Below are 57,543 nucleotides of genomic sequence, written 5' to 3'. Positions count from 1 at the left end.
TCGTCCCCACCGGGTCCGCCCCATACGGAGGTTCCATGGCTGAGAACGTCACCTCGCTGTTCCGCAGCACGGCGGCGCACAGCCCGTCGATGGCGGCGCTGACCCGCGAGGGCGGCGACGGAGCCGGTCCGATCGACTTCTGTATCCCGTGCAACCCGTACTTCCCCACGCCCGCGATGTTCGACGACATGGCGGGCCGGTTGCGCGACATCATCACGTACTACCCCAGCAGCGCCGACACCATCACGGCCGAGCTGTGCAACCTCCTCCAACTCCCGCCGCAGGCCGTCGCGATGGGCAACGGCTCGACCGAGCTGATCACCTGGATCGACCACCTGATGGTGCGTGAGTCCCTGGCCATCCCCGTCCCCACCTTCGGCCGCTGGACCGACCAGCCGATGGAGACCGGCAAGCGGGTCGACATGTTCCCGCTCCAGGAGTCCAGCGGCTTCGCCCTCGACCTCGCGCAGTACGCCGAGTTCATCCGGGCCCGCGGCACCCGCGTCGCCGTCATCTGCAACCCGAACAACCCCGACGGCGGCTATCTGCACAAGCACGCGCTGGTGCAGTTCATGGACGCCATGGCCGACCGGGACCTGATCGTCATCGACGAGTCGTTCCTGGAGTTCGCGGACGCCGAGCAGGAGCCCTCGGTCGTCCAGGAGGCGATGCTCCGCCCGAACGTCATCGTCCTGCGCAGCCTCGGCAAGAACTTCGGACTGCACGGCATACGCTTCGGCTATCTGGTCGCCAACCCGGCGCTCGCGGGCCGCGTCCGCTCGATGCTGCCGAAGTGGAACCTCAACGCCTTCGCCGAGCACGTGGTGTTCATGCTGAAGAACCACGGCCAGGAGTACGCCCAGAGCCTGCATCAGGTGCGCCGCGACCGCCTGGACATGGCCAGCCAGCTCTCCGCTCTGCCCGGCCTCACGGTCTACCCCTCCCAGGGCAACTTCCTCTTCGTGCGCCTCCCCGTGGGCGCGGAAGGCACCGTGGTCCGGGACCGACTGCTCACCGAGCACCGGATCCTGGTCCGCGAGTGCGGCAACAAGATCGGTTCGTCCAGCCGCTTCCTGCGGCTCGTGGTGCGCCCTCAGGTCGACGTGCGTCGCCTGGTGTCCGGCCTGGAACAGGTGCTCTACGGGACCAGGAGGGGAGCCGCCGTGCCCGAGCTGGGTACAGGGACCAACTACAGCTCGGGTACGGCGGCGGTGGACCGGCTGATCGGGCAGACCAACGGGGCGGGTGTGCAGGGCCTTGCGTCGCAGGCGATGGCCTCCGGCGGTATGGGGGCTCCGGGGCAGGCGGGGGTGCCTATGCCGACACCGATGCCGACACCGACGCCGATGCCTACGCCGGCGGCTGCTTCGGCGCAGTCCTATCCGCAGCCGGTTGCCGCGCAGGCGTATCCGCAGCCGGTGCCTCCGCAGGCGCCGCCGCCGCAGTCGTTCCCGGCGCCCCAGCCGATCCCTGCGCCCCAGCAGCCTGTCCCCGCGCAGTTCCCGGCGGCTGCGGCGTCTGCGGCGCAGCCGACGGGGCCCACGCCGGTGGGGGTTCCGGCGCGGGGTGGGCTTACCGCCGCGCAGGTGCGGGGCACTAATGGGCTGACCCCGGCGCCGGCCACGGGGTGGCCCAATGCGGGGAGTTGGCCTAGTGCGGCGGGGCAGGCGGGGTAGCGCGGTTTCGCCGTAGGGGTGCGGGACTTGGGCGACTGACGGTTCGTTGTGGCTTGTCGCGCAGTTCCCCGCGCCCCTATCGGCGTCGCAATCAGGCCGGGTTCAGGCGCCACTGTTGGCAGTTGTTGCCCAACCAGCTCCACTGGCGTACGTCCGTGCCGTCCGTCGTGCCGCAGTTCGTCGCGTCGGCCACCTTGCCCGTTGCCTGGTTGACGATCCTGACGTAGCCGCCGTCTGTCGCCTGGAACCTGAACCGCTGGCAGGTGTTGTTCAGCCAGGACCACTGGCGTAGGTCGGCGCCGTCGGCGGAGGAGCAGTTCTCGGTGTCGAGGACCTTGCCGGTGGCGGTGTTCACCAGGCGGTGGGCGTCGTCGGCCAGGTCCTCCAGGCGCCATTTCTGGTTGTTACCGCCGTTGCATGTCCACTGCTGGACGTTGGTGCCGTCGGCCGTCGAACTCCCGGCCACCTCAAGGCACTTACCGCTGTTGCGGTTGGTGAGGGTGTACGTCGTGGAGGCGGAGGCCGGTTCTCCCGACGGGCCGGTCATGCTCGCGCCCAGGCGGGCCGGTGTGCCGAAGTTCGGGGTGCCGTCGGAGTTCCAGGTGAACTTCTGGGCGCGGGTTGTGCGGCCGTTGTCGCAGCCCTCGGAGGCGGCGTCGTTGGCGTGGTAGACGATCCAGTTCTCGGTGCCGTCGGGTGAGGTGAAGAAGCCGTTGTGGCCGGGGCCGTAGACGCCCGCGGAGTCGTTGCGCTGGAAGACGGGCGTGGACTTCTTGGTCCAGGAGGACGCGGAGAGCGGGTTGGAGCCGGTGAGGGTGAGCTGGCCGAGTTTGTAGTCGGGGGTCCAGCAGCCGCTCGCCGAGTAGATGAGGTAGGTCCGGCCGCCCCGTTGCAGGATCTCCGGGCCCTCGTTCACCGAACCACCGGAGGTCTCCCAGGAGTTGGTGGGGGTGGAGATGGTGGAGAAGCCGGTGGCGAGGGTGTAGGGGTTGGACATGCGGGCGGCCACCAGGTTCTGGGTGCCTCCGCTCGCGCTGCCGAACAGGTACAGGCTGCCGTTGATCGTGGCGACCGTCGGGTCCAGCATCCAGGCCGAGTTGAGCTGGTTGCGGTAGGTGTACGGGCCCATGGGGTCGGAGCCGCCGCTCTCCAGGACGTGAGTGCGTTGGGTCGGGTTGTAGTCGGAGACGTTCTGGCCGGCGACGTAGTACAGATACCAGCGGCCGTTGATGAAGTGGATCTCCGGCGCCCAGATGTTGCAGCAGCGGTTCGCCGCGTCGCCCTTCCACACCTCCACGCTGGGCGCGGTGGCGAGCCCGGCGAGGGTGGTGGACTTGCGCATGGTGATGACGTCGGTCCAACTCGTCGTCACCATGTAGTAGTTGCCGTTGTGGTACGAGATCCAGGGATCGGCGCCCTTCTGCGCCTTGACCGGGTTGGTGAACGAGGCCGCGCTCGCGGAGGACTGTCCCAGCCCCAGCAGGAAGACCAGCGCGGCCAGCAGGGTCAGTAGGCGACGGGCCATCCGCTGCTCCAGTTCAGTAGGTTGATGCCGAGTTTGGGTGTGCCGTTGTCCTGGCCGTCGTAGTAGTGGTAGACGATCAGGTCCCCGTCGGCGTCGTTCATGATCGACTGCCCGCCGGGGCCGATGTAGCGGCCGTGGGACTCGAGAACGGGCGTCCCGCCGTTGTTCATCATCGCCACGCCGTTCTTGTCGTGGTACGGCCCAGTGACGCTGGTGGCACGGCCGACCTTGACCTTGTACGTCGAACTGGTGCCGGCGCAGCAGGTGTCGTACGAGGCGAAGAGGTAGTAGTAGCTGCCGCGCTTGACGATGTAGGGCGCCTCGACGGCCTTGGTCCCGGTCGGGCGGGAGGCGAGCGAGTACCGGGTGGTGTTGCCGGCGAGCTGCTTGCCGGTGGACGGGTTGATCTGGATCATCTTGATGCCGGTCCACCAACTGCCGAAGGACAGCCACCACTTGCCGTCGCTGTCGACGAAGAGGTTCGGGTCGATGGCGTTGTAGTCGCTGGACGAGCCGGAGGTGTAGACGGTCCCCTGGTCGGTCCAGCTGCCGGGCCGGCCGGTGCTGGAGGTGGCGAGTCCGATGGCCGAGGTGTTGGAGCCGAACTTCGAGACGGAGTAGTACAGCAGGTACTTGCCGCCGTGGTACGAGATGTCCGGCGCCCAGGCCTCCGGCACGGAGGAGTACGACGACCACCAACCCGGGCGGGAGGAGAAGGCGTCGGCGCCCCCGTTGAAGGCGATGCGGTTGCCGGACGTCTTGCTGGCGATGCCTCCGCCGGTGGCGTACAGCAGGTACTGGCCGGACGAGGTGCGGATCATCGTCGGGTCGTGGGTGACGATGGAGCCGGTGACGGTACCGGGGTTGGGGTAGGCCGACGCGCTGGACGGGATGAGGGCCAGCAGGGCGGCGGCGGGGAGGGCGAGAAGAGCGGTTCTGGTGCGGCTCACGTGAACGCTCCTGTTCTGTATCTCGAACAACGATCGTCACTTCGGACGGAACGTAGAATCGAATCACTTGCGCGTCAATGACCCGCGCACGTCACGGCAGTCGGCAACCCGCGGCCACCGGAACGGGCCGGTCACCGTGGGCGCACTCGGGGTGTGCTGATCCTGTAACGCGCCTCAAGTCACCCTCGCGCACTCGGCGTCGCGGCTGGCAAGGTGAACGTGTATGCCGCACCGGGGTGGGGGAGGTACGGGAGCATGACGGCGATGATCTCCGTGAAGGTCGAGGGACCGGTCGGGCTGGACGAGCCCGAGGAGCTCCTTGCGGAACTGGGGCGGGAGACCGGTCTGGCCTGGCGGCTGGAGACGGCCGGGCAGCGGGGCACCCTCGACGGTGGGCTCGCTGTCACGACGCTGGAGGCGTTGGTCGGTGGCGTTGCCGGGGCCGTGGTGCAGGCGGCCGCCCAACGGGCGATCGACGTCTGGCGGGGTCGGCGGCTCGATCCGCCGACCGTCACCATCATCTTCCAGCCTCCACAGGACCCGGAGCCGCCGAGCCCCGACGACCCCGAGGGGAGCTGACCGGCATGGCATCCCGGGCGTTGGTGATCGGGGTCGGAACGTATGACGACGACTCCGGCATCCATGGGTATCCGACGATCGAAGCAAGCGCCCGCGCGTACGGGTCCGCGCTGGCCCGGGACCCCCGCTGGGGCGCCACGGCCGGATCCTCGGTGCTGGAGCCGCATCGGACGCGGACCGCGGACGGCGTGATGCGCGCCCTGCACGAGGCGTCCGCGGCCGGTGAGGGGCCGCAGGACGCCCTGCTCGTGGTGTACGTCGGGCATGGCGCGTACTGGCAGGACGTGCCGGGCGGTCAAGTCCACTTCGCGGTCGGCTCCTCCCGCATCAACGAACCCTGGACCTGGCTGTCCGCCTGGTACGTCTACCGGGCCATCAGGAAGAGCAAGGCCGGCCTCAAAGTGCTGATCGCCGACTGCTGTTACTCCAACATGCTGCCCCACCTCGGCCCCGAATCCGCACTGCCGGGTGCCCTCGGTACCCGCTACCAGGGCACGTGTGTGCTCACCGCGGTCGGCGGCAACGTCCACAACGCGTGGGCCGACGCCTGCGCGAACCTGCCCGACCCCCTCGACACCTGTACGCCGTTCAGCGGCCATCTGCTGAACGTGCTCGGGGAGGGCATGCCCGACCACCCCGACGACCTCACACTCGGTGCCCTCCGCGCCGGTATCGACGAGGGCATGCAGGAGTGCGGCGTCCACCACGCGCCCCGGATGCTGCTCAACGACGCCTCGGAGGCCGCCATGCTGTTCACCAACCACGCGAAGGGCCGGCGGTCCCGGGCGCGCATGCCGGACTCGGTGGACCAGTGGGTCCGTGAGCTGCACCTCAACGGCGACCGCATACTGCCCGATCTGATGAGCTACCCGGATCTCGCGGGCCGCGTGGTGGTGCAGTTGAAGAAGGGGGACGAACAGAGCCGTGCCCTGGCCCGCCGCGTCGACAGGAAGGCGGGCGGGCTGTTGACCAACCCGGCCGACTTCGTCGCGTACTGGGGTGAGATCGAACGCGCGATGCTGGGCGGCGGATGACGGACGGCGACGGCTCCGACGGCAGAGAAGGCGCCCGCCGCACCGACCATCTGTTCCAGCCGGACCTGGCCGAGTCGCTCAACGAGGCGTACGCCTGGGTGACCCGGTTCGAGGTCGAGCAGTTCGTGCGGAGTCTGGACACGATGCGCAAGGAGCGGCACGAGGCGATGGCCATGCGTGCCCTGCACGCCTTCGCCCTGCGCCGCCCGGTCAATGAACTGGTGGAGCTCGCCCACCACTTCGACGGGCGGGACGCGGTCATGCTGATGGCGACGGCGGCCCTGTCACGGCCCGTCGGGGAGGCGGCCGAGCTGGCCCTGATGCAGTACGAGGCAGAGTCCGGCAGTGAGCGCGCCCCGATCACGGCGAGCATCGTGCACGATGTCGCCTGCCAGCGCACGGCGTTCGACGTGGCGGTGTTCGTCCGGGTACTCGAGCTGCGGCAGCCGGTGCTCGCGGAGCGCACGGTGCAGGTGTTCGCGAGTCCCGGCTCCGGCCGCACCAACCTCGACAAGGCGCTGCTGCACACCGCGCTCCGCGACGAGGGCTGCGACGGCGAGGCCGACCGGCTCCTCGGACTGACCTTGCGGGCGATCGCCGACAGTCCGCCGGGCACCGCCGAGGTCGGTGACGAGGGCGAGGAGATGGCCGACCTGGCGGGTGCGTTCCAGCACCTCAGCCCGGCCGGGCGGCTCCTGGAGCGGTGGGTCGAGGAGAGGCTGAACGACTCGGACGCGACCGAGGTGGGCAGGACCCGGGAACTGGTGGCGAGGCTGATCGCCCGGCGTGGCGCCGGCCATGACGCGCTCGCCGAGCACCTCGGCCGCACCGCGCTGCCCCGGCATGTGGTGAAGCTCTGCGCGCTGCTGGCGAAGGGCGACACGGCGTCCCCCGCCAAATGCGCTCTGGTACGGCGATACGCGGCCGGGCACGAGAAAGTGCAGGAGCTGGCCGAGCTCGTGGCGTCCTGGCACAAGGAGCCCGCCCTGACCCGCACCACCCGGGAGCTGCTGACCGACATCGTGGCGGGCGCCACCGAACCCGGCTCCGCCCCCCGCTCCCTGACCGAGCTGAGGGATCTGGACAAGTGGCTGCGCGAGCGGGACGCCGACCCCGAGTGCTCGCGGCTGCTGCGCTATGCCGCCGCCGTACGGATCGAGGGGCGCTCCGGCGACGACCTGGTGACCCTGCTGGGCCGCATCGACCGCAGCCGTGACCGGACCCGGGCCGCGCACCGGGTGGGCCGCCGGCTGGCCATGGCCGTCATGGGCCCCGACGCGGACCGGGACCGGTTCGTGGAGTGCCTGCACGCGCTGCACGACGCCAGACACTTCGTCGCCGTACGCTCCGCCTGCCGTGAACTCTCCGACCCGTCCCACGAGATGCCGGTCGACGCCGCGCTGGTCGCCGATGTCGCGGGACGACTGCACCGTACCGGGCTGCAGAACGTCTCCTGGACGCTGCTCGAACGGTTCCTGGAGAACGAGCAGTTGGTGACTCCGGCCGATGTCGTCGAGGTCGTCGGCCAGGTACTGGCGCTGCGGCTGCCGGACGCGGAGCTGCTGCTGCGGGCCACGGTGGGCCGCTGGTCGGACGTCGGCCACCGTGACGACGCGGTGGCCGCACTACGGGTGGCCGGGCAGCGCGCGGCGGCGGACTGGGTCGTCAAGTCCCTGCGGTGACGGACGACTCCGCCCGAGGCTCGCTCCGGGGCGAGGGCAGGGTGGGCGGTACCTGATCCATGTACGTGTGGCAGGCCCGGACCATCAGGGGGAACACGACGGCCGCCGACCCGGCGACGACCAGCAGCGTCATCACGTCCAGAGTGCTGTACGTCTCCGGTGCTTCGTCCATGTGGTGCCGCAGCAGCGTGCACCCCACGATCACCGCCAGATGCGCCAGGAACAGCAGTACGGGCCGTACGGCGGGGTCGCCGGGGGTGGCGAAGCGGGAGACGTGGTCCCGTGCGTCGTAGCGTCGCAACAGGCGTCCCACGAAGGGCAGATCGAGTCGTGCCAGCCACGGCAGTCCGAGCAGCAGCGCCGAGCCGATTCCCACGGCGACCGTGCCCTGCCACACGTCGTCCCAGCCCGCCTCGTGTATCACCACGGCGATCGCGACGAACGCGGTGTACGACAGGACCAGATGCACCGCTCGACGCGTTCTCCCGAACGCCGGCAGTCTCAGCGCCACCAGAACGACGCCCGGCATGGCGTACACGATCAGTGTCGGCACGCTGTTGAGGGCGACCAGGTCCTCCCAGTTGCCCTGTACCAAAGACAGTATCGCCAGGCCGATGCCGAAGTTGACCAGCAGGATCATCCAGTACGCGTCGATCTCGGCACCCCGGAACCGGAACGAGGCCCGGCGTGCCGTCTGGAGTCCCCGGTGGGTGAGGTGGGCGCGGCTCAGGGTGGCGACCTCGCGGGTCAGGGCGTGGGTGAAGACGATGCCGGAGCCCATCGGGGAGAGGATCGCGTTCAGCCGGACCAGCCAGGCCAGCCAGGTCATCGACGCGGCCATGGCGAACTGGGAGTAAGGGGATTCGAGGATGTTCCCCGCCGCGAGCCTGCCGCAGTAGCCGCCGAACACGAACTGCAACGCCGTGTACAGCAGGAACGCCCCGACGAGAGTGCCGTACACCGCCCACCGCAGCCGTGCCGCCTCGCCCCTGCCGCGCCGCTTGACGTTGCCGGCGAAGTCGAGCGGGGCCTGGAAACCGATGTACGCGTAGATGATGCCGCCGCCCAGCACCACCTGCATCCACAGTGTCCCGGCCATTGCCTGCAGTTGGCTTGTGTTCCCCGGGTGCTCGCTGAAATGCCAGACGTCCTTCGGGTCGCAGCTGTCGGCGGCGTCGGACCAGGCCATCACCAGGCAGACGACGATCAGTACCGGGATCACGACCTTGACCAAGGTGATGAAGAGGTTCAGCCTGATCAGCCGACGTGGCGGCAGCATGTTGAGCCCCACGATCAATGCCATGAACAGGACGGCGCACAGCCAGCCGGTGAGGGAGAGGTCGTAGGGCCGTGCCACGCTCCCCCGGGTGAACTCGCCGACCGTCTGCAGCTTGTCCCCCTCCTTCAGCAGCGAGGGAACCCAGTGCGCCAGCCCTCGGACCATGGCCGCTGCCTCACTGGCCGGGTTCACCGCGTAGACGATCCACAGTCCGGCGGCCACGACCGTGGCCACGAGCGGCCCGGCGGCCTGCAGCGGGAGGAAGATCAGGCCGCCCGTCTTGGGGACGGCGATGCCCAGTTCGACCATCACGGCTGCGATCAACAGCATCAGCGCGCCGCCGACCACCCACGCCAACAGAGCGTTGTCGCCGGTCGCCCAGTAGACCTGACCTGCGGCCAGCAGCCACCCGGAACCGACGACACCGCCGGCGGCGAGGCCCACGAGGTCCAGGGTGGAGAGCCGACGCCGCTCGTCCGTGTCCTCCGCCGAGCCCTCCTGTGCCGTGTCCCGGCCGCCCAACCACCCCAACGCCATCCCCCTTCAACGGACTTGCGGTAGTTCACCGTGCCCACGAGCGCCCAGCCTTCACAGGCTACACACGCGTGGGCACTCCTGGTGACGCCAGTCCGTCCCCGCGGGTCAGGCGTGCGGGGGCTACTTACCCGGGCACTCCTTCCAGGCCAAGTGGTAGGTCGTGCTGATGTCGCCGTCGGTCGAGTCCATCGTCATGAAGCTGGTGCTGCCCGGTGTCGACGTGCCTGCGCTCACGCGCAGCTCCGTGTTGATGTTGAAGTTGCGCTCGACCCCGCAGGGCGACCAGACGATCTGGGCGTACTCCGTCTGGTCCGTGGCCTGCCAGTTGTCGTTGTACAGGCCGCTGAAGGTGTGGGTCTTGGACGCCGTGTTCGACGAGCCCTGGAAGTAGTACGAGGCCTTCTGCATGCCGGTCGCGCCGCGCTGGAGCGAGGCGAAGCCCCGGTAGTCCGCGCTGGCGATGCCGTACGTGAAGCCGCCGGGGACGTGGACGATCAGGTTGAGCTGGCAGTTCTTGCGAAACGCCGTCGGGTCGGCGTTGCCGCCGACCTTGGCGAGGTAGTCGCTGTAGGTGACGGTGAAGGCGGTGTTGTCCGGGGAGACGGCCACCGCGGCCGTGCCCAGCGGGCAGCCCGAGCCGTTCACGGTGGCGATCTTGATGACGACCTTGTCCGTGGGCGGGTCGTCGAACGAGGAGGTCGGGGCGGCGTGCGCGGGCAGTGTGGCCGTGAGGAGGGCGGCCAGCGCGCCGCCGCTCAGCAGGAGTCCACGAGACATGGTCTCTCCAAAGGGTTGGGGGGTGGCTGTGCCTCCAGCCTTCGTTGAGTTTTGAAGAAACTGTGAGGTTTCTGTGAAGGCGAGAGGCGTTCGCATCGTACGAGCCGCGCGCACGGCCGTCATGGGCGAACTCCAGCCATTTACAACCCAGTTGAGCGAGCAGCGCAGCCGGCCTAGGGACTGACCGGTTGCGGCTCCGCCTCGGCCCGCTCAGGCTCCGCCGCCTTCTCCTGGCGGTGGGCGCGGATCGAGTAGGCCACGGCCGCGGCCCACACCGCGTACAGGGCGACGTACAGCGAGGTGCTCAGTCCGCCCGACGCGCCGATCCAGTCGCTCTTCAGCAGCGTACGGACGTTGGTCACGATGATCACGCCGCCTACCGCCGAGCCCAGGATCCGCGGCGGGACCAGGCGCACCAGCCACGCGGCGATCGGCGCGGCGATCAGGCCGCCGATCAGGAAGGCGGCCACCCACACGAAGTCGACGCCCTGTGAGCCGAGCGAGAGGAGGAAGCCGAGGCTCGCGGCGACCGCGACCAGGAACTCGCTGGTGTCGATCGAGCCGATGACCTTACGGGGTTCCATCCGGCCGCTGGCCAGCAGGGCGGGCGTACCGACCGGGCCCCAGCCGCCTCCCCCGGTCGCGTCCAGAAACCCGGCGACCAGGCCCAGCGGCGTCAGGAACCGCCTCCGCAGCGGCTTGCCCAACTGGCCCTTCGGCAGGCCGCGGAAGGTGAAGCGGGACATGACGTACAGCCCGAGGCCGAGCAGGATCAGGGACATCACCGGCTCGGCGACCTCGGTCGAGAGCTGGGACAGGACGGTCGCGCCGAGAAAGGCTCCGACAGCGCCCGGCACGCCGATCTTCGCGACGACCTTCCAGTCCACGTTCCCGAAGCGCCAGTGCGAGGCGCCCGACATCAGCGTCGTACCGATCTCGGCGAGATGGACGGTGGCCGAGGCGGCGGCCGGGTTGGTGCCCATGGCGAGCAGCAGGGTCGTGGAGGTCACGCCGTAGGCCATGCCGAGGCTGCCGTCCACGAGCTGGGCGCCAAGTCCCGCGAGGGCGAGCAGTATCAGCGTGCGCATGCGGTCGGTCCCGTCTTCCCAAGGATTCCTACCGGGTTGGTAGGGATGGACAGGAGGGGATGGTAGGGCATCAAGCTGAGGACGAGCTGAGAGCCTCTGGGCCTGTTCCCAACTGCCGCGTTGCGCCCACGCGAACGCCCGGCTGGGAAAGCCCAGCCGGGCGCCGGTGCCTGGCCCGGGCCAGGGGCGGGTTCAGCGGGTCGAACGCTGGATCAGTTCGTACTGGGCGGACGTGGACTCTCCGGTGATGAGTCCGTAATTGCCGACGGACCAGAACTGTCCGGTGCGGCCGGTGGGCGCGAGGGCATCGATGTCGTACGCCTGGGTCTGGCCGCCAGGGACGGCGTCGCCCTCGACGGAGGTCCAGACGCCGCCGCGCAGGCGCCAGTAGAGGGCGGTGCCCTCAAAGCCGTAGCGGTCGCCCGAGACCCAGACGGTGCCCTTGCCGTCGCCGGTGATGGCACTGGCCCACAGCCCGTCGACCGGCCCGGTGACGTCGCGCCAGCTGCGGCCGTCCCAGTGCAGCACCTTGCTCTGCTGCGGTTCGTCCTCGGTGTACGGGGTGAGTGCGGTGGCCCAGACGCTGCGGGCGGACTCCTGGTACACGGACGTGACCACGAGATCGCTGCCGGTCGGCGCGACGTCGGTCCACGAACTGCCGTCCCAGTGCATGAGCACGGACCGCCCCGGCTGGCCGACGTGCGCGAACTGCCCGACCGCCCAGGCGTCGCGGGAGTTCCGCGCCTCGATGGCGTTGATGAAGACGCCGCTCTGGAGGGGTGTGCTCTGCCAGACGCCGTTGGCGTAGGAGTTGATCGCGGTGTCGCTCACCAGCCAGACCTTGCCGGGGACGGCGGCGAGCTTCGCGAAGCCGTAGCCCTTCTCCGCGGGCAGCGGCATCTGCGTCCACCGCTTGCCGTCGTAGTGGGCCAGGGTCTCGCCGTCCTGGCCCCAGCCGTACGCCCAGACGTCGTGCGCCGACACCGCGTCCACGGCGTACCACACACCGGTCGCCGGCACACCGGGGGTGGACTGCTGCTGCCAGGTCCTGCCGTCCCAGCGCAGGATGACGCCCTTGCCGACGCCGTCGATGTACTGGTGTCCCACGGCCCAGGCGGCGTTCGGACCGGCCGAAGCGATGTCGGACAGCGCGGAGTTGTCCGAGAGCGTCCCCGCCAAGGAGGTGCGCCAGGCCGGAGCCGAGGTCTGGTCCGGGGCCGACGCGGCGGGAGCCGCACGGTCCGCCGCTGAGACCGTGGCCGGGGCGACGGCCACGGTGGCCGCCGCTAACGCCGTGACGATCGCGATCTTGAGATACGTGCCTGTCTTCATGACTGCTCCCCGTTGTCTGCCGGCTACGGGGGTGCCGCGTGGATCCCGCGACTTCGCCCCCGTGGTCACGTGCACACTTATGAGACCGCTCGCCCTGCCGGACGGTTGTGCCGAACAGAGGGCGGTCGCATCTCGGGGCTGTGAGCCCTACGGGTTCTCCCATGCCGCCGGTTCGGCGGCCAGCTCCTTCACCGCCACCGGCAGGGCGTCCGCCGCGACGTCCGCGATCGTGACGCCCTCGAGGATCCGGCGGACGTTGGCGCGCAGCGCGATCCACAGTGGCAGCAGCGGCTCGGCCGACCCGGCGTAGGACAGGCCGGTCGGACGGACCCCGCGCACGGAGACGATGGGGCCGTCGACGGCCCGGATCACATCGGCGACGGTGATCGCCGCCGCGTCCCGGGCCAGCCGGTAGCCGCCGTTGCCGCCGCGCCGGCTGTCGACCAGCCCGGCGCGGCGGAGGTCGCCGAGGATGCCCTCCAGGAACTTGTGCGGGATGTCCTGGACGGTGGCGATGGTCTCCGCCTTCACCGGACCGTCGCCGTGGTGCACGGCCAGCTCCAGTACCGCCCGTACCGCGTAGTCCGCCCGTGCCGAGATCCTCATACGACCATTGTCACCGGTCCCGCCTGCCTCAGCGCAGCCGGATCACGTTCCAGGACAGCGGTTCCAGTACGGCGGTGAGGGTGCCGTCCGTGAGCGCCGTGCCCTCGACCAGATGCGGGAGGACGCGTCCGGGGTCGTCGAGGGTGTTGCGGGCGTCCGGGTCGGCGTCCGCGAGTGCGCTGTGCTCGACGACCGACGTCAAGTCCAGGCGGTTCAGGGCGACTTCGAGCGGCAGCGGCTCGGTGCGGCTGCGGTTCACCGCGAACACGGTGACCGCGCCGTCGTCGGCGCGTACGGCGGTGGCGTGCAGCAGGTCCGCCTCGCCGTACTTGGCCGTCTCGTACGTCGGTGAGTCCACCCGTACATCCAGGACCTGCCCGCGTCCGTACTTCGACGCCTGCGCGAACGGGAAGAACGTCGTCTGCCGCCAGGCCGGGCCGCCCGGTTCCGTCATGATCGGCGCGATGACGTTGACGAGCTGGGCGAGGCAGGCGACGGTGACGCGGTCCGCGTGGCGGAGCAGGGCGATGAGGAGCGAGCCGAAGACCACGGCGTCGGTGACGCTGTAGTTGTCCTCCAGGAGACGGGGCGCCTCCGGCCAGTCGTCCTGCTCGAACGCCTTCGCCCGCGCCTCCCAGTCGGGCAGATACCAGACGTTCCACTCGTCGAAGGACAGGTTGATCCGCTTCTTCGACTTGAGCTGTGCGCCCACGTGGTCGGCGGTCGCGACGACGTTGTCGATGAAGGACTCCATGTCGACGGCGGAGGCGAGGAAGGAGTCGATGTCGCCGTTCTCGGGCCAGTAATAGGCGTGCAGCGAGACGTAGTCGACGAGGTCGTACGTCTCCTTGAGGACCGTCGCCTCCCACTCCGCGAAGGTCGGCATGGACTGGCTGGAGGAACCGCAGGCGACGAGTTCCACGGTGGGGTCCATCTGGCGCATGGCACGGGCCGTTTCGGCGGCGACACGGCCGTACTCCTCGGCCGTCTTGTGGCCCGTCTGCCACGGGCCGTCCATCTCGTTGCCGAGGCACCAGAGCTTGATGCCGAAGGGGTCCTTGTCGCCGTGGGAGACGCGGAGCTCTGCGAGGGCGGTGCCGGAGGTGTGGTTGGCGTATTCCTGGAGCTCCAGGGCTTCCGCCACGCCTCGGGTGCCGAGGTTGACCGCCATCATGGGTTCGGACTGGGGGCCGATCTTGCGGAGGAAGTCGATGTATTCGGAGAGGCCGAATTTGTTGGTCTCGGTGGAGTGCCAGGCGAGGTCCAGGCGGCGGGGGCGGGTCTCGGCGGGGCCGACCGAGTCTTCCCACTTGTAGCCCGAGACGAAGTTTCCGCCGGGGTAGCGGATGGTTGTTACGCCGAGTTCGCGGACGAGGTTGAGGACGTCTTGGCGGAGGCCTGACTCGTCGGCGGTGGGGTGGTCCGGTTCGAAGATGCCGGTGTAGACGCAGCGGCCGAGGTGTTCTACGAAGGAGCCGAAGAGGCGGGGGTTTACCTGGCCGATGGTGAATGCGGGGTCCAGGGTGAAGCGGGCGGTTCGCATGGTTTCCTTTCGTCTGCGGGTGCGTGGGGGCTTGTCGCGCCCACGCGGCGGAGCCGCAAATTGATACAGCCCCGCGCCCCTAAAGGGCGTTGGGCCAGCCGTCGCTTGACCAGCTGAGCCTGTTCAGCCCTAGCTTCGGGGTGCCGCTGTCCTCTGCGTCGTAGTAGTGATACGCCAGCCAGTCCTTACCCCTGTCCCTGAACACCGACTGGCCCCCCGTGCCGACATAACGACCATGCCCCTCCAGCAGCAGGTCACCGCCGCCTTCCAGCATCGGCCTTCCTGTGCTGTCAACGTACGGCCCCGTGATCTTCGTGGCGCGGCCGACCTTGATTTTGTACGTCGAGTTCACGCCCGCGCAGCAGGTGTCGTAGGAGGCGAAGAGGTAGTAGTGGCGGCCGTGTTTGACGATGTACGGGCCCTCTACGGCGTAGGGCGCGTCCGGGCGGGTGGCCAGGTGGTGGACGGGGGTGCCTGGCGCCGCCTTGCCCGTCCTCTCGTCGATCTCGATCATGCGAATGCCTGTCCAGTACGAGCCGAAGGACATCCAGAGTTTGCCGTCCGCCCTGATCAGGGCGGGGTCGATGGCGTTCCAGTGGTCGGTTGTTTCCGAGGTGAAGGCCTTGCCGTGGTCGGTCCAGGTGCCGGGGAGGCCGGAGGGGGAGGTGGCGACGCCGATCGCGGAGTGGTTGGTGCCCCAGCTGGATACGGCGTAGTAGAGCCAGTAGCGGCCGGCGCGGTAGGAGATGTCGGGGGCCCAGGGGTCGCCGGTGTCGTTGTACTCGTACCACCAACTCGGGGGCTCAGCGAAGGCGTTGCCCGCGTCCGTCCAGTGGGTGCGGTCCTTGGAGACGCGGGCTCCGATCACGCCGCCGGTCGAATAGGCGACGTAACCGCCCGACTTGAGGCGGATGACGGTCGGGTCGTGGATGATCTGCTGGCCGGTGATCGGCTGGGGGGCGGGGTAGCTCTCCGCCGCCTGTGCTGTGTTGGGGAGGAAGGCCAGGAGAATCGCGGCCAGTACGGCCGTCACCGCTCTGTGCGCTCTCACTGTCCCGCCAATCCCGTGTGGGCGACGCCCGCGACGATCTGTCGTTGGAAGAAGACGAACACGATGATCAGCGGCAGCCCGGCCATCAACCCGCCCGCCATCAGCTGCGCCCACTGGATGCCGTACGAGTTCATGACCGTCGCGATGCCGTTCGGCATCGTCATCAGGTCGGGGTTGTTGGTCACCATGTACGGCCAGAGGAAGTTGTTCCAGGACGCGATGAAGGTGAAGATGCCGACCGCCGCGAGGGAGGGGCGGGCGAGGGGGACGACGATGGTGAAGAAGACGCGCCAGCGGCCCGCGCCGTCGATGAAGGCGGCTTCCTCCAGCTCGCGCGGGATGCCCTGGAAGAACTTGTAGAGGATGTAGACCATCGCGGCGGGCGCGCACTGCGGCAGGATCATGCCCCAGTACGTGTCGACCATCCCCATCTGCTGGACCGTGGTGAAAAGGGGGACGCCGAGGACCGCGGGGGAGATCATCAGGCCCGCCATGACGACGGCCATGAGAACGCCCTTGCCGCGGAACTCCGTGCGGGCGAAGCCGTATCCGGCGAGGGCGCTCACGAGCAGGACGACCGAGGTCACGCAGACCGAGACGACCAGGGAGTTCACGAACCAGTTGGTGATGTTGCCGGTCTCGAAGAGGGCCGTCCAGGCCTGGCCCGTCCAGTCCTTCGGGAGCCAGTGCGGGGGTACCTCGACGGCCTCGGTCTCCGACTTGAGGGAGGTGAACAGGCCCCAGGCGAGAGGCGCGAGGAAGACGAGGGAGACGGCCGTGCCGAGGAGGGTGAGGATGATCTGGCTGGGGGTCCACGCCTTGCGCGGCTTCATCGGTACGGCGGTCGTCATCGGACGGCGCCCTCCTCACGGTTGCGCAGCAGCCACATCCGGGCGAGGGCGACGGCCGCGATGATCACGAAGAAGATGATGGAGATGGCGGAGGCGTAGCCCACGCGGTAGCTGGTGAAGCCCTCTTCGAGCGTGTACTGGACGAAGGTCCGGGTCGCGCCCTCGGGGCCGGGAGTGAAGTCCATCATCACGACCGCCTGGTCGAAGACCTGGAGCGAGGCCAGGATCTGGAGCGCGATGACGAGGCCGGTGATGTTGCGGAGCATGGGGAGCGTGATGTGGATCATGCGGTGCCACGCGTTCGCGCCGTCCAGCTTCGCCGCCTCGTAGAGGTGATCCGGGATGGACTGGAGCGCGGCGAGGTAGAGCAGGAAGCTGAAGCCGACCGTCCACCACAGGGTGGCGATGACGATGGCGAGCAGGGCGTACGACTTGTCGGTCAGCCAGGGTGTCTCGATGCCGAAGACGTGGTTGACCATGCCGGTGCCGGGGTTGAACAGCCACTGCCACAGGTTGCCCGCGACGGTGGAGGGGAGGAGGAAGGGCGCGAAGAAGCACAGGCGCCACAGCCACTTGGCGCGTTCGATGTGGTGGGCGAGCATCGCGAGGAGGAAGGCCAGGACCGTGATGCAGGGCACGACCAGGAGCGTGAAGTACGCGCTGTGGCCGAGCGTGTCCCACATCAGGGGGTCCTGGAGGGCCTCGCGGTAGTTGTCCAGGCCGACGAAGTTCGCGCTGTCGCCGGAGATGTTGGCGTCGGTGAAGCTGAGGTAGAGGCCGCGGAGAAGTGGCCAGATGACGAAGAGGGCGAAGAGCACCAGGAACGGGGCCACGAACCAGCCGCCGTGCTGAAAGCCTTGCTTACGGCGGACGGTGGCGCTGTCGGCGGCGGTCTTCGCCCGCGCCGGTGCGAGGACGGTCTGAGCGCTGGTGGTCATGCGACCACACCTCCCTGCGCGGCGGTCCTGCCGTCCATGGGGTTCTTCGTCGCGAGCAGCCTGGTGAGCTCGCTCTTCATCCGGCGGGCGGCGGCGTCCGGCTTGGCGGAGCCCGTCGTCGAGGAAACGACGATCGGGCCGATGTCCTGGGCGAGGATGCCGGTGGAGCCCGCGAACCACACCTTGGGCTCGGTGGCCTGGTGGTCCATGGCGGAGACGTACTCGTTCTGCGGGGTCATCTTCTGGTACGCGGCTGTGGACAGGATCGGCCGGTAGGCGGGGATGTGGCCGCCGAGCGCCCACTGCTGGGCGTCCTTGACGATGTAGGCGGCGAGTTGGTGTGCGGCCTCGTTGGCGGGGCCGCCGCGGTCGGACTGGTGCGGCAGGACGAAGGCGTGCGACTCGGCGTGGGTGGCCTGCTTGCCGAAGACGGGCGGCAGCGGGGTGGCTCCGTAGTCGACCTTCGCGGTGTCGAAGACCGGTACCGACCAGTTGCCCTCCCAGACGAAGGGGGAGCCGTTGACGAACTGTTCGGCGCCCGCGGTACCCCCGAAGTTCGGGTTGGCGTATCCGTCGGTGATGTGCCGGCGCAGGAACTCCAGGACCTGGGTGGCCTTGTCGGTGTCGAAGGTGACCTCGGTGTCGGCGTCGTTGAACCAGGTGCCGCCGAGCTGGGTGTAGAAGGCGACGAAGAACCACCACTGGAAGTTCTGGTCGCTGTGCCAGAAGCCGAAGGTCTGCAGGCCCTTCTTCGTGGCCCCCTTGGCCTCCTTCAGCACGTCGAACCACTCGTCGGCGGAGGTGACCGGGACCATCCGGCCGTCGTCCCCGAGCAGCCCCGCCTTCTTCAGCACATCCCTGCGGTAGAAGCAGAGCTGGACGTGGATGTCGAGCGGGACGGCGTAGAGCTCGCCGTCGATGACGCCGCGGTTCCACAGCTGGGGGTTGAAGTCCTGCTGCCGTACGCCGTACTTGGCGAGCAGGTCGACGTCCCAGGCGTCCAGGAGGCGGCCGGGCGAGAACCCGGTGACCCGGCCCATGTGCATGACGCCGAGATCGGGTGCGCGGCTGCCCGCGGCCGCCATGGCGAGCTTGGTGTAGAAGGGACTGCCCCACTGGAGGGTGGAGTCCTTCACCGCGATGCCCGGGTTGTCCTTACGGAAGGCGTCCAGCATCGCGATCATGTTGTAGCCGTCGCCGCCGCTGAAGAGGTTCCAGTAGCGCACCCGGGTGTCCGCGCCGGAGGCGAGCGCGTCGGCGCCCGTGCCGAGTGCGGCGAAGCCGAAGCTGCCCGCGACCGCCAATCCGCCCGCCGCGGCCAGAAGTTGCCTGCGATTGAGGCCGGGTTGTCCCATGTGCCCTGCCCTCACTGTTCGACATTTCGAATTACGCTCGTAACTTCGAACGGGACCGTAAAATGTAAGCGCTTGCACGTCAATGAGTTGCACAGGACTTTCGGTCGGCGCCGGTCGTTTCCCGTTGGACAACGGTCGGCCGATCGCATGACGTGGACAGTTCCGGGCGCGTAATCTCGGACCGGCTGCCGAACGGCGGTGAGAAGGGGGTCCGATGGGCATCGCGGGCGCGCGCAACAGTGCGGGGCGGGTCGCCGCGGCGCTGCGGCGCGCGAGAACCAGCTCCGTGATGCGCGAACTCGCCGGCGAACTCGGTGCGGCGGTACGGGCCAGGCCCCAGCCACCGGCCGGGGTGCACGAGGTGTGCCGGGCGCTGTGCGAGGAGATGAGCGTGCGCCGCGGCGGACGGCCCGTCGAGCTGCGCTTCGAGCGGTTCCCCGAAGAGATCGAAGTCACCGGTCTGTGCGTGGAGTTCCAGGACTTCGACCTGGTCATCGTGGAGGAGCGGGCCGAGGCGGTGCAGCAACTGGTCATCCTGGGCCACGAGTTGTGGCACCTGCACGCCGGGCACCGCCACCACCACGGCATCGGCACGGCCGCCGCCCACGCCCTGGCCGGGCCCCGCGGCTGGGACGACCTCGCCCTGACGGTCGCGGCCCGCAACGGCTCCCGGCAGACGGACGAGGCGGAGGCGGACGACTTCGGGCACCGGCTGGCGGCGATGTTCCGGCCCTTCGTGGCCGGAGAGGGCGGCGAGGCCTCGCCCGACCCGGTCCAGAGGTCCCTCGGCTACCGCGGACGCGGAGGCGGGCGGCGGTGACACATCCCCAACTGGCCTCAGGACCGGCCGAGTTCTTCACGGGGCTGTACATCTCCTTCTGGCTCCCGGGCCTGGTCCTCGGCACAGCCCTGGCGATCAAGCTGCCCAGCCTCGTCAAGCTGTGGCGGGACCCGCTGCTGCGTGCCGTCGGCGGCCTGCTGCTGCTCGCCTGCGCGGTGTTCGTCTTCGCGGCCCCGAGCACCATCGCCTGGACGAACCGGGTCACCGGCGTACCGAACATCGCGGCCCCCTGGGTGTACTCCCTGATCACCGCGCTCTCCGCGTCCTGGCTGCTGCTCGTCATCCACTGGCGCAACGGCCGTACCGAACGTCAGGCGCAGACCCGGCGCGCGACCCGGTGGGTCGTCTCCGTCTACGCCGCCGTGGTCGTCGCGCTGTGGGTCCTCTTCGCGCTCGCCGACGTACCGGTCGAACAGATCGAGGACCTGGACACCTACTACGCCACGACACCGTTCATGCGCGAGGAGATCCTCCTCTATCTGATCGTGCACACGGTGGCCTGTCTGATCACCGCCCGGCTCATCTGGACATGGATCCGCACCGACGGGCTCGACGGCTGGCTGCGCTGGGGGCTGAGGTTCCTGAGCGTCGGCTACGTCACGAACCTGCTCTTCAGCGCCGCCAAGTTCACCGCCATCACGGCCCGTTGGACAGGGCACGACCTGAACTGGCTCAACACCAACATCGCGCCGTCCGCCGCGTGCATCGGCGCCACCATGGTCGCGGTCGGCATCATCGTCCCGCACGCCGGGCAGTACCTCCAGGAACGCTGGCTGGTCAACCGCCGCCGCCGGAGCCTGGCGCCGCTGGCCCGGCTGCTGCGGAGCGTCACGGGCCGCCGCGAGCCGCTCGCCCTGCGGGCGACCCCCGAGATCCGTCTGATCCGCCGCGAGACCTATATCCGCGACGCGCTCCTCCAGCTCTCCCGCCACCTCGACGAGGACCTGCGACGCCGGTCCTACGACAGCGCCCTCGCCCTCGGTGCCGAGCCCGGCCGGGCCCAGGCCCTCGCCGCCGCCGTGACGATCCTGGACGCGGTGGAGGCGGAGCGGCGCGCTCCGGACGGCGACAGAACGACCGCCCCCGACACCGCGTACCTGTTGCAGGAGATCTACGCCGTGTCCGAGGCCCTGCGCGCTCCCGACGAGATCACGGCGGTACGCGCCCGCGCCGCCGTCCCGGCAACGGGCCCGTCCACGGATGAGTACAGCGTCTTCTCGGGGGACACCCCCCGGACCCCCGGCAGCAAAGCAGGTCGGCAAGGATGACCGGCGTGGACATCGCGAGGCAAGCTTGAGTGAACGCCCGTCCCCCGCCGGAGTCGCCGTCGTCCTCGGGGGATCTCACACCGGCATGCTCGCGGCACGCGCCCTGGCCGGGCTCGCCGACCGGGTCGTCGTCGTGGAGCGCGACGAACTGCCCCGGGAACCCGCGCCCCGCAAGGGCCTGCCGCAAGCGCGCCACGTCCACATGCTGTGGTCGGGCGGGGCCCTGGCCATGGAGGAACTGCTGCCGGGCATCACCGAGGTGCTCCGCGCCGCCGGGGCCCGCCGGGCGCCGATCACCACGGACATGGTCGGCCTCTCTCCGCGCGGCTGGTTCCGCCGGTGGCCCGAGTCCCACCACGTGATCCTGGCCGGACGGGACCTGCTCGACGCGACGATCCGCGCGCAGGTCCTCGCGGACGAGCGGATCGAGGTGCTCGGCGCGGAGGTGCTGGGGCTCGTGGGCGGCCCGGAGGCGGTCACCGGGGTCCGGGTGCGCGAGCGCGACGGCCGGGAGCGGATCCTCGACGCGGGCATGGTCGTCGACTGCACCGGCCGGAGTTCCGGAGCGCCCCGCTGGCTGACCGACCTCGGGCTGCCCGCGCCGGAGCGGCGCGAGGTCGACTCCGGTCTGGCGTACGCCAGCCGGCTCTATCTCGCGCCCGAGCAGGCTCGCCGCGGCTTCCCGGTGATCAACGTGCAGCCGGACCCACGGGACGGCGGCCCCGGCCGGACAGGCGTCCTGCTGCCCATCGAGCACGGCCGCTGGCTGGTCACCCTCAGCGGCACCCGCGGCGGCGAACCCACGCCCGCGAACGCCTCCTCCGACGACTTCATCCGCTTCGCCCGCGAGGAGCTGCGGCATCCGCTCGTCGGCGACCTGATCGCACGGGCCGAACCGCTGTCCGACGTGGCCTTCACCCGCACGACCGTCAACCGCCGGAACTTCTACGAACGGATGCCGGTCTGGCCCGACCACTTCACCGTCCTCGGCGACGCGCTCGCCGCGTACAACCCCGTCTACGGCCATGGCCTCGCGGTCGGCGCGCAGAGCGCCCTGATCCTGCGGGATGTCGTACGGCGTCGCGGCCTGGGCACGCCCGGGCTGTCCCGTCGTATCCAGAAGGCGGTGGCCCGGCCGGCCGGCGCGGCGTGGGATCTGGCGACCGGGCAGGACGTGTTCTACCCGGGGGCCACGGAGAACGGCCCCACGCTGCGGGACCGGCTCGTGGCCGCGTACGTGAACCGGCTCATGTACACGGCCACCGGCAACGGCCGGATCGCCCGCCGCGTGACCGACGTGACGTCGCTGGAGCGGCGGGCGGAGGTGTTGCTCACGCCGTCGGTTCTGCTGGCGGCCGTGGTCGGGCCGTTGAAGCCGCCACTGAGCGGACCGCCGTTGACCGGGGACGAGGTGAAGCGGGCGGGCCTGCGGTGAAGGGCGCGCGCGACGGGCGTCAGCCGGCGAACGCCGGCTGTGCCAGCCCCTTTCCGGCCCCCGGCACCACCAGCAGCGAACCCGCCACCGGGTGCGGGGACTCCAGGCCCACCCGCGCCGTCGTGACATACAGGTCGGTCAGGTCCGCACCTCCGAACGCGCAGGCCGTGACCAGCGGGGTCGGAAGGGTGACCACCCGGTCCAGCTCGCCGTCCGGCGTGTAGCGGCGTACCGCCCCGCCGTCCCACAGCGCCACCCACACACAGCCGTCGGCGTCGACGGTGAGGCCGTCGGGGAAGCCCGCGCCCTCCTCGATCTCCGCGAACCGGCGGCGCCCGGAGATCCGCCCCGCCGCGTGGTCGAAGACGTCGACACAGCGGGTCGGCGAGTCGATGTAGTACATCCGGCGTCCGTCGGGGCTCCACCCGGTGCCGTTGCTGACGGCCACGTCGTCGAGGACGGCCTCGACGGATCCGTCACCACAGACACGGGACAGAGTGCCGCCGCCCGGCGCCTCGTCGTACCGCATGGTGCCCGCCCAGAGCGATCCGTCGGGCGCGACGGCGGCGTCGTTGGCGCGGCGGCCGGGGACGCGTTCGCGGTGCAGCCAACGGAAGCCTTCGTCCGCATCCAGGAGGCCCACGCCGTCCACGAGATTGAGGACGAGCCCTCCGCCGACGCGCGGCTTGGCGGCGCCCACATGCTGGTCGACGACCCGCAGCGTTCGCCGGCCGGTCGCGGGCTCGTACGTGTGCACCCGCCCCCCGAGGATGTCGACCCAGATCAGCCGCCCGGCCGCCGCGTCCCAGGTCGGGCCCTCGCCGAGGGTCGCCTCGGCCCGTACCGCCACCTCGTACTTGTACGTCATCCCACGCTCCGGTGACCCAGCCGCTCGGACAGTTCGGCCGCGCCCTTGGCGGCGAGCTGCTCCAGCTCACCGCGCCGCTCGTCGCTCCAGCGGATCATCGGCACGGAGATGGACAGCGCGGCGACGACCCGGCCGGTACGGTCCCGGACGGGGGCGGCGACGCAGGAGACGTCGGGGTTGGACTCCCGGCTCTCGACGGCGATCCCCCGCTCCCGGATCTCGTCGAGGGTCTCGCGCAGGGCGGCCGGGTCGGTGATGCTGTTCGGGGTCATCGCGACCAGCTCGGCGTCGTCCGGGATGCGCGCGGTGAGTTCCGCCTCGGGAAGGGAGGCCAGCAGCATCTTGCCGACGGAAGTGCAGTGCGCGGGCAGCCGGCGTCCGGCGGCGGAGACCATCCGCACGGCGTGCGTCGAGTCGACCTTGGCGATGTAGATGACGTCGGTGCCCTCGAGGATCGCCACATGCACGGTCTCGTCGCAGGTCTCGGCGACGGACCGGGCGACCTGCTGTCCCTCGGCGGCGAGGTCCAGCTGCTCGGCGTACCGGCTGCCGAGCTGGTACGGCCGTACGCCCAGCCGGTACCGTCCCGGCTGGCCCGGTACCTGGACGATGTACGACCGGGCGGCGAGCGTGGTGACCAGCTCGTGCACGGTGGTGCGCGGCAGCTGCAGCTTGCGCACGATGTCGGGGGCGGAGAGCGTGCCGTCCCCGTCGAGGAAGAGCTCGAGAATGTCGAGAGCCCGGGTCACGGCAGGTACGAGACGTCCCACGTCCGGCCCCCTCCCTTGGTATGTGTTCGAGATTTCAACAGGCGATCGGAATAACGAACACAGGCTACTCAAGGTCTGTTTGCCTGGGCAATGGGCAGGCACCCATCACCCCTGTACCTCCCCCAGCCTCCCCCGCAACCGCTGCGCCCGCAGCACCAGCTCCAGCTCGAAGCGGCGGTCCGGGTCGTCGATCTCGTCGCCCCAGAGTTCGCGGATCTGGCGGAGGCGGTAGCGGACGGTCTGCGGGTGGACGCCTAGGCGGGCCGCCACCTCGGGGGCGCCGCCGCGGGTCTCCAGCCAGGCCAGCAGGGTCTGGGCGAGCCGGCGGCCATGGGTGGGGCCGCAGTGGGCGAGGGGGGCGAGGCAGCGCAGGGCGAGGTCGTCGAGGAGTTCCTCGGGCTGGAGCAGGACCAGCGCCTCGGTGTACTCGGTGCAGTACAGGACGTCGCCGGCGGGCAGCAGACCGCGTTCCATCAGGCGTACGGCCGCCTCCGCCCAGCGCAGTGACTTCGCCGCGTCCGCCAGGCGGACCGGGGGGCCGATGGCGCCGGACCAGCCGGTCAGGGCGCGGTGCAGCAGTTCGGGGCGGCCGGCGGCGTCCGGTTCGGGGACGACCATGCGGGGCTGCTCGTACTCCATGTCGAGGAGGACGCCCTGGCCCACCGCGGGGGCGACGGCCTCCCGGGCGGGACGCAGCAGTACGCCCACCGCGACCTTCTCCGGCAGCGGCCAGCCGATCCGGGCGGCCCGTTCGCTGAGCGCGTCGGCCGGGTCGCCGCGGTGGTGCTCGGCGAGCAGGAGCTCCATCAGGCGGCGCTGCAGCCTCAGCCGTTCTCCGGCCTGCCGTGCCGCCGCCTCCGCATAGCCCCGTACCGACTGGTCGACCAGGCCGTCGAGGTACTCGTAGCCCGCGTCGACCAGCTCGTACATCGCCGGGGGCGGGATGTCCACGCGCTGGCCGATGTCGGCGAAACGGCGCCAGGCCAGTCGTACGCCCATGCGGTAGATCGCCTGCAGCGAGTCCAGGCTACGGCCGTTGAGTCCCTCGCCGCGGCCGAATTCCTGGAAGACGCCCGGCGGTACGGTCGGGCGGCCCTCCGCGGTCTCCAGGTGCTGGACGAAGACCTCGATGGCGCGGCGGATGCCGACCAGGGCCATCGGCTCGCCGGACTCGTCGAGGACGACGGGCAGATGGGGATACTCGCGGCGGATCTCGCGCAGGATCTCCTCGGCCAGGTCGGGCGCCTCGGACATGGCGATCGCGGCGAAGCGGCGGACCTGGAGGCGCGGGACGTCGAGCCAGGCCGAGCGGGTGGACACTGCCGGGGAGCGGGCAGGCTGCTTCATTGGCTTCGCCTCCGGGGCGCTACAGCCGGTGTCGAGAGGGCGACCGTGCTCAGCCCCTCCTTCGTCGGGCCTCCGCGCTCCCCCACTCTCGACTTCGCTCGAGCGGGGGGACCCCCACGCCCTCTCGACACCGGCGCGCCCCTGCGGCTCCGCACCGGTCAGCTCCCCTGGCCGGCTTGCTCGTAGGTGATCAGGGGGGTGTTCGGTTGGTCGGGGGTCGCCTCCAGGAGTGCGACGAGGCCGAGGGCGGCTCCTACGGCCAGTGCGGCGGCGGCCGCCACCGTGAGCGCTGCGGCGAGCAGTCTGGACATCTCGGGTCAGCCTTTCCGGACATTTCTAGACGCATCTGGACACATCTAGAGGTACTCGAAAGGTCGCCCTCACCCTTGCGCCGGCCCCGTCCGGCAAAGGTTCAGTCTTGACTTTCCATTGACACTCCGTCAAGGGTGCGCCTACGGTTCCCGGCGCAGACGGGTTCGCGCGCACTGTTCCCCCAGCACGTCCCAAGCCTTTGGAGTGCCAGGATGCGCCGTACTGCCTCACCGCTGTCACTGATCCTGCTCGGCCTCGGCACGTTCCTGCTGGTGCTGGCGCCTCTGCTGGCCTGGTACGTGGAGCCGCGGGCCGCCGTGAATCCGATCGACATCGACCAGACCGCCGTCTACAAGGGCACAGGTTCCGTCTTCGACGTGGAGCAGGTCGAGACCGTCCCCGACCAGGCCATCACCATCACCCAGCGCGTCCGCGGCGACGTCGCCGAGAGCGAACGCAGCGGACGGGCCGCCGTCTGGGACGTGACGACCACCGTCGACACGGACAAGTCCCTACCTGCGGCCGATCCGCACGACGCGCTGGACTTCGTACCGCACCGCTGGGTCAGCGACCGCCGGACCAACCGGCCGGTGCACTGCTGCGGCGAGACGCCGTACATCGAGGGCGAGGCGTATCTGAAGTTCCCCTTCGACGTGCAGAAACGCGACTACCAGTGGTGGGACAACACCGGCGGGCGCACGGTCACGCTGCGGTACCGGGACGAGAAGAAGATCAAGGGGTACGAGGGGTATCGGTTCACCGGAACCGTTCCGGCCATCAAGACCGGAACGCGACTCGTGCCCGGCGCCATCATCGACCAGCCCGAGCGCTCCCAGGTCTTCGCCGAGGAGTGGTACGCCAACCACGGCATCGAGCTGGTCGTCGACCAGGCCACCGGCCGGGTGCTCTACGCCCAGACCGGCCCGCGCCGGACGCTGCGCGCGCCGGGCGGGGACGAGGACGCGGCGGTGCTCCTGGACAGCCCGAAGATCGCGTTCACGGACGAGACACAGGAGTTCGCGGTCGAGCGGGCCAAGGAGGACAGCGGGCAACTGCGCCTCGTGGGGCGGACCCTGCCGGTGGGGGCGGCCGTGGCCGGATTCGTACTCGCGGCGGTGGGTGGCGTTCTGGTGATACGTGGGCGGAAAAGTCCGGAAAACACCGAGAAATCCGAACAATACCCACCGACCCTCACGATGTGATGTGGCGTCAGCTCCACAAAGCCCGGAAATTGTCACGCCGGTGAGTAGCAGCTTCGAACCACTGGGCGAAAACTGTCCACCCCCACAACTGAACACAGTGCGCCCACACCCTGTTCACAGGACAGTTCGCTCCATTCACAGAAGGAGTCCACGCCGTCACAGGCGCCCTCACAGGCGCCCTCACAGGCGCCCCAACAGGCGAAAACTACCCCACGCCCACATGCACACCCCCCACCCCATGTGCCACTCCCCCCACTGAGTTCCGCACCCTGAGACGAGTTGGAGCACCGATGCCCCAGCACGTGCCTTCCCGGCTGCGCGCCGCACTCCCCCGGGCGCCGCAGCACCCCCCGGCGCTCCCCCCACCTCCGCGCCGAATCGTCTTCCTCGCCCATCGGGACCTGGGCAATCCTGCCGCCGGCGGTTCCGAGCTCCTGGTCGACCGGCTCGCCGACGGACTGACCCGCCTGGGCCACCAGGTGACCCTGCTGTGCGGCGGCCCGGCCTCCTTCCGTGACTACCGGGTCGTGTCGGCGGGCGGTGAGTACGGCCATTTCCTGCGCGCCCGTTCCGCCTTCGCCCGGCAGGTCGGCGACTGCGATCTGCTGGTCGAGGTGTGCAACGGCATGCCGTACTTCGCGCCGATGTGGCATCGCGGGCCCACGATGTGCCTGGTCAACCATGTCCACACCGATCTCTGGAAGATGCGGTTCGGCGGCGGGCCACTGGCGCCGGCCGCCCGGATCGGACGAAGACTCGAACACTGGGCGCTGACCGGTGCGCAGCACCGGAGTCTGATGGTCGCCGTCTCCCCCTCCACGGCCCACGCCCTGCGCGCGATCGGCGTCGAACGGGACCGGATCCGTGTCGTCCACAACGGGGTCGAGGACCCCGGCCCACGCGCCGACCGCTCGCCCGAGCCGCTGTTCGTGGCGGTGGGGCGGCTCGTCGAGTACAAGCGGATCGATCTGCTGCTGCGGCTGTGGGAGCGGGTGCGGCCGGTGACGGGCGGGCGGCTGGTGATCGTCGGCGACGGGCCCGAACGCGCGCGGCTGGAGCAACTCGCCGGTGCGGGCGTGGAGTTCGCCGGGCATGTCAGCGAGGCCGAGAAACACCGGCTGCTGTGTGCGGCGTGGCTGCTCGTGCATCCCTCCGCGGTGGAGGGATGGGGGCTGGTCGTCACGGAGGCGGCGGCTCGGGAGACGCCGGCGATCGCCTTTGATGTGCCGGGGCTTCGTGACTCCGTCGTGGACGGGGAGACGGGGGTTCTCGCGCATGGGGAGTCCTCGTTCGCGGCCGCGTGGTGCACGCTTGCGCTCTCGGAGCATCGGCGGGAGCTGATGGGGAAGGCGGCGCGGGACCGGGCGGCGCGGTATCGCTGGGATCGGACGGTGCGGCAGTTCCGGGCGGTTGCCGCGGAGGCGGTGCGGGGTTGGACGCCGTGACGCCTAAGCGCCGTGACGGTGAGGCCGGTTTGCGACTGCGGGTCGCGCGTGGCTGGTCGCGCAGTTCCCCGCGCCCCTTTGGGGGCGCCCCACTGGACCGGCGTTTGAAGGATCCGTCCCTTCGGCGGTCCCTCACCCTCTTCCGTGCGTTCTTGCATGAGCAGGACGATCCCGACGCCTGCTACTCGCTCCTCGCCCGGGATGCTGTCGATCAGGTCGAGGCCTACGACGGTCCCGTCACCGGGCGTACCGTCGTCGACGTCGGTGGCGGGAGCGGGCACTTCACCGAGGAGTTTCGGCGGCGTGGTGCGCACGCGTTTCTCTTCGAGCCCGATGTACGGGAGTTGGGGGAGAAGCCTCCCGACGCGGCCGTGATCGCGGACGGGTATCTGCTTCCCCTGTACGACTCAGTCGCCGACGTCGCTTTCTCGTCCAATGTGCTCGAGCATGTGGCCGATCCGCAGACGTTCCTGAGTGAGCTGGTGCGGGTGACCCGGCCCGGTGGGCTGATCTATGTGTCGTTCACCAACTGGCTGTCCCCGTGGGGCGGTCATGAGTGGGCGCCCTGGCACTACTTCGGTGCGGAGTGGGCCCGGGCCCGCTATCGGCGCCGTACCGGGAAGCCCGCGAAGCACACCCTCGGCGAGAACCTGTTCGCCGTGCACATCGGTCCGACCCTGCGGCAGGTGCGTGCCCGGGACGACGTCACCGTCGTCTCGGCGCGCTCCCGCTACTGGCCGTTCCTCGCGGAGACCGTCGTCAAGGCGCCGGGCATCCGTGAGGTGGCCACCTGGAATCTCCTCCTCGTCCTCCGGCGGTGTCCTCCATGACGACCACGGTCCAGGCTCCTCCTCCGGCAGCCGTCCCCACCACCACGACCGCGTCGGGCCCGCCGCACGGCCCCCGGTCGCGGCGCTGGCTGCTGGGGTTCTGGGCCGTGGTCTTCGTGCTGCTGCTCGCGGTGCAACCCGGGCGGCAGACCTTCGACACGAAGCTGGGCGTGACCGTCGACCCCGGTCAATTCCTCGCCGATCTGGGCCAGTTGTGGCACGACCGGGGTTCCTTCGGCGGGATCTCGGACCAGTACGTCGGTTACCTGTGGCCGATGCTGCCGTACTACTGGCTGTGCGATCTGGTGCGGTTGCCGGTGTGGCTGGCGGAACGGCTGTGGTTGTCGCTGATCGTGTCCGTCGCCTTCTGGGGCGCGCTGCGGCTGGCCGAGCGGCTGGGGATCGGCAGCGGCGGGTCCCGGCTGGTCGGGGCGGTGGCGTATGCGCTGTGGCCGACCTTCACGATCGTCGTCGGGTCCACGTCGGCGGCGGCTCTGCCCGGTGCGTTCCTGCCGTGGGTCCTGCTGCCGCTGACGAACGAGCGGTACGCCGCACGGGTCGCCGCCCTCCGCTCGGCGCTGATCGTGCCGTTCATGGGCGGAGTCAACGCGGCGGCGACGCTGGCGTCCCTGCTGCCGGTGGGTCTCTACCTTCTGTCCCGCCCACCGGGACCACGGCAGCGCAAGCTGATCGCCTGGTGGGTGCCCGGCGTGATCCTGGCGACCGCCTGGTGGTGGATCCCGCTGCTGCTGCTCGGCTTCTACGGCGAGAACTTCCTTCCGTACGTGGAGACTTCGCAGACCACGACGGACACGATGGCGGCGACGGAGGCCCTGCGCGGCGCCGGGAACTGGGTCGCCTATCTGCACTTCGGTGAGGCCTGGCTGCCCGCCGGGTGGACCGTCGTGTCCTCGGTCGTCGTGATCGTCTGCTCGACGCTGGCCGCCGGACTCGGCCTCGCGGGACTGGCCCGGCGTGATCTGCCGGAGCGGCGCTGGCTGGTGCTGACCGTGCTGACGGTGGCGCTGATCGTGCTCGCCGGGTACGGCGGGGCCTTCGGAGCGCCCTTCCACGGGGTGGTGCAGGACTGGCTGAACGGCGGTCTGGCTCCCTTCCGCAACATCTACAAGTTCCTGCCGGGCCTCGCCCTCGCTCTCGTCCTGGGCCTGGCCCATCTGGTGGGCGTGGCCGCCGAGCAGCGCGGCGCCCGCCCGGTCCGGGGCCGTCGACTCGCGCCGCTGATCGCGGCGGTGCTGGTGCTGCCGGGGCTGATGTGGCCGTATCTCAACGGGTCGATCCTGAACCCGGGTTCCTTCCAGGAGATCCCCAAGTACTGGACGGCGACGGCGGATTGGCTGGAGGAGTACTCGCCGGACTCACGTGCCCTGGTGGTCCCGGCGACCGCGCACGGCATCTACACCTGGGGCTCGACGATCGACCAGCCGTTGGACGTGGTGGCCAAGTCACGCTGGGCGCAACGGGATTACGTCCCGATGGGCACGCCCGGTAACCGGCGCGCGATGGACGCCGTGGAGCAGGCGCTGATGTCGGGCGCTGAAGTCCCGGGGCTGGCGGACTACTTGAGCCGAGCTGGCATCCATTACGTCGTCGTCCGCAACGACCTCGATCCCGACCAGATCGGCCACGTACCGACCACGACGGTCAAGCGCACCCTGGAACAGTCCGGGTACGAGCGGGTGAAGGGCCTGGGCCCGGTCATGACGGGCGGCCGGATCGCCGAGGGCACCCCGCTGGAGATCGAGGGCATCTACCCGAGGCAGCGGGCAGTGGAGATCTACCAGCCGCCGGGGGACGAGGGTGTACCACGTCCCGGCCAGGCTTCGCTGCTGCCGGTGTCCGACACGGCCGTGGTCTCCGGCGGCCCGGAGGCGCTGCTGCCACTTGCTTCCGAACTCCGGGGCCGCGCAACGGTGTTGACCGGGGACAACCATCCCGGACTCGGCACGCCACCCGTGCAGGTGGTGGGCGACGGACTGCGTCGCGCGGACACACGGTTCGGGCTGGTCAACGCGAACACGTCGTACACGTACACCCGCGACGAACGCAACGCGCCGGACGCCGCCCAGGACGCCGGCGAGAAACCCCACCAGATCCTGCCGACCGAGGGCCTCGGCCATCAGACGGTCGCCGAACTGCGCGGCGCCCGCTCGGTCACGGCCTCCTCGTACGGCAACTGGCTCTTCCACCTCCCGCAGTACGACCCGGTGAACGCCTTCGACGGCAACCCGGACACCGCCTGGGCCGAGGGCTCGGCGGGCTCGGCGGACGGCCAGTGGCTGCGGATCGGGTTCAGCCAGGCGTACGACATGCCGTCGTCGTTCAGGGTGTCGCCGTTGCCGCAGGAGAGTGTGCGTTCGGCGGCGACACGCGTGCGGGTGGAGACGCAGAGGGGAGTGCGGACCAGCGTCCTGCGCCCGGACGGGACGGCGCAGAGCATCAAGGCGCCCGCGGGTGAGACGAGTTGGATGCGGCTGACGATCGTCGACTCGGTGGCGCGGCACACCGGTCTGACGGGTGCGGGCTTCTCCGAGATCTCGCTGCCTGACGTGCAGGTCACGCGCATGCTGCGCCTGCCGACGGACGCGCAGGATGCCGGTGCCGCCGCGGAGATCGTCTCGCTGCACCGCACGGCCGACCCGACCGGTCTCTCGGCGACGGGCACGGAGGCGGGCCTGCACCGCCGCTTCTCCACGGGCACGGCAGGGACGTACGAGGTGACGGCGAGCGCGGTGCCGGTGCCGGGCGCCGAACTCGACCGGCTGCTGTACGACGTCGCCCCCGACCAGCAGAACCGCATCGTCGCCACCGCCGACTCCACGGCACGGCTCGGCGCGGGCCTGGCGGCGCGCAACCTCACGGACGGCGACCTGACCACGGCCTGGATCGCGGGCGACCGCCCCACCATCCACCTCCGCTGGGACGGCGATCAGCCCGTCGGCGAACTGGTCCTGGCCCCCGCGGGCGGCCTCTCCACCCGCCCCACCGAGGTACAGATCAGCTCCCCGGACGGAGCGGCCGTCGCGGGCGTCGACGAGAACGGCTGGGTCCGCTTCCCGCCGATCACCACGGACCGCCTCGACATCACCGTCACGGCGACGGCCCCGCTGACCCTCCACAACCCGGTCGTCGACGAGGACCTGCGACTGCCGGTGGGCCTGACGGAGGCATACGTCCCGGCGCTCGACCGCTACCGCACGCCCCAGCCGGCGGCCACGCGGGCCTTCTCCCTGCCGTGCGGGCAAGGGCCGGTGATGGCGGTCGACGGGGAGCTGTACGAGACGAGTGTGCGGGGGACGGTACGGGACCTGACGGAACGGCGGCCTGTACAGGTGAGCCTCTGTCAGGAGGGACGTGCGGACGCCGAGTTGGACCTGACCTCCGGCCCGCACCGGGTCGAGGGCGGGGACGCCGGGCCGCTCGCGCTCACCGATGTCACCCTGACGCGCGGCGGGGAACTCGCCGAGCCCACGTCCGCGGACCGCAACCTCCAGATACGTGACTGGCTCGGCGACCAGCGCCAGGTGACCGTCGGGTCGGGCGCGGCCACGTACCTGACGACGTACGAGAACTACAACGACGGCTGGAAAGCCACCCTGAACGGGGATGAGTTGTCCCCGGTCCGCCTCGACGGCTGGCAGCAGGGCTGGCGGATCCCGGCCGGGGCGGGCGGCACGGTCAAGCTGTCGTACGAACCCGCGACGACGTACGACGCCGCGCTGATCGGCGGGGGTGTCGCGGTGGCGGCCCTGGTGGGACTTGTCCTCTGGCGCCGGCGCTCCCCGAACCCCGACGACCCGCAGCCGGTGCCCCCGCCGCCGGGCCTGTGGCTCGGGACGGTGGCGCTGATGCTGGTGGGCGCGGTGATCGCCGGGTGGTTCGCCCTGCTGGTACCGGCGTTGGCGCTCCTGGCCTACCGACGGCACGCACTGCTCGTACCGATCGCGTTCGTCGCGCTCGCGGGGGCGGGGATCGCTGCGGCGGGGGCCGGGGAGCCGGCGGGCGCGGAGGAGGGGGCCTTCGGTCCGGCGGCTCAACTCCTGGCGCTGATCGGGTTGTTCGCGGGGTTGGTGAGCGTGCGGGAGCGGGACTCGACGGCGGTGCCGCCACCGGTCGCGGGGCCGCCTCCCAGCTCGGAAGCCCCGACGCAGCAGTTGCCGCAACGGGAGCGGGGCGCGAGCCCTCTCGGTGCCGAGCCCCCGCCGCCCGCCCGCCCGGACGCCGGCCCGACCGTCTCGGCGCGGGGCCCCGGCGGCCCGCCGCCCGATCCGCCCACCGTGCGCTTCACGTTCCGCAAACCGAGGCTCCGGGCGACACCCCAGGCCAACCTGAGGGGGGACCGCGCATGACGACGCTGGAGCACCGCGCCGAAGGCCCCGTACGGCCTCCCGAGCGCATCCCGTTCCCCGTGGTGGACGAGATCGCCCGCCACTGCCTCCAGGAGGAGGAACCCGAAACAGTCCACATCGAGGTCCACCTCCCGGGCCACCTCGACCGCGACCGCCTACGCTCCGCCTTCAACGAGGCCCTCCGCCGCCATCCCCGCATCCTCATGCGGGAAGCGGCGGGGCGGTGGTACCGACGCCGGTACGAGTGGGAACTGACGGCGGACCCGGACGTGGAGGTCGTGACTTTCCTGCCACCGAGCCCGGATGCCCTGCGAGGCGCGCGGACGCGTGCGCTGGTGGAGGCACCGCCGCTGACGGCTTCGCCGCCGATACGGCTGGAGGTGGTGGAGGGGGCGGGGCCGGTGGAGGGGAGCGAGGCGATGGATGCGGTGGGGGAGCCGACTGCGGCTGCGGGCAGCGGTGTGGGCCGGGGTGACGCCCACGCAACGGCTGCTGACGCTGCTGCACCCGCCGCCGCTGCCGATACTGATACTGCCCCCGCCGCCGCTGCGGGCAGTCGTGCCGCTGGGGCGGCACGGGTGGGCGCAGCGGCACCCGGCCAGCGCCGGCCAGCGCCCCCACCCCCCGGCAGCAACGCCGGTCACAGCAAAGGCACCGGCACCGTCCTCTTCCTCACCATCAACCACACCGCCCTCGACGGCCCCGCCTGCCTCCGCGTCCTCGCCACCGCCGCAGAGCTGTACAGCGGCCGGGACAACTCCCCCGCAGCCTCCCCCACCCGCCCGACGCAACCCCCACCCCACCCCGAAGAGACCCCCTCCAACTGGTCACCCCCCGCCCGAGTAGCCCCCGGCACCCCCGAACCCTCCCCCGGCAACGGCATGCTCGTCACCGAACTCCCCCTCCCCCACCGCCCCAAAGGCTCCCCCTACACGGTGAACGACCAGCTCATGGTCACCACAGCCCTGATGATCAGCCACTGGAACAGAGAACACGGCGAACACCCCCGCCCCCTCCGCATCACGATGCCCGTGGACGACCGCCCAAGAGACACGACGATGCCGATAGGCAACGGCACCCGCCTGGTAGAAGTCCCCTTCACGCCGACCGAGTTGAACCCGACGGACATGCCCGCACTCCTCAGCCGTACGGCACTCCGCACCCGCGCCCTCAAGTCCCTCCCCCGCCCCCAACTCGGCCACGGAGCCACCCTCCTCACCACCCCGGTCACCCCCGTGTCCTGGCGAGCCGCCCTCACCAGAACCCTCCGCCGAGCAGCCGCCCCCTGGACCTCGACGACGCTCCTCAGCAACATCGGCCGCATCCCGTACCCCCTGGACTTCGGCGAGGAGGCAGGCCGCGCGCACGCCGTCTGGTTCTCGGCACCCGCGAGAATGCCCCGCGGCCTCACCGTCACCACCGCCTCCACCGCCGGCCGCCTGCACCTGGCCCTGCGCTGGTCCCGCGCCCTGCTCAGCCACGGCGACGGCGCGCACCTGCGTGACCTGTTCGAGCACTATCTGCACACCACGGAGGTGGCCCCATGACGACCACCACCCCACCCCGCACGGAACTGCGCGACTTCTACGAGAACCCGGCGGTCCCCGTAGCCTCCGGCACCCCCCGCACCCTCCGCCAGGCCCGCCTCCTGGCCACCGCCCTAGGCCCGTCAACCGGCCCGTCCGGCCACACCCGCACGATCCTCGACATCGGCTGCGGCGACGGCACGGCGGCAGCCACCACCGCACCGCTCCTCCCCGGCCACCGCATCATCGGCGTCGACTGGTCCCAGGACGCCCTGAAACGCGCGCACACCAGAATCCCGTACACCCTCCGCGCGGAACTCAACTCCCTTCCCTTCAGGGATGGTTCGGCGGATGCCGTGCTGTTCAGCGAAGTGATCGAGCACCTCGTAGACCCGGACGCGGCGCTGGACGAGATCCGCCGGGTGCTGCGCCCGGGCGGCCATCTGATGCTGTCCACCCCGAACCTGGCCGCCTGGTACAACCGCGCCCTGCTCCTCGCGGGCGTGCAGCCCGTCTTCTCGGAGGTCAGCCTGCGCGCGATCCACGGCCGGCCGGGACGGGAAGTCGTAGGACATCTGAGGCTCTACACGGCCCGCGCCCTCCGCGAGTACGTCACCGCGGCAGGCTTCGAAGTCGTACGACTCAAAGGGGCGCCCTTCCACGGCGTACCGCGCCCTCTGCGCCCGCTCGACCGCCTCGCCTGCTCCAGAGCCCCACTCGCCTCGATCCTCCTCCTGCACGCGCGAAGGACGTAGCCGATGTGGTGGGGAGTGGCCGCGGCCCTGTTGGCGAACGTCCTCTACAGCACCGGTTTCGTCCTGGAGAAACGGGCGCTCGCGGCCCTGCCCCAGGTGACCGTGCGCGAACCGGCGAAGCTGCTGAGGCTGGTCCTGGGCAGCCCGCTGTGGATAGGCGGATCGCTGTCGTTGGCCGCCGGCTTCGCCGCACAGCTGGTCGTCTACCGCACGCTCCCGATCGCCGCCGCGCAGGGCATCTTCGTCTCCGGCCTGGTCCTGCTGGTGCTGCTGTCGGCCCGGCTGCTCGGCGAGGAGACCACCGGCCGCGAGCGGTACGCCCTCGGCGCGATCCTCGCCGCGCTGCTGATGGTCGTACTGTCGCTGCGGGAGGACTCGGACACCGTGGGCAGCGAGGCACCATACCCCCTGATCCTCCTCGTCTGCGTGCCCTCACTCGCCGCGGGCGTCTGGCTGTACGGCTCCGCCGAGCGCCGCGCCCGCCACCGGCACCGGCTGCCGACGACCGGCGTCGAATACGGCGTGGCGGTGGGCGTGTTGTACGGCGTCAGCTCGCTGGCCATCAAGGGCGTCTCGAACTACCTCACGGACCTCACGACAAGCGGAATCGGCGAGGCGCTGCTCGATGTCCTCCGCTCCCCGTATCCGTATCTCCTGCTGTTCACCGGCGCGTTCGGGCTGGTCATGTCGCAGGCGGCGCTGCAACGCTGCCGGGCCTCGCTGATCGTGCCGGTGTGTACGACGGTGACCTGCCTCTATACGGCGGTGCTCGGCACGCTGTCGTTCGGCGAGGCGCTGCCGCAGGAGCCGCTGCGGCTGGCGCTGCGGCTCGCGGGCACGGCGCTGGCGATCACCGTACTGCTGACCATGCCCAAGCACGACCGGCAGGCTGCCGCCCAACCCTCCCTCGGTGCCAAGGAGTTGACACCACCGTGAAACCCGACGACCCCCTGCTCCAGATCCTGGCGTGTCCGCTCGACAAGGGCCCGCTGCACCTAGTCACGGCCGAGACGGACGAGACGGACGAAACAGACACGTCCGGCAAGGAGGAGCTGCTGTACAACCCGCGCCTTCGCCGCCGTTACCCGATCGTCGACGGCATTCCGCAGCTGCTGCCCTCGTCCGGGGAGCAGGTCACGGACGACGAACACGAGGAACTCCTCAAACGCATCGAACTCCTCAAGCGGACGGCCCCATGACGACCACGGCCCCCAGAACCCTTGCCGCCCGTGTGGCACCCCTGCTCCCGACCCGCCTGGTCGCGGCAGCCGCCCGGGCCGTCTACCCCCGCTTCGAACCGGAGCTGGCCCGGCTCGGCGAGCTGTGCCCGCCGGACTGCGGCACGGCGGTGGACATCGGCGGCTGGTACGGCCCCTGGACGCGCCGCCTGGCAAGGCGTGCCCGCGAGGTCGTCACCATAGAACCGGTCCCCCACCTGGCACGCCTCCTCGCCGGCACGGCCCCACCGAACGTCCGCGTGATCCGCGCCGCCGCCTCCGACCGCCCCGGCATGGCCCGCCTCTGGCTCCCGGCGGACGACCCGGGCGACAGGGGCGTGTCCTCCCTGGTCCGCCGCGACATCCACAGCCGTGCACTGGACGTCGGATGCGTAGCCCTGGACGACTTGGGGCTCCGGAACGTCGACTTCATCAAGATCGACGTGGACGGCGGCGAACTGGCGGTGCTGCGCGGGTCGACGGGCATCCTCTCCCGCGACCGCCCGGCCCTCTTCGTCGAACTGGAGTCCCGCATCCAGCCGATAGCCCGCGTAGTCACCTACCTCTCCCTCCTCCGCTACGACGGCTGGGTCCTGCCCGGCGACACCTGGGTCCCCCTCGCCTCCTTCCCCCTGGAGGCCCATCAGGCGGAGGCCGCCCACGTCGTCACCCAGGGCCTGCTCCCCCGCGTCCTCCCCTTCCGCCACCGCCCCCGCTACGTCAACTCCGTCCTCTTCCTCCCGGACGGCCGCCGTCCGGGAGGAAGAGTGGTGAGCGACGAGATGAGCGACGAGGTGAGCGACGATGGGGAGCATGCCGTCCGCAACGCGCCCCCAAGGCCCCTTCACCCCCCTCGACTTCCAGCTGGTCCTGCTGCGCCGCATGGCCGACCACAATCCGGACCTGGTGGCGGACGCACGCACTGAACTGGGCGCCTCCATCGCGGACATGCGCGAGGCGAACAAGCGCTGGCAAGCAATGCTCCACTCACCGCGCGCCCGAGCGGCAGCGTCCCGCTACCGCTCGATCCTGGGCGCCCCCGAGTCGGCGGTGATGCGCACTATCGGCGACCTGAAGTGCGAGGCCTTGCAGTGGCCGCTCCCCCTCTGGTCCGACCTGCGCTTCGAAGTCCTCCTCGCCCCGAACGGCACGGTGTGGAACGAGTGGCTGGTCCGCGCGCCGGGTACCGAGGGCCCGACCCTCCGCACCCTGGACGACCTCACCCCCTGGTCCTGCACGGTCGACGAGGCGGCCCGCGCATTCGCCCCGGCCCGTCCACTGGAGGGTTCGGCCCCGACTCGGTGGGGGCTGGCGTTCAGGGCGCCGGATGGGGAGGGGAGGGCGCGGGAGGTGGCCGCGGAGTTCACGTGGGGGTTGTTGCAGCGGGTGGCGGTCGCCGACTGAACGAACCTGACGGAGCCCCGAACCCGTTGTCAAGCCAGGCAGCGGAAAGACAGCCAATCCCCAGAAACACCCCATATCGCAGCCGGTGATCCGCCACGATGCCCCCATGAACGAACACGGATTCCTGGAGAGCACCAAGCAGTTCGCCCTCTACCTGTCCGAGCTCCAGAACAGCCTCGACCCCGAGTCGTACGACCTGCTGCTGCGCATCCTCAAGGGCACCAACGACGCGCTGGTCCACCGCAACACCGACATCGACATCGCCCTCTCCCCACGCGAACAGGAACTGTTCACCCCCGAGTTCGGCAAACAGCTCCAACAACTCCTCACCCTCCTGGGCCCACTCGGCACGCAGACGTTCGTCGACGTCGAACCCTTTCCGGGCAAAGATTCCGAGCAGAGCGACAGCGAGCGGGAACAACTCCGCCGTGAGGTAGAGGCGATCGCCAAGGCCAGCGGCCTCGAACCGTAGCCACGCGGCTTCTGCTGGATCACCGAGGCTTGGTGCCCTTGATTGCCAGCACGGCCGGTGTGGGGGCTCCGCTTTCGGCGAACCGGTCGAGTGTCAGGCCGGCGTCGAGGAACGCGTGCAGCAGTTCAGGGAGTGGCCAATGGGTGGCACCGACCTTGTCGCGCACCCCCTTGTCCGTCCAGGACGCCTTGGTCCAGCGGCCGTCGAGATAGCCCGGGCGGATGACAACTGCCTCAAGGTCGCCGCGATCTGCGAATCCACCGGAGAAGCAGGGATGGACACCGATGTGCACGAACACTCCACCCGGACGCAGAACCCGAACGGCCTCACGCAGCACCTCCGGATAACGGGGCATATCCGTGTGCACCATCACCGCGACAGCCGCCGGCAGAAAACCATCACGGACCGGCAATCGCCCGGCGTCAGCTTGCACGACCGGCAGCCGCTCACACGCATAGCGCAGCATCCCGCCGGACAGGTCAACGCCGACCGGGGTCCAGCCCAGCGCACGGAGACGGTCCGCGTGGATGCCGGTGCCACACCCGATCTCCAGGCAGGTGCCGCTGCCTTCCCCCAGAAGATCGTTCAGGAGAACGTCCAGGCTCAGGGGATGCCCATCTCCCGTTCCGGCACGCGGGCGGTTGAGGAACTCGGTCTCGTACCAGTCAGCGATCTCGTCGTATGACGCCGTCGATGCCACCAATCACCCCTCCTGCCCAGGGCAGTCGTTCCTCCAAGGCTGCCCAAGAGAGCCGACTCTGCCCCGTATTCCGCCCGAGGCAGAACCGGTCGATCCACCGCGATTCCCCGTTGTCCCCGCTCGATCTGGTGCCGCCATTGCCACCAAGCGTTTTCCCAACACGCCCTATCGGCGCTTTCCGCACACCGCGCGCTCGACCATCCCGTACGTCGCCTTCTCCTGCTCCGCCGACCGCTCCTGATCACCGAAGCGCGTGGTGAACACGGCCGCCGCGGCCGAGACGTCGCCGTCCGGGGTGACGGCGGCCTCGGAGACCGTGCCGAAGGACGTGCCGCCGTGGTACCAGACGCCGGTGTCGCAGCCGTCGACGGGGCGCCAGGCGATGCCGAGCCCGTAGCGGGCCTTGGCGCCGCCGGCGAAGTCGGGGGCGGGCACCGTGGTGCGCATCTGCGCCAGCTGCTTCGGCGGCAGCAACGTGCCGTCCATCAGGGCACGGAGGAACGTGTTCATGTCGGTGGTCGTGCTGACGATGCCGCCGTCCGCGCCGCCGTCGACCTGGAGCGTGGTGTCGGTGAGGTCGTCGCGGCCGGGGAACTGGAGGTAGGCGGTGGCGGTGGGCTGAGGGACGTAGGCGGAGGTGCCCAGCGTCAGGGTGTGGTGCAGGCCGAGCGGCTCGATGATCCGCTCGTGGATCTCCTGCTCCCAGGGATGTCCGGTGGCCCGCTCGATGATCATGCCGATCAGGACGTAGTTGGTGTTGGAGTAGGCCCACCGGGTCTCGGAGCCGGGATCCTCCGCGTCCGGCAGCCAGCCCGGAGCGCGTGTCATGGCCAATGCGACCTGCTCTGCGGGCGTGCGCGCCGTGAAGCGCTGCGCGCGATAGTTCTCGGGCGTCAGTTCCTTGGGATCGCTGAACAGGATGTCCGTGTAGTTGGGCAGGCCGCTGGTGTGCTGGAGGAGGTTGCGGATGGTGACCCGGCTGCCGTCGTTGCCGTGGCCGGTCACCACCCCTGGCAGCCACTTCTCCACGGTGTCGTCGAGAGCCAACTCGCCCTCGGCCACCAACTGAAGCGCGGCCACGGCCACGAAGGTCTTGGTGTCGCTGCCGATCCGGTAGTACGCGTCGAACGGGACCCGCCCGCCCCGCTCCAGATCCCGGACACCCGCCCTCGCCTCGCGATTACGCCCGCCGGCGTCCCGCGCCTGCACGACCAGACCGGAGGCGCCCGTACCCACCACCGCATCCGCGTCCCGCTGCAACCGCGTACCCCTCGCCGAGTCGCTTTCATCGCCCTGCGCCCAAGCTCCCGAGCCGAGCACGGTGGCCCCTACGACCGCCGCACCGACACCGGCCGCGACCAGCGCCACCCTCGGCCGGACGAGCCGGCCCCACTGCTTCCGCATCGTCGTCAACACGGATCAGACGCTACGGACCGGCCCACCGCGGGCCCATCCGGCAGCCCGGCCCCTCGAAGCTGGGGGTAACCCCACCTGTGCCCCACTCGGCCATGCGATCGAAGCGTTGGCATGCCCGTACGCCCGTATGGGTTATCGTGCCTCGTCGACCCCGACTGTTCACGAACGGGAAGCGGAGAAGGTGACGATCTCGGTGTCCGATCTTGGGCGACTCGTCGCCGGCCGTTACCAGTTGGTGGAGCGGGTGGGCAGTGGCGGCATGGGCACCGTGTGGCGCGCGGAGGACAAGCTGCTCGGCCGCCATGTCGCCGTGAAGAAGCTGCACATCCCGCCGCACCTGCACGACGACGAGGTCCGCACGCTCCACGAGCGCACCCGCCGCGAGGCCCGTAGCGCCGCCCGGATCGCGCACCCCAATGTGATCGTGGTGCATGACGTCGTCGATGACGAGGGTCTGCCGTGCATCGTCATGGAGTACATACCTTCGGCGACGCTGAGTGACGTGCTGAAGGAGCGGGGTGCGCTGCCTCCCGAGGAAGCGGCCCGGATCGGGCTGGCCATGGCCGCCGCCCTGCGCGCCGCCCACGACGCCGGGGTCCTGCACCGGGACGTCAAACCGGCCAACGTTCTGCTCGGTGACGGCGGGCGGATCGTCCTCACCGACTTCGGGATCGCCATGGAGTCGGGAACGTCCTCCCTGACCAAGCCCGGCGAGCTGATCGGCTCCATCCGCTATCTGTCGCCCGAACGCCTCCGGGGCGCCGAGCCCGGTCCCGCCAGTGACCTGTGGGCCCTGGGGGCGACGCTGTACCAGGCGGTCGAGGGACGGCACCCGTTCGCCCGCGACACCCCGATCGAGACCGCGTACGCCATCGCGACGGATCCGTACGAGCCCCCGCGCAACGCCGGGAACCTGGCCCCGGTCATCGAGGGTCTGCTCGTCAAGGAATCCGGGCAGCGCATGGACGTGCACGAGGTCGAACGCCGACTGGGTGATGTGACCGCCGCACGCACCGCTCGCCTCGATCCGCCCACACGGTCGGAACGGACCGAAGCCGCCCCCGCGCCTCCCGCGAGGAAGGGCAGCGGCAACCGCCGCCGTACGGTGGTGCGGTCGATCGTGGCAGTGACCCTCGTCGCCGCTTTGGCGGGCGGCGGCGCACTGTGGTGGCTCAAGGGCCCTGCTGATGAGCCGAGTTCACACGCGTCCGGGTCCGGCGCCTCCGCCTCTCCCAGTCCCAGCGCCACCCTGCCGCCGCCGGTGCCCGACGGATATCAGCTCCAGAAAGCGGGCAGCGGCTTCTCCGTACCCGTACCGGACGGCTGGACCCGTAAGACGCTGGACGGCGGCGAAGTCGCCTTCATCGACCCGTCCGGCCTGGTCGGGCTCAGGGTCAACGCCATCGAGTTCGCGGGCACCGATCCGCTACGGCACTGGCGCGAGACGGAAGAGGAACAGACCGCTCGCGACAACCCCGGCTATGAACGCGTGCGGATGGCCGAGACGACCTTCCGCGGACGGCCCGCCGGGTACTGGGAGTTCACCTTCGAGGGCAGGGCACGGCAGTACCGAGCGGCAGAGCTGGCGTTCTCCAGCACCGACGGCACCCAGTACGTGGTCTACCTCTCCGCGCCGAACGCGCAATGGCACAAGTACCGGCAGGTCTTCGACACCGCCGCCAACGGAGTCCGCGTGAGCGAGACCGGCTAGCGAGACCGGCTGAGGAAAACGTCCCACCGTCAACCTCCCCAGTTTGGGCATGAACACGACATAGAAGCGTTACGCCGCTGAAGGGGCGGTGTCACAGCGGTCGTCGAAGCTAAGAGGGACACACCACCAACCACACACACCACATCAAGGTCCTCCCCCCACAATCCGAACAGGATGGGACCCCATACATGCACACCCAACTGAGGCGCGCACCCGCGCCCCGGGACGCTCTGGCCTGCCCTCCTCCGGAGACCGCCGGACGTGTCCTCACCGTCGGCACCCCGGGCCCGAGGCGCGAACGGCTCACCCGGACGCTCGAGTCGACCGGCTACGAGGTCGTCCACGCCCTTCCCGGTGAGGTGAACCGGCAGGTGCGCCAAGCCCCGCCGGACGCGATCGTCGCGCTCGACGAGCATGCGCGCGGCGTCGACGTCGTCCGCGAGATCCGTACCGCCCCCGAAGGCCAGACGGTCCCGCTGCTCATGGTCACCGACGACCGCGAACCGGCCGCCGTCGCCGACCTGTTGACCCACGGCGCCGACGACTGCGTACCGGACGCATCCGACCCCGTGGAACTCTCCGCGCGCATCACCGCCAAGCTCAACCGCGTGCCGGTCCCCGTCGAGCGGCTGGCCCTGGACCCGCGGACGGGCCTGTACTCCGCGCCCCACTTCCGCGCCGAACTCGACCGCGAACTGCGCCGCCCGGTCACCGGCCGTCGAAGCGGCGTGCTCGCCGTCGTCCAGGTCGCCGAAATGGCCACGCTGGAGGAACGGTTCGGACCGCGGGTCCGGCACGAGGTGGCCGAGCGGCTCGCGCAGGTCGTCGAGCGGCTCGGCGGCGGCTGCGACCGGCTGGGCCGGGACGAGGACGGGCGGCTGCTCGTGCTGATGCCGGGCCTCGACGAGGAGACGGCCCGGCGCAGGCTGCACCAGTTCGCGACCAGCGCCGCGGGCACCCGGTTCGTCGTCGCCGACGAGAACGTACGACTGACCCCGGCCGTCGGCTGGGTCCAACTCGCCGACCAGACAGGCGAAGCCGCCCACGTCACCGCCCAGGCCGTCGCCGCCGGCGCCGAGGCACTGCGCCACCGGGACCTGCGGCCCGTCCGCTACGAACCGTGGATGCGGGCCAGCACCCCGCACCGCCGCGCACGCCGCCCTCGTATACGTCCGTTACTGCTGGCGACGTCCCCGCTGCTGGCCCTGTTGCTCGGCATCGGCGCCCCCTTCCTGCTCTACGAGCAGACGTACGACGCGCTCGGCTGGGACCTCGCCGGAACCGTGTACTGGGTGGTGGTCGCCGGGCTGCTGCTGTCGGCGGCGCTGATCATCCTGGAGTGCCTCTTCTCGCTCGACGCACCCGCGCGGCCCGCCGAACCCGCGCAGCCGTACCCGCCCGCGAGCGCCGTCATCGCCGCGTATCTGCCGAACGAGGCGGCGACGATCGTAGACACCGTCGAGTCGTTCCTGAGCCTCGACTACCCGAACGACCTCGAGATCGTCCTCGCCTACAACACCCCGCACCCGCTCCCCGTCGAGGACACCCTGCGCGCCGTCGCCGCCCGCGACCCGCGCCTGGTCCTGCTCCAGGTACCGGGCAGCACCTCCAAAGCGCAGAACATCAACGCGGCCGTGACGCAGGTGCGCGGCGAGTTCGTCGGGATCTTCGACGCGGACCACCACCCGGCGCCGGATGCCTTCCGCCATGCCTGGGACTGGCTCTCGAACGGTCACGACGTCGTCCAGGGCCACTGCGTGATCCGCAACGGCGACGGCTCCTGGGTGGCGCGACAGGTGGCCGCCGAGTTCGAGGCGATCTACGCGGTCAGCCACCCCGGCCGGGCCCGGATGTACGGCTTCGGCATCTTCGGCGGCTCCAACGGCTTCTGGCGCACGGACATCCTCGCCCGCACGCGGATGCACGGCTCGATGCTGACCGAGGACATCGACTCGACGCTACGCGCGTTGACGCAGGGCGCGCGGATCGCCGTAGATCGGACCCTGATTTCCCGGGAGTTGGCGCCGACGACGCTGCGGCCGCTGTGGAACCAGCGCTCGCGGTGGGCGCAGGGCTGGCTCCAGGTGTCGCTGCGGCATCTCGCGCGGGCGCTGCGCTCGGACGCCTTCACCGCCCGCCAGAAAGCAGGCCTGTTCGTGCTGCTCGGCTGGCGCGAGGTACAGCCCTGGCTGACCCTCCAGATCCCCGCGATCCTGCTGCACTCCGTGTGGCGCGCGGGCGGCGTGGACCGGATCGACTGGGCGGTGCCGACCTGCCTGCTCGCCGCCGCGTTCACCGTGTCGGCGGGCGCGGTGCAGGCGGCGTTCGCGTGGCGGCTGGCGGTCCCCGAACTCCACCGCCGACGCGGCTGGTTCTGGCGGTACCTGCTGGTCTCGACCGTCTTCTACACCCACTTCAAGAACATGGTGGCCCGCCAGTCGCACCTCAAGGAGCTGCTGGGCGACCGCCGTTGGCGGGTCACACCGCGCGCGGTGGCGAAGGCGGTGGCCCGATGACGCTGACGACCGCACCACCTGCTGAGGCGCGCCCCACTCGCAAACGCACCCGGACCCGGACCCAGGAACTCCAGGGAGTCCGCGGCCTCGCCGCCCTCAGCACGGTCGCCTTCCACGTCTGGCAGCAGTACTACGTGTACGACGCGACAGGCAGCCATCCGCCGGTCGACAACCCGTACCTGGCCGCCCTGCTGTCCCTCGAGGTCATCGACCTCTTCTTCGTGATGTCCGCGTACCTGCTCACACTCCCGTACGCACGCGCCGCGATCGACGCCGAGGGCACCGTCCGCACAGGCCAGGACTTCCTGTTCCGGCGGGCGATCCGGATCCTGCCGGTGTACGTGACGGCGGTCCTGGTCGTCTGGGCGAGCCGCAACCCGACCCTGCCCGGCGACTGGCGCGACCTGCTCGAACACCTCACGTTCACGCACATCTTCGACCGCGAGCGGATCTTCTACACCCTGGGCCCCACCTGGTCCCTCTCCCTGGAGATCAGCTTCTACCTGGTCCTGATAGCCGTAGGCCCGCTCACGATCCGCGCCTGCCGCCGCCTGCCCACCCGCCGAGCTCGCATCACGGCCTGCGCGGCCGGCTGCGCGGCCCTCTACACCCTCCCGCTCGCCTGGATCACCCTCGCCCACTACACCCTCGGCATCCCGCACACCGACTGGCCCGTCTACTTCGGCCCCCAGGCCCGCTTCGGCGGCTTCGCTGCAGGGATGGGCCTGGCGGTGCTGCTGGTCGCGTTGAATGACCGAGGCCGACTGGGCACGCGTACGGCGACGGCACTGGCGGCGACCGCGGCGACGGCCCTGTACGCCCTGTCGTACACCGCCCACACCACAGGCCCCGAGGGCTTCTGGCGCACGTACTACCACCCGCTGGCGGCGGTGCTCTGGTTCGCCTTGTTGTACGCGATCCTCCACAACAGCGTGCAACCGCGCTGGCAGGGCGCCCTACGCGCCCGCTGGCTCACCGCCGTCGGCCTGATCAGCTACAGCCTCTACATCTGGCACGAGCCGGTCATGCTCTTCCTCTACGACACCGGCCTGCTCCCCTCTGAGGGGTCCCGTTCCGGCTTCGCCCTGGCCGTCGCGCTTGTCACGGCAGCGGCGGTGCTGGCCGCGACGGTGAGCTACTGGGCGGTGGAGTACCCGGGCAGCCTGCTGGCCCGGGCGAGGGACCGGCGCGGACGCCCCCGGGACTTCTACTCGTCCTCGCCCTGACCCGGCACCTGCTCCCCGGCCCGGACGACGTCAGCGACCACACAGCTGACGTTGTCCGGGCCGCCGGCGTCGTTGGCGGCGTCGACCAGTTCCCGTACCGCGGTGTCCGAGTCCGGGACGGAGAGAAGGAGGTGCCGAATGCGGTCCTCGGGGACGACGCCGTACAGCCCGTCCGAGCAGAGGAGGTAGCGGTCACCGGCGCGGCTCTCGTGCAGACGCAGGTCAGGGACAGCGGGCGGGTCGCTCCCCAGGGATTTGAGCAGGAGCATCCGCTGCGGATGGGACCCGGCCTCCTCCGGCGTCAACCGGCCCTCGTCGATCATCGACTGGACGACGGTGTGATCGTGGGTGATCCGGAAGAGGCCGCCGTCCCGCAGCAGATACGCGCGGCTGTCGCCGATGTGAACGAGGGCCAGTTGGGAACCCGTCCACAGCACGGCGGTGAGGGTGGTCCCGGCCTCCTCGCCATCGGCCGCAACATCCCGAACGGCCTCGGTCGCGCCCTGCACGGCATCCTCCAGCAGACCGAGGACACCACCGGCCGGCACCTCCTCCCCGTCCAAGAACTTCAACGCCTGTACGGCGGCACTGCTCGCGGGCGCACCCGCCGCCCCGTACCCGTCGGCCACGGCGAGCAGCCGCGCGCCCGCGTACGCGGTGTCCTGGTTGGCGGGGCGTACCCGTCCGATGTCCGAGTGGGCGGAGTAACGCAGTTCCAGCATGATGGGGACCTTTCCTGCCATACCCGACATACCCGATCCCTTCGCTACGACGGACAGCTGATCGACGAGGAACGCGGCGAGGTCCCGCCGGACCGCTGTCTCGGCCTCCACACCGGCCCAGTAGGCACGGATCTCCCGAGCGGCGGCAGCGGACTCAAGACCACACACCGCACGAATCCGCGCCAACGGCATCCCCAGCCGCCGCAGCCACGCCACCAGCCGGGCCCGCTCCAACTGATGGGGCGCGTAATAGCGGTAGCCGGTGTCTGGGTCGACGTGGGCGGGCCGCAGTAGGTCCAGCTCGTCGTACAGACGCAGTGCTTTGGGCGTGAGCCGGGACGCCCTGGCGAAGGCGCCGATAGTCAGCAGATCTATCCGATCCATCCGTGAACTCCCCCTGTTCCGCCACCGATGCTGGGGCTTCCCCAAGGGTGAAGGTCAAATGGGTTGTCGCGGTTGCGGGCGCGACGGTTAGCCTGCGGGGACGCCGTACGAGAATGGAGTCCCGCCGTGCCCCGAGTCGCCCTGGTGACCTACGACCCCCGACCGGAGCCCAGCAAGGACGCCGACCTCCCCGTGCTCCTGCGGGCGCTGCGCGAGGCCGGGGTCGAGGCGGACGCGGTGTTCTGGGACGACCCCGACGCCGACTGGGCCGCGTACGACCTAGCCGTCATACGCTCCACCTGGGACTACAGCTGGCGGGTGGACGAATTCCTGGCGTGGACGCAGAAGTGCGCGACCCTGACACGGCTGGCGAATCCGGCCGAGGTCGTGCGGTGGAACGCGGACAAGCGGTACCTCGGGGATCTTGCGAGGGCGGGAGTGCCGGTCGTCTCGACCAGCTACATAGCGCCCGGGGAGTCGGTCAGCCTCCCCGACACCCACGAGTACGTCATCAAGCCCACCACCGGCGCAGGCTCCCGCTATGCCGCCCGCTACACCCCCGACGACCACGACACGGCCGTACGGCACCTCGCCCGCATGCACGACGAGGGCCTGACCGCGATGGTCCAGCCGTACATGCGCGGCATCGACGTCAGCGGCGAGCGCGCGTTGCAGTTCTTCGGCGGAGGGCTGCTGCACGCCAGCCACAAGCGGGCGGTACTGACACCCGGCACGGCATACGACGCACCCAAGGTGGCCCACCCGGACCTCACCCCCTGGACCCCGACCCCGCCCGAACTCGCCGTCGCCGAACGCGCGTTGGCCGCCATACCGGACGCGACAGACCTGCTCTACGCACGCGTGGACCTCGTGGACGGCCCCGACGGCGAACCCCGCGTGATGGAACTGGAACTGGTGGAGCCGAACCTGTTCCTTTTCCTGCATCCGGCGTCGGTGTCGCCGGTCAGTGACGCGATCCTGGCGGCGGCTGCTCGCTGACGGCGGCCGGTCGAGTGTGCCGGGACGTTCGCTCCCCTCGTGCGGGCGGTAGCCCCTAGGTCGTGTCCCCGACCTCTTTCCGGGACGTTCCCGATGGTGTGGGGATGGGACACCTTGGTCAACTTTTCTCATGAGCCGTCAACAGCCCTCTCGTGGACTCCCCATCGCCCTTGCCGTCGCAGCCGTCGCCCTGGGAACGCTCGCCGCCGCCACCGGCGCACCCGCTGGGCCAGCCCACCATGCTCCGCCCCGATTACCCTCGAGCGCCCAGACCGCGCACGCGAAGACCCAGGCCGTACTGAACGAGATCGTCGCGCAAGGCACCCCCGGCGTCATCGCCCGGGTACGAGACGCGCGCGGTGTGTGGGATGGCCGGGCCGGTGTCGGTGACCTGGTCGCCGAGCGGCCGAGGAGCACCAGCGAGAAGTTCCGTATCGCCAGTGTGACCAAGACCTTCACCGCCACGGTGCTGCTCGCGCTCGAAGCCGAGGGCAGGATTTCGCTGGACGACAGCGTGGAGGATTGGCTGCCCGGGGTGGTGCGCGGCAAGGGCTACCGGCCCGGGAACATCACCGTGCGGCACCTGCTCAACCACACGAGCGGCATCTTCGACTACAACATGGACGAGGGCTTCCGCACTCTGTACGCGGGGGACGAGTTCGACCGGAACCGCCACACCAGGTGGTCCCCGGAGGAGCTGGTGGACATCGCGCTCGCCCACCCGCCCAACTTCCAGCCGGAGCAGGGCAGCAGGCCCGGCAGGCCCGGCAGGTGGGACTATTCCGACACCAACTACGTCCTCGCCGGCATGGTCGTCGAGAAGGCCACCGGCGGCACCTACGCGCAGGCGGTCGAGCGTCTTGTCATCCGGCCGCTCGGCCTGCGCGGCACGAGTGTGCCGGGCACCTCGCCCCGACTGCCCGCACCACACGCGCGGCACTACTCCACGCTGTTCGAGGACGGGCCGGAGGCGAAAGTGCGCGACGTCACCGAGTTCAGCCCCACCGTCGCCTTCTCCGCCGGGCAGATGATCTCGACCGTCGGAGACGTGAACACCTTCCTGTCCAAGCTGCTGGCCGGTGAGCTGCTGCCGCCCGCCCAGCAGCGGCAGCTGCTCGACGCGGTCCACGTCGACGGGGACAAGGGACACGGTGGTCCACAGGACCGCTACGGCCTCGGCATACGGCACTTCAAGCTCAGGGAGGGCTGCTGGGCATGGGGCCACGGCGGCATGATCCCCGGCTCCGCGACCCGGACGCTCGCCTCGGCGGACGGCCGGCGCGTCATGACCACGAACCGCAATGGCGACTGGGGCGAGCAGCGACTGGAGGACGCGGCCGTCGAGACCGAGTTCTGCGAGCCCTGACAGCGCCTGTCCAACAGTGCAGGTGAACCCACCTCTATGAGATGGCCCGGGCCGACAGTCGTATCCCGGGTTGCCTGCCCCGCGACGTCTGCCCGCGCACCGCGGCCGCCTGGGATGCGCGCTTCCTGGGTGCCCACCACCGCCAGCGACCACGGTTCGGTCCTTTACGCCTTCGCCCTCGACGTCCATAACCTGCCAACCCCTGGCCGACTTCGGCCCCGACATAGAAGCGCACCGCTGGTAGAACACCAAGAACGAACACGAGCCCCTTCCCCACCGACATCCCCAGGCCCTGGGCTCCGGCTGTCTGCTGACCCAGGAAAGGACGAGGACGCCGTGACGACCACGCCCGGTACGCGAGCCGCCCTGAGAACCAGCTACCAGGCCGACCTCGCCGACGGAACGGCCCGCTTTCTGGAGCCGCGCCGCCCTGACTGCCCCTGGTGCGGCTCAACGACCCTTCAAGTGCACCTGACCAGCCCAGACTTCATTCAAGCCAAGCCCGGTTCGTTCACGCTGGAACGGTGCCGCGACTGCAGGCACATATTTCAGAACCCCCGACTGAACGCCTCCGGCCTTGAGTTCTACTACCGGGACCTCTACGACGGGCTCGGTGCCAAGAGTGTCGAGTTCGGATTCAGCTTGATGCGCAAGCTCTACCAGGGGCGTGCCCGCATGCTCCAGCCGTACACCACGCCCCGCGCCTGGCTGGATGTCGGCACCGGCTACGGGCACTTCTGCCACACCGCCAAGCAGATCTGGCCACAGACCACCTTCGCGGGCTTGGACCGCGGCGACGGAGTGCGAGAAGCCCAACGCCGTGGCTGGATCGACGACGCCCACCAAGGCTCGTTCCCCGACCTCGCCGACACCCTCACCCACCGCTACGACGTGGTGAGCATGCACCACTACCTCGAGCACACAGTCGACCCGATCGCTGAGATCCGCGCCGCCGCACGCGTCCTGCCCTCCGGCGGACACCTCCTCATCGAAGTGCCCGACCCTGAATGCGCCGGGGCCCGCCTCCTCGGCAAGTACTGGTCGCAGTGGGTGCAACCCCAGCACCTGCACATGTTCCCCGTCGGCAACCTCAAACAGGCCCTCGCCGCCAACGGCCTCTCGATCGTGGCAGTGGAGCACAGGCGAGCTGATCTTGGACTGGACTTTCTACTGGGCGCCAAAAGGCTTCTCTCCACCCTCGCCCAAGACCCACGCCGCCCCTGGACACCTCACCCACCCACCACAACCGACCACGCACGATGGGCCGCTGCGCTGCTCCTCGCCCTCCCGGCGCTGCCGGCCGGCTTCCTCCTCGACCTGACTGTCCGCCCGCTGCTGCCACGCCACAGCAACGCCTACCGCATCCTCGCTGCGAAGGCCCCTGCCCAGCCCACCGGCACCAGCGCCAACGGGAGCCCGCAGCCACCCAACTTGTGAGCGGGCCCGTCTGCATCGGGACCGGTGAGGGTGATCCTCATTCTCTATGGCCGTGTCCGGGCCGGGAGTTGCCCTCGTACTGTTTCCGCCATGGATCTCTACGAAGCCTTCCGGACGGCGGCGATCGAGCAGGGCGTCTCGTCCGCGGATGTCGACGCGTACCTGGTGGATGGACGCCCTTGCCTACGTCTGGGGCCCGGACCCGGACCGGTCGCCGGATGGGTGGGTGGACTGCCGGTGCTTCCCGACGGTGTGGCATGGCCGCGCGCCGACGGCAACGACCACGACGTCGAGGCCGAGCCCTTCCCGCTGGCTCTCACCATCGACTTGGCGGCCTTGCCCTGGGAGGGGTTACGGGAGGCACTGCCGTTCACGCTGCCGGCCACCGGTCTCCTGCAACTGTTCTACCTGTATTCCCAGGATCCGCGCAGTAAGCACAGCACCGGGGAGGAGGAAGCTCTCGGATTCGTTCGAGTGGTTCATGTTCCCGACCTGGGCCTGGCCGAGCAGCGTGCCGTTCCCGAATACGCTCATGCGGAGAAATGGCCGGTCCCGGTGCACGAGCGTGTCGAACTGCGGGCAGCACTGCGGATCGACATTCCGGGGTTCGACCCCGATTACGGCATAGAGCTGCCGGGACTGCCGGCGGACCACCCGCATGCCGCTGTCCTGAAGGACCTGACGCTGCGTTTTCTGCCGGTTGGTCCGTACTGGGAGGGCGTCCAGGTCGGCGGCCACGCGTGGGGGGAGCAATGGGACTGCGAAGACGCGATCGCCGAGGAGTTGGCCCCACCCGGGGAGGACAGTTCCAGCAAGGCCAGGGAGGAGCGTAAGCAGCAGGTGTATCGCGAGTGGCTGCCTCTGGCTCAATTCAGCGTGCAGGACGAGAAATACACCAATGCCCGGCTGATGATCCGCCGGGAGGACCTGGCGGCGGCCCGCTTCGACCGGGTGCGTTCTTATCAGGAGTTCACCGAATAAGGCGCCGGGCGCAGCCTGCGCGGCACGGCAAGAGACAATTCGATCTGGTGGACATCACTTCTCGGTGGTCACATAAGTGAATCGCTCCGGGTCTGCTCGCGGATGCCTCTAGCCGCCCAGCCACCGCACGTTCGCAGCACCGCCTCCGGCGTGCCCACCCGTTGAAAGTCCTCCAGAGATCCGGGAGACGATCTTCACGGTCCACGCCGAACTGCAGGGCCGGCCCCGAGTCGGGATGGCCACCCGCACCCGCCTGATCCATCAGCTCGAAGACGCCCGCGTCACGCCACTGCCGGAAGCGGTTGTGGACGGTCGACCCAGATCACACCCTCGAACTGCTGCCCGCAGCCACTCGGGGGCACACCAACACGGCCATCGCTCAGCAGTTGCACATCTCGCTGAGTGCGGTGGAGAAGAACCTCAACGCGATCTTCGACAAGCTGGAGCTGTCGCATACGACCGGTTACAGTCGGCGGATTCTGGCGGTGCTGAGGTATCTGGAGGCCTAGCCAACGCCGGTCACCCGCCTCCTCGCGGCTACGCCCCCTCCCCCGGGTCCCAGTCCAGCAGCCGTACCTTCGCGACCGTCCGGACGTGGCGGCGCATCGCCGCGGCGGCCGCTGCGGGGCGGCGGTCGGTGATCGCGTCGAGGATGGCCTCGTGCTGGGCGTAGGAACGGGTGGGGCGGCCGGGCTGGCGGAGGGACTCGGTGCGGCTCTCGGCGATCTGGTCGGAGATGGAGCGCATGAACTCGGCGAGGATGCTGCTGTGCGCGGCCGCCGTGACCGCTGCGTGGAACAGGCGGTCGCCGTCGACGCCGGGCCGGCCGTGCTCGATCTCCTCGGCCATGTGCGCCAGCGCCTGGCGCATCGCGGTCAGGTCGTCCTCCGTGCGACGCTCGGCGGCCAGTTCGGCGAGTTTCGTCTCCAGGGCCTCGCGGGCGTCGAGGACGTCGGGGAGGCGTCGGCGTCGCTCGACCAGCTTTTCCACGGGCTCGACGTCGAGGCTGTCCCGGACGAGGTACGTGCCGCCGCCGTGCCGTGCCTCCACCAGGCCCTGGACCTCCAGCACCACGATGGCCTGCTTCACCGAGGCCCGGCTGACGCCTAGGCGCTGGGCGAGGTCGCGCTCGGGCGGGAGACGGTCGCCGGCCTTGAGGCCGCCTTCGTTCACATAGTGGCGGAGGCGGTCGAGTACCTGCTCGTAGAGGCGCTGCTTGGCCATGGGGCGCAGGGCATCGGTCATGGGATCCCCCTCTCGTGGGGGAGGGTAACACCGGGTGGTCGAGTGGCTCAGTGGCCAAGTGGCCGAGCCAATTCGTGCGAGACCTCTTGACGTACCCAGCGGCGAGGCCCACGCTAACCAGCCAACCGGGCAAAGTGGCTCAGCCACTCGTCCACTCGTCCACTTATCGCTCACATCCCTCACCGCTCCGGGACCCAAAGGCGGGAGCCCGTATGTCGTCCGAACTCATCTCGATCCTCGTCCTCGTCGTGGTGTTCGTCATCGCCACCACGCGCTCCATCAACATGGGCGCGCTCGCCTTCGCCGCCGCCTTCGCGGTGGGCGAGCTCGTCGCCGACCTCGACGCGGACGGCATCTTCGCCGGCTTCCCCGGGGACCTGTTCGTCGTCCTCGTCGGCGTCACATATCTGTTCGCGATCGCGCGGGCCAACGGCACCACCGACTGGCTGGTGCATGCGGCCATCCGGCTCGTACGGGGGCGGGTGGCCCTGATCCCGTGGGTGATGTTCGCGATCACCGGGGCGCTCACGGCGATCGGCGCGGTCAGTCCGGCCGCGGTCGCGATCGTCGCGCCCATCGCGCTGAGCTTCGCCTCCCGTTACGGGATCAGCCCGCTGCTGATGGGCGCGATGGTGGTGCACGGCGCCCAGGCCGGCGGGTTCTCGCCGATCAGCATCTACGGTTCGATCGTCAACGGGATCGTGGAGCGCGAGAAGCTCCCCGGCAACGAACTCGCCCTCTTCCTCGCCTCGCTCCTCGTCAACCTGGTCATCGCGGGTGTGGTGTTCGTCCTCTTCGGCGGGCTGAAGCTGTGGACGCAGGGCGCAGTGGCGACGGGCACGGGGACGGGGACGGGGGCAGGGACGGGAGCGAGGACGGGGACGGAAGGTGGTGACTCCGGCAGCAGCGGCGGTACGGGGAAACAGCGCCCGGAGCCGAACGGCACCGGCACCTCCCCCGCCCCCACCGCCACAGTCACAGCCACCCAACCCGACACAGCCCCCGACATCCGCCTCACCCCCGCCCGTATCACCACCCTCGTCGCCCTAGTCGCCCTCGTCGTCGCCGTGCTCGCCTTCGATCTCGACGCCGGGCTCACCGCGATCACGCTCGCCGTGGTCCTCAGCGCCGCCTGGCCGGAGGACAGCAAGAAGGCGGTCGGGCAGATCGCATGGCCGACGGTGCTGGTGATCTGCGGTGTGCTCACGTACGTCGGCGTACTGGAGGAGATGGGCACGATCACCTGGGCGGGCGAGGGCGTCAGCGACATCGGCGTGCCGCTGCTGTCCGCCGTGCTGCTGTGCTACATCGGCGCGATCGTCTCGGCGTTCGCGTCGTCCGTGGGGATCATGGGCGCGCTGATTCCGCTGGCGGTGCCGTTCCTCGCGGAGGGGGATGTGGGCGCGGTCGGCATGGTGGCGGCGTTCGCGGTGTCGGCGACGGTCGTGGACGTCAGCCCGTTCTCGACGAACGGCGCGCTGGTCCTGGCCGCCGCGCCGGACGTCGACCGCGAGCGATTCTTTAGGCAGCTGATGGTGTACGGAGGGATCGTGGTGGCGGCGGTACCCGCGGTGGTGTGGCTGGTGCTGGTGGTGCCCGGCTGGGGGTAGGCCTCACCGGCTTGCGCCGCCGCAAGGTGACCGTTGCAGCGTGACAACAGGTTCGAGTTAAGGAGTACGACGCGTGTCCTCTCTCTTTCCCGCCCTGGCCGAGGGCCCGACCGACCGGCCCGCGCTGCGGTTCGGCGACCGCTCCCTGACCTACGGGCAGCTCGCCGCCGCGGCCGGCGCGACGGCCGGGAGAATCCGGGGCGCGGGACGGGTGGCCGTCTGGGCGACCCCGGCGCTGGAGACGGCCGTCGCCGTGGTGGCGGCGCTGGAGGCCGGGGTGGCCGTCGTACCGCTGAACCCGAAGTCGGGCGAGAAGGAGCTGGGGCACATCCTGGCCGACAGCGCCCCGTCGGCCGTACTGACCGCACCCGGCGCCGAACTCCCCTCTCCCCTGGGCGACTTGCGGCGCATCGACGTAGACCCGCAAGCCACCGGCACCACCCCCGCCCCCTCACTCTCTCCCGAAGACGCCGCCCTCGTCGTCTACACCTCCGGCACCACCGGACCCCCCAAGGGCGCAGTCCTCCCGCGCCGCGCGATCGCCACCACTCTCGACGCGCTCGCCGACGCCTGGCAGTGGACCGGCGACGACATCCTCGTCCACGGCCTCCCCCTGTTCCATGTGCACGGTCTCGTCCTGGGCGTCCTGGGCCCGCTGCGGCGCGGTGGATCAGTCCGCCACCTGGGCCGTTTCTCCACCGAGGGCGTGACACGCGAGCTGAACGACGGCGCGACCATGCTGTTCGGCGTGCCGACGATGTATCACCGCATCGCCCAAGCCCTGCCCGACGAGCCGCAGTTGGCGAAGGCTCTCGCCCATGCCCGGCTGCTCGTCTCCGGGTCGGCCGCGTTGCCCGTGCACGACCACGAGCGGATCGCGGCGGCGACCGGGCGGCGGGTGATCGAGCGGTACGGCATGACGGAGACGCTGATGAACACCAGCGTGCGGGCCGACGGGGAGCCGCGGGCGGGGACGGTGGGCGTTCCGCTGCCGGGCGTGGAACTGCGGCTCGTCGAGGAGGACGGGGCGGTCATCACGTCGTACGACGGCGAGACCGTGGGGGAGATCCAGGTGCGGGGGCCGAACCTGTTCACCGAGTACCTCAACCGGCCGGACGCGACGGCCGCCGCGTTCACCGCCGACGGCTGGTTCCGTACCGGCGACATGGCGGTGCGGGACCCCGACGGCTATGTCCGGATCGTCGGCCGCAAGGCCACCGACCTGATCAAGAGCGGGGGGTACAAGATCGGGGCGGGCGAGATCGAGAACGCGCTGCTGGAGCATCCGGGTGTGCGGGAGGCCGCGGTCACCGGTGAGCCCGACCCGGATCTGGGTGAGCGGATCGTCGCTTGGATCGTCCCCGCGGATCCCCAATCCCCGCCCGCTGACGACGAGTTGGCCGATCATGTGGCCCGTCGCCTCGCCCCGCACAAGCGGCCCCGCGTCGTCCATCACCTCGACGCCCTGCCCCGCAACGACATGGGGAAGATCATGAAGCGGGCGCTGAGCACCGATGGCTGACCGCCTCAGCGCCCGCGAGACGATCGCCCTCGTCGCCGACGACTTCTCCGAACTCCCGCCCCCGCCGGGGCAGTCCGCCCCGGACGGCCCCCTCGGCTGGCAGGGTTACGACGCCTCGCGCGCCCGCGCCGCCGAACACACCGGCGAGCAGGAGTCCGTCGTCTGCGGCACGGCCCACATCGAGGGCACGCGCGCGCTGCTGATCGTCTTCGAATTCGGCTTCCTGGGCGGCTCATTGGGCGAACGGACCGGCGACCGCATAGAGGCCGCCTACGCTCACGCCCGCGCCCACCGCCTCCCCGTCGTCCCGCTCGTCGCCACCGGCGGCAGCCGCATGCAGGAGGGCATGCTCGCCCTCACCCAACTCCAGCGCGTGGCCCGGCAGTCCGCCCTCACCCGCGAGGCGGGCCTGCCCCAGATCGCTGTACTCCGCGACCCGACGACCGGCGGCGGCTGGGCCACACTCGGCGCGGGCGCGGATGTCGTCCTCGCCCTGCCCGGCGCCCAGGTCGGCTTCGCGGGGTCCCGGGTGCGGCCCCCCGACGCAGATCCTGCCGCGTATACGGCGGAGGCGCAGGTGGCGGCGGGTGCGGCTGACGCGGTCGTACGGCCGGAGGAGCTGCGGGAGACGCTGGGACTGTGGCTGAGGCTCCTGACGGGATCGTCGACACAGGAGGCGCCGGTCCCCCGGGCGCTGGGCACCGGGGAGGTCTCGGCCGCAGGCGGCCCGGCGGAGCCCGCCGCAGCCGGAGCCGACAGCACGACGGAGCCCGCCACCACGGGCGACGCGGCCGCGGCCGGGACCGGTACCGGCCGCACACCGCCACCCCCCGTCCACGGCGGCGC

General features: G+C 70.3%; 48 protein-coding genes and 1 pseudogene. 29 read left to right on the top strand and 20 right to left on the bottom strand.

The window, feature by feature from the left end:
• Nucleotides 1-35 precede the first annotated feature (35 nt).
• The gene (locus tag AB0I98_RS37390) at nucleotides 36-1,676 is read left to right on the top strand and encodes a histidinol-phosphate transaminase (RefSeq protein WP_362949661.1); all 1,641 of its coding nucleotides are present in this window, start codon (nucleotides 36-38) and stop codon (nucleotides 1,674-1,676) included.
• Nucleotides 1,677-1,767: 91 nt separating this feature from the next.
• Here the strand turns inward: AB0I98_RS37390 and AB0I98_RS37385 are convergent, their stop codons facing one another.
• Together AB0I98_RS37385 and AB0I98_RS37380 are read right to left on the bottom strand one after the other, a co-directional pair.
• The gene (locus tag AB0I98_RS37385; protein WP_362949658.1) at nucleotides 1,768-3,201 is read right to left on the bottom strand and encodes a family 43 glycosylhydrolase; all 1,434 of its coding nucleotides are present in this window, start codon (nucleotides 3,199-3,201) and stop codon (nucleotides 1,768-1,770) included.
• Nucleotides 3,183-4,151: an arabinan endo-1,5-alpha-L-arabinosidase gene (locus tag AB0I98_RS37380; protein ID WP_362949657.1), complete on the bottom strand. Its 969-nt coding sequence runs from the start codon at nucleotides 4,149-4,151 to the stop codon at nucleotides 3,183-3,185. Before AB0I98_RS37380 ends, AB0I98_RS37385 begins: the two co-directional genes overlap by 19 nt.
• Nucleotides 4,152-4,406: 255 nt before the next feature.
• Between AB0I98_RS37380 and AB0I98_RS37375 the strand changes: the two genes are divergently transcribed.
• The 3 genes from AB0I98_RS37375 to AB0I98_RS37365 are packed head-to-tail and all read left to right on the top strand — an operon-like array spanning nucleotide 4,407 to nucleotide 7,446.
• Entirely contained in the window at nucleotides 4,407-4,730 is a 324-nt protein-coding gene (locus tag AB0I98_RS37375; protein ID WP_362949655.1) for a hypothetical protein, read from the top strand.
• 5 nt (nucleotides 4,731-4,735) lie between these two features.
• Complete coding sequence (locus tag AB0I98_RS37370; protein WP_362949654.1) at nucleotides 4,736-5,764, top strand: hypothetical protein; 1,029 nt, start codon at nucleotides 4,736-4,738, stop codon at nucleotides 5,762-5,764.
• Entirely contained in the window at nucleotides 5,761-7,446 is a 1,686-nt protein-coding gene (locus tag AB0I98_RS37365) for a hypothetical protein (RefSeq protein ID WP_362949652.1), read from the top strand. Before AB0I98_RS37370 ends, AB0I98_RS37365 begins: the two co-directional genes overlap by 4 nt.
• On the opposite strand, the gene AB0I98_RS37360 is transcribed toward AB0I98_RS37365, so the two are convergent.
• From AB0I98_RS37360 to AB0I98_RS37315, 10 genes are all read right to left on the bottom strand, one after another.
• Entirely contained in the window at nucleotides 7,430-9,256 is a 1,827-nt protein-coding gene (locus tag AB0I98_RS37360) for an APC family permease (RefSeq protein ID WP_362949650.1), read from the bottom strand. The genes AB0I98_RS37365 and AB0I98_RS37360 overlap by 17 nt on opposite strands.
• Before the next feature lie 126 nt (nucleotides 9,257-9,382).
• Nucleotides 9,383-10,039 (bottom strand): DUF4360 domain-containing protein, encoded by a 657-nt coding sequence (locus AB0I98_RS37355; protein WP_362949648.1) that lies wholly within the window; start codon nucleotides 10,037-10,039, stop codon nucleotides 9,383-9,385.
• 173 nt (nucleotides 10,040-10,212) lie between these two features.
• Complete coding sequence (locus AB0I98_RS37350) at nucleotides 10,213-11,127, bottom strand: sulfite exporter TauE/SafE family protein (RefSeq protein WP_362949646.1); 915 nt, start codon at nucleotides 11,125-11,127, stop codon at nucleotides 10,213-10,215.
• Between the two features lie 192 nt (nucleotides 11,128-11,319).
• On the bottom strand, nucleotides 11,320-12,459 hold the full coding sequence (locus AB0I98_RS37345) for a hypothetical protein (protein ID WP_362949645.1): 1,140 nt from the start codon (nucleotides 12,457-12,459) through the stop codon (nucleotides 11,320-11,322).
• 147 nt (nucleotides 12,460-12,606) lie between these two features.
• Nucleotides 12,607-13,065: an Rrf2 family transcriptional regulator gene (locus AB0I98_RS37340; protein WP_362949643.1), complete on the bottom strand. Its 459-nt coding sequence runs from the start codon at nucleotides 13,063-13,065 to the stop codon at nucleotides 12,607-12,609.
• Between the two features lie 28 nt (nucleotides 13,066-13,093).
• Nucleotides 13,094-14,608: an alpha-N-arabinofuranosidase gene (locus tag AB0I98_RS37335; protein WP_362949642.1), complete on the bottom strand. Its 1,515-nt coding sequence runs from the start codon at nucleotides 14,606-14,608 to the stop codon at nucleotides 13,094-13,096.
• A 79-nt stretch (nucleotides 14,609-14,687) separates the two neighbouring features.
• Nucleotides 14,688-15,659: an arabinan endo-1,5-alpha-L-arabinosidase gene (locus AB0I98_RS37330; protein WP_362949641.1), complete on the bottom strand. Its 972-nt coding sequence runs from the start codon at nucleotides 15,657-15,659 to the stop codon at nucleotides 14,688-14,690.
• Complete coding sequence (locus tag AB0I98_RS37325) at nucleotides 15,656-16,510, bottom strand: carbohydrate ABC transporter permease (RefSeq protein WP_362949639.1); 855 nt, start codon at nucleotides 16,508-16,510, stop codon at nucleotides 15,656-15,658. The genes AB0I98_RS37330 and AB0I98_RS37325 overlap by 4 nt, the downstream gene beginning before the upstream one ends.
• Nucleotides 16,507-17,448 (bottom strand): sugar ABC transporter permease, encoded by a 942-nt coding sequence (locus AB0I98_RS37320; RefSeq protein ID WP_362949637.1) that lies wholly within the window; start codon nucleotides 17,446-17,448, stop codon nucleotides 16,507-16,509. The genes AB0I98_RS37325 and AB0I98_RS37320 overlap by 4 nt, the downstream gene beginning before the upstream one ends.
• Nucleotides 17,445-18,803 (bottom strand): extracellular solute-binding protein, encoded by a 1,359-nt coding sequence (locus tag AB0I98_RS37315; protein ID WP_362949636.1) that lies wholly within the window; start codon nucleotides 18,801-18,803, stop codon nucleotides 17,445-17,447. The genes AB0I98_RS37320 and AB0I98_RS37315 overlap by 4 nt, the downstream gene beginning before the upstream one ends.
• Before the next feature lie 214 nt (nucleotides 18,804-19,017).
• Here AB0I98_RS37315 and AB0I98_RS37310 point away from each other — a divergent pair, with 214 nt between their 5' ends.
• From AB0I98_RS37310 to AB0I98_RS37300, 3 genes are all read left to right on the top strand, one after another.
• A complete protein-coding gene (locus tag AB0I98_RS37310) occupies nucleotides 19,018-19,623 on the top strand; it encodes a toxin-antitoxin system, toxin component family protein (RefSeq protein ID WP_362949635.1) in 606 nt (201 codons plus the stop codon).
• A complete protein-coding gene (locus AB0I98_RS37305) occupies nucleotides 19,620-20,912 on the top strand; it encodes an MAB_1171c family putative transporter (protein WP_362949633.1) in 1,293 nt (430 codons plus the stop codon). The genes AB0I98_RS37310 and AB0I98_RS37305 overlap by 4 nt, the downstream gene beginning before the upstream one ends.
• An 85-nt stretch (nucleotides 20,913-20,997) precedes the next feature.
• On the top strand, nucleotides 20,998-22,347 hold the full coding sequence (locus AB0I98_RS37300) for a pyridine nucleotide-disulfide oxidoreductase (protein WP_362949689.1): 1,350 nt from the start codon (nucleotides 20,998-21,000) through the stop codon (nucleotides 22,345-22,347).
• 19 nt (nucleotides 22,348-22,366) lie between these two features.
• On the opposite strand, the gene AB0I98_RS37295 is transcribed toward AB0I98_RS37300, so the two are convergent.
• The 4 genes from AB0I98_RS37295 to AB0I98_RS37280 all read right to left on the bottom strand — a co-directional run bounded on the left by AB0I98_RS37295 (nucleotide 22,367) and on the right by AB0I98_RS37280 (nucleotide 25,643).
• Nucleotides 22,367-23,215, bottom strand: a complete 849-nt coding sequence (locus tag AB0I98_RS37295; protein ID WP_362949632.1) for an SMP-30/gluconolactonase/LRE family protein — start codon at nucleotides 23,213-23,215, stop codon at nucleotides 22,367-22,369.
• A complete protein-coding gene (locus AB0I98_RS37290) occupies nucleotides 23,212-23,985 on the bottom strand; it encodes an IclR family transcriptional regulator (RefSeq protein ID WP_362949630.1) in 774 nt (257 codons plus the stop codon). The genes AB0I98_RS37295 and AB0I98_RS37290 overlap by 4 nt, the downstream gene beginning before the upstream one ends.
• A gap of 105 nt (nucleotides 23,986-24,090) precedes the next feature.
• The gene (locus tag AB0I98_RS37285; protein ID WP_362949628.1) at nucleotides 24,091-25,332 is read right to left on the bottom strand and encodes a helix-turn-helix domain-containing protein; all 1,242 of its coding nucleotides are present in this window, start codon (nucleotides 25,330-25,332) and stop codon (nucleotides 24,091-24,093) included.
• Between the two features lie 158 nt (nucleotides 25,333-25,490).
• The gene (locus AB0I98_RS37280) at nucleotides 25,491-25,643 is read right to left on the bottom strand and encodes a hypothetical protein (RefSeq protein WP_362949627.1); all 153 of its coding nucleotides are present in this window, start codon (nucleotides 25,641-25,643) and stop codon (nucleotides 25,491-25,493) included.
• A gap of 213 nt (nucleotides 25,644-25,856) precedes the next feature.
• On the opposite strand from AB0I98_RS37280, the gene AB0I98_RS37275 reads away from it, so the two are divergent.
• From AB0I98_RS37275 to AB0I98_RS37225, 11 genes are all read left to right on the top strand, one after another.
• Complete coding sequence (locus AB0I98_RS37275) at nucleotides 25,857-26,846, top strand: DUF3068 domain-containing protein (protein WP_362949625.1); 990 nt, start codon at nucleotides 25,857-25,859, stop codon at nucleotides 26,844-26,846.
• Nucleotides 26,847-27,136: 290 nt separating this feature from the next.
• Nucleotides 27,137-28,291: a glycosyltransferase family 4 protein gene (locus tag AB0I98_RS37270; RefSeq protein WP_362949623.1), complete on the top strand. Its 1,155-nt coding sequence runs from the start codon at nucleotides 27,137-27,139 to the stop codon at nucleotides 28,289-28,291.
• 104 nt (nucleotides 28,292-28,395) lie between these two features.
• Nucleotides 28,396-29,121: a class I SAM-dependent methyltransferase gene (locus AB0I98_RS37265; protein ID WP_362949621.1), complete on the top strand. Its 726-nt coding sequence runs from the start codon at nucleotides 28,396-28,398 to the stop codon at nucleotides 29,119-29,121.
• Entirely contained in the window at nucleotides 29,118-33,488 is a 4,371-nt protein-coding gene (locus tag AB0I98_RS37260) for an alpha-(1->3)-arabinofuranosyltransferase family protein (protein ID WP_362949619.1), read from the top strand. Before AB0I98_RS37265 ends, AB0I98_RS37260 begins: the two co-directional genes overlap by 4 nt.
• Nucleotides 33,485-35,035: a condensation protein gene (locus AB0I98_RS37255; RefSeq protein WP_362949617.1), complete on the top strand. Its 1,551-nt coding sequence runs from the start codon at nucleotides 33,485-33,487 to the stop codon at nucleotides 35,033-35,035. The genes AB0I98_RS37260 and AB0I98_RS37255 overlap by 4 nt, the downstream gene beginning before the upstream one ends.
• The gene (locus AB0I98_RS37250) at nucleotides 35,032-35,769 is read left to right on the top strand and encodes a methyltransferase domain-containing protein (RefSeq protein ID WP_362949615.1); all 738 of its coding nucleotides are present in this window, start codon (nucleotides 35,032-35,034) and stop codon (nucleotides 35,767-35,769) included. The genes AB0I98_RS37255 and AB0I98_RS37250 overlap by 4 nt, the downstream gene beginning before the upstream one ends.
• Nucleotides 35,770-35,784: 15 nt before the next feature.
• The gene (locus AB0I98_RS37245; RefSeq protein ID WP_362949687.1) at nucleotides 35,785-36,705 is read left to right on the top strand and encodes a hypothetical protein; all 921 of its coding nucleotides are present in this window, start codon (nucleotides 35,785-35,787) and stop codon (nucleotides 36,703-36,705) included.
• A complete protein-coding gene (locus tag AB0I98_RS37240; protein WP_362949613.1) occupies nucleotides 36,702-36,968 on the top strand; it encodes a Trm112 family protein in 267 nt (88 codons plus the stop codon). The genes AB0I98_RS37245 and AB0I98_RS37240 overlap by 4 nt, the downstream gene beginning before the upstream one ends.
• Entirely contained in the window at nucleotides 36,965-37,912 is a 948-nt protein-coding gene (locus tag AB0I98_RS37235; protein WP_362949611.1) for an FkbM family methyltransferase, read from the top strand. Before AB0I98_RS37240 ends, AB0I98_RS37235 begins: the two co-directional genes overlap by 4 nt.
• A complete protein-coding gene (locus tag AB0I98_RS37230) occupies nucleotides 37,800-38,390 on the top strand; it encodes a hypothetical protein (protein ID WP_362949609.1) in 591 nt (196 codons plus the stop codon). Before AB0I98_RS37235 ends, AB0I98_RS37230 begins: the two co-directional genes overlap by 113 nt.
• A gap of 106 nt (nucleotides 38,391-38,496) precedes the next feature.
• A complete protein-coding gene (locus AB0I98_RS37225) occupies nucleotides 38,497-38,862 on the top strand; it encodes a hypothetical protein (RefSeq protein WP_362949607.1) in 366 nt (121 codons plus the stop codon).
• Nucleotides 38,863-38,881: 19 nt separating this feature from the next.
• Here AB0I98_RS37225 and AB0I98_RS37220 read toward each other — a convergent pair whose 3' ends face one another.
• On the bottom strand, nucleotides 38,882-39,562 hold the full coding sequence (locus AB0I98_RS37220; protein WP_362949605.1) for a class I SAM-dependent methyltransferase: 681 nt from the start codon (nucleotides 39,560-39,562) through the stop codon (nucleotides 38,882-38,884).
• Nucleotides 39,563-39,727: 165 nt separating this feature from the next.
• Nucleotides 39,728-40,978, bottom strand: a complete 1,251-nt coding sequence (locus AB0I98_RS37215; protein WP_362949603.1) for a serine hydrolase domain-containing protein — start codon at nucleotides 40,976-40,978, stop codon at nucleotides 39,728-39,730.
• Nucleotides 40,979-41,171: 193 nt separating this feature from the next.
• Here AB0I98_RS37215 and AB0I98_RS37210 point away from each other — a divergent pair, with 193 nt between their 5' ends.
• From AB0I98_RS37210 to AB0I98_RS37200, 3 genes are all read left to right on the top strand, one after another.
• Nucleotides 41,172-42,689: a serine/threonine-protein kinase gene (locus tag AB0I98_RS37210; protein ID WP_362949602.1), complete on the top strand. Its 1,518-nt coding sequence runs from the start codon at nucleotides 41,172-41,174 to the stop codon at nucleotides 42,687-42,689.
• Nucleotides 42,690-42,877: 188 nt separating this feature from the next.
• On the top strand, nucleotides 42,878-45,205 hold the full coding sequence (locus AB0I98_RS37205; protein ID WP_362949600.1) for a glycosyltransferase: 2,328 nt from the start codon (nucleotides 42,878-42,880) through the stop codon (nucleotides 45,203-45,205).
• A complete protein-coding gene (locus tag AB0I98_RS37200; protein ID WP_362949598.1) occupies nucleotides 45,202-46,431 on the top strand; it encodes an acyltransferase in 1,230 nt (409 codons plus the stop codon). Before AB0I98_RS37205 ends, AB0I98_RS37200 begins: the two co-directional genes overlap by 4 nt.
• On the opposite strand, the gene AB0I98_RS37195 is transcribed toward AB0I98_RS37200, so the two are convergent.
• Entirely contained in the window at nucleotides 46,413-47,537 is a 1,125-nt protein-coding gene (locus tag AB0I98_RS37195; RefSeq protein ID WP_362949596.1) for a MerR family transcriptional regulator, read from the bottom strand. The genes AB0I98_RS37200 and AB0I98_RS37195 overlap by 19 nt on opposite strands.
• A gap of 126 nt (nucleotides 47,538-47,663) precedes the next feature.
• On the opposite strand from AB0I98_RS37195, the gene AB0I98_RS37190 reads away from it, so the two are divergent.
• From AB0I98_RS37190 to AB0I98_RS37170, 5 genes and pseudogenes are all read left to right on the top strand, one after another.
• Nucleotides 47,664-48,536: a hypothetical protein gene (locus AB0I98_RS37190; RefSeq protein WP_362949594.1), complete on the top strand. Its 873-nt coding sequence runs from the start codon at nucleotides 47,664-47,666 to the stop codon at nucleotides 48,534-48,536.
• A 130-nt stretch (nucleotides 48,537-48,666) separates the two neighbouring features.
• Complete coding sequence (locus AB0I98_RS37185) at nucleotides 48,667-49,902, top strand: serine hydrolase domain-containing protein (RefSeq protein WP_362949592.1); 1,236 nt, start codon at nucleotides 48,667-48,669, stop codon at nucleotides 49,900-49,902.
• Between the two features lie 336 nt (nucleotides 49,903-50,238).
• Nucleotides 50,239-51,339 (top strand): class I SAM-dependent methyltransferase, encoded by a 1,101-nt coding sequence (locus tag AB0I98_RS37180; RefSeq protein ID WP_362949590.1) that lies wholly within the window; start codon nucleotides 50,239-50,241, stop codon nucleotides 51,337-51,339.
• Between the two features lie 90 nt (nucleotides 51,340-51,429).
• Entirely contained in the window at nucleotides 51,430-52,320 is an 891-nt protein-coding gene (locus AB0I98_RS37175; RefSeq protein ID WP_362949588.1) for a DUF1963 domain-containing protein, read from the top strand.
• Nucleotides 52,321-52,673: 353 nt separating this feature from the next.
• Nucleotides 52,674-52,829, top strand: a pseudogene (locus tag AB0I98_RS37170) (DNA-binding response regulator); the annotation flags it as partial.
• A 28-nt stretch (nucleotides 52,830-52,857) separates the two neighbouring features.
• Here AB0I98_RS37170 and AB0I98_RS37165 read toward each other — a convergent pair.
• On the bottom strand, nucleotides 52,858-53,565 hold the full coding sequence (locus AB0I98_RS37165; RefSeq protein ID WP_362949586.1) for a FadR/GntR family transcriptional regulator: 708 nt from the start codon (nucleotides 53,563-53,565) through the stop codon (nucleotides 52,858-52,860).
• A 212-nt stretch (nucleotides 53,566-53,777) separates the two neighbouring features.
• Between AB0I98_RS37165 and AB0I98_RS37160 the strand changes: the two genes are divergently transcribed.
• The 3 genes from AB0I98_RS37160 to AB0I98_RS37150 form a co-directional block, all read left to right on the top strand.
• Entirely contained in the window at nucleotides 53,778-55,175 is a 1,398-nt protein-coding gene (locus AB0I98_RS37160) for an SLC13 family permease (RefSeq protein ID WP_362949585.1), read from the top strand.
• A 73-nt stretch (nucleotides 55,176-55,248) separates the two neighbouring features.
• Nucleotides 55,249-56,697 (top strand): acyl-CoA synthetase, encoded by a 1,449-nt coding sequence (locus AB0I98_RS37155; protein WP_362949583.1) that lies wholly within the window; start codon nucleotides 55,249-55,251, stop codon nucleotides 56,695-56,697.
• Nucleotides 56,690-57,543: carboxyl transferase domain-containing protein (locus AB0I98_RS37150; RefSeq protein ID WP_362949582.1), on the top strand; the 854-nt coding region annotated here is incomplete at its 3' end. The genes AB0I98_RS37155 and AB0I98_RS37150, both read left to right, overlap by 8 nt.

The sequence above is a fragment of the Streptomyces sp. NPDC050211 genome, from assembly GCF_040656035.1.
Taxonomy (GTDB): Bacteria; Actinomycetota; Actinomycetes; order Streptomycetales; family Streptomycetaceae; genus Streptomyces.
The sequence above is the reverse complement of the archived record's forward strand: the minus strand, read 5'-3'. Positions and strand labels throughout refer to the sequence as shown.

Excerpts from the sequence above, each read along its gene's own strand:
- AB0I98_RS37390 (WP_362949661.1), top strand. The coding sequence starts at position 36 with ATGGCTGAGAACGTCACCTCGCTGTTCCGCAGCACGGCGGCGCACAGC.
- AB0I98_RS37385 (WP_362949658.1), bottom strand. The coding sequence starts at position 3,201 with ATGGCCCGTCGCCTACTGACCCTGCTGGCCGCGCTGGTCTTCCTGCTG.
- AB0I98_RS37375 (WP_362949655.1), top strand. The coding sequence starts at position 4,407 with ATGACGGCGATGATCTCCGTGAAGGTCGAGGGACCGGTCGGGCTGGAC.
- AB0I98_RS37370 (WP_362949654.1), top strand. The coding sequence starts at position 4,736 with ATGGCATCCCGGGCGTTGGTGATCGGGGTCGGAACGTATGACGACGAC.
- AB0I98_RS37365 (WP_362949652.1), top strand. The coding sequence starts at position 5,761 with ATGACGGACGGCGACGGCTCCGACGGCAGAGAAGGCGCCCGCCGCACC.
- AB0I98_RS37355 (WP_362949648.1), bottom strand. The coding sequence starts at position 10,039 with ATGTCTCGTGGACTCCTGCTGAGCGGCGGCGCGCTGGCCGCCCTCCTC.
- AB0I98_RS37350 (WP_362949646.1), bottom strand. The coding sequence starts at position 11,127 with ATGCGCACGCTGATACTGCTCGCCCTCGCGGGACTTGGCGCCCAGCTC.
- AB0I98_RS37345 (WP_362949645.1), bottom strand. The coding sequence starts at position 12,459 with ATGAAGACAGGCACGTATCTCAAGATCGCGATCGTCACGGCGTTAGCG.
- AB0I98_RS37340 (WP_362949643.1), bottom strand. The coding sequence starts at position 13,065 with ATGAGGATCTCGGCACGGGCGGACTACGCGGTACGGGCGGTACTGGAG.
- AB0I98_RS37335 (WP_362949642.1), bottom strand. The coding sequence starts at position 14,608 with ATGCGAACCGCCCGCTTCACCCTGGACCCCGCATTCACCATCGGCCAG.
- AB0I98_RS37325 (WP_362949639.1), bottom strand. The coding sequence starts at position 16,510 with ATGACGACCGCCGTACCGATGAAGCCGCGCAAGGCGTGGACCCCCAGC.
- AB0I98_RS37320 (WP_362949637.1), bottom strand. The coding sequence starts at position 17,448 with ATGACCACCAGCGCTCAGACCGTCCTCGCACCGGCGCGGGCGAAGACC.
- AB0I98_RS37315 (WP_362949636.1), bottom strand. The coding sequence starts at position 18,803 with ATGGGACAACCCGGCCTCAATCGCAGGCAACTTCTGGCCGCGGCGGGC.
- AB0I98_RS37310 (WP_362949635.1), top strand. The coding sequence starts at position 19,018 with ATGGGCATCGCGGGCGCGCGCAACAGTGCGGGGCGGGTCGCCGCGGCG.
- AB0I98_RS37300 (WP_362949689.1), top strand. The coding sequence starts at position 20,998 with ATGCTCGCGGCACGCGCCCTGGCCGGGCTCGCCGACCGGGTCGTCGTC.
- AB0I98_RS37295 (WP_362949632.1), bottom strand. The coding sequence starts at position 23,215 with ATGACGTACAAGTACGAGGTGGCGGTACGGGCCGAGGCGACCCTCGGC.
- AB0I98_RS37285 (WP_362949628.1), bottom strand. The coding sequence starts at position 25,332 with ATGAAGCAGCCTGCCCGCTCCCCGGCAGTGTCCACCCGCTCGGCCTGG.
- AB0I98_RS37280 (WP_362949627.1), bottom strand. The coding sequence starts at position 25,643 with ATGTCCAGACTGCTCGCCGCAGCGCTCACGGTGGCGGCCGCCGCCGCA.
- AB0I98_RS37275 (WP_362949625.1), top strand. The coding sequence starts at position 25,857 with ATGCGCCGTACTGCCTCACCGCTGTCACTGATCCTGCTCGGCCTCGGC.
- AB0I98_RS37270 (WP_362949623.1), top strand. The coding sequence starts at position 27,137 with ATGCCCCAGCACGTGCCTTCCCGGCTGCGCGCCGCACTCCCCCGGGCG.
- AB0I98_RS37260 (WP_362949619.1), top strand. The coding sequence starts at position 29,118 with ATGACGACCACGGTCCAGGCTCCTCCTCCGGCAGCCGTCCCCACCACC.
- AB0I98_RS37255 (WP_362949617.1), top strand. The coding sequence starts at position 33,485 with ATGACGACGCTGGAGCACCGCGCCGAAGGCCCCGTACGGCCTCCCGAG.
- AB0I98_RS37250 (WP_362949615.1), top strand. The coding sequence starts at position 35,032 with ATGACGACCACCACCCCACCCCGCACGGAACTGCGCGACTTCTACGAG.
- AB0I98_RS37235 (WP_362949611.1), top strand. The coding sequence starts at position 36,965 with ATGACGACCACGGCCCCCAGAACCCTTGCCGCCCGTGTGGCACCCCTG.
- AB0I98_RS37230 (WP_362949609.1), top strand. The coding sequence starts at position 37,800 with ATGCCGTCCGCAACGCGCCCCCAAGGCCCCTTCACCCCCCTCGACTTC.
- AB0I98_RS37225 (WP_362949607.1), top strand. The coding sequence starts at position 38,497 with ATGAACGAACACGGATTCCTGGAGAGCACCAAGCAGTTCGCCCTCTAC.
- AB0I98_RS37205 (WP_362949600.1), top strand. The coding sequence starts at position 42,878 with ATGCACACCCAACTGAGGCGCGCACCCGCGCCCCGGGACGCTCTGGCC.
- AB0I98_RS37200 (WP_362949598.1), top strand. The coding sequence starts at position 45,202 with ATGACGCTGACGACCGCACCACCTGCTGAGGCGCGCCCCACTCGCAAA.
- AB0I98_RS37195 (WP_362949596.1), bottom strand. The coding sequence starts at position 47,537 with ATGGATCGGATAGATCTGCTGACTATCGGCGCCTTCGCCAGGGCGTCC.
- AB0I98_RS37185 (WP_362949592.1), top strand. The coding sequence starts at position 48,667 with ATGAGCCGTCAACAGCCCTCTCGTGGACTCCCCATCGCCCTTGCCGTC.
- AB0I98_RS37175 (WP_362949588.1), top strand. The coding sequence starts at position 51,430 with ATGGATCTCTACGAAGCCTTCCGGACGGCGGCGATCGAGCAGGGCGTC.
- AB0I98_RS37165 (WP_362949586.1), bottom strand. The coding sequence starts at position 53,565 with ATGACCGATGCCCTGCGCCCCATGGCCAAGCAGCGCCTCTACGAGCAG.
- AB0I98_RS37160 (WP_362949585.1), top strand. The coding sequence starts at position 53,778 with ATGTCGTCCGAACTCATCTCGATCCTCGTCCTCGTCGTGGTGTTCGTC.